54 protein-coding genes and 1 tRNA gene are annotated in these 47,772 nt (G+C 38.5%); 23 read left to right on the top strand and 32 right to left on the bottom strand.

Annotation, left to right across the window (positions count from 1 at the left end; all coding sequences use genetic code 11):
- Positions 1-206: 206 nt before the first annotated feature.
- On the bottom strand, positions 207-365 hold the full coding sequence (locus HZC31_03500) for a hypothetical protein (GenBank protein MBI5002423.1): 159 nt from the start codon (positions 363-365) through the stop codon (positions 207-209).
- Between the two features lie 103 nt (positions 366-468).
- Here HZC31_03500 and HZC31_03495 point away from each other — a divergent pair, with 103 nt between their 5' ends.
- Positions 469-1,368: a hypothetical protein gene (locus tag HZC31_03495; protein MBI5002422.1), complete on the top strand. Its 900-nt coding sequence runs from the start codon at positions 469-471 to the stop codon at positions 1,366-1,368.
- A 195-nt stretch (positions 1,369-1,563) separates the two neighbouring features.
- Here the strand turns inward: HZC31_03495 and HZC31_03490 are convergent, their stop codons facing one another.
- Positions 1,564-2,589: a hypothetical protein gene (locus HZC31_03490; GenBank protein MBI5002421.1), complete on the bottom strand. Its 1,026-nt coding sequence runs from the start codon at positions 2,587-2,589 to the stop codon at positions 1,564-1,566.
- Positions 2,586-3,410: a hypothetical protein gene (locus tag HZC31_03485; GenBank protein MBI5002420.1), complete on the bottom strand. Its 825-nt coding sequence runs from the start codon at positions 3,408-3,410 to the stop codon at positions 2,586-2,588. Before HZC31_03485 ends, HZC31_03490 begins: the two co-directional genes overlap by 4 nt.
- Positions 3,411-3,467: 57 nt before the next feature.
- On the opposite strand from HZC31_03485, the gene HZC31_03480 reads away from it, so the two are divergent.
- Positions 3,468-3,824 (top strand): DUF192 domain-containing protein, encoded by a 357-nt coding sequence (locus HZC31_03480; protein MBI5002419.1) that lies wholly within the window; start codon positions 3,468-3,470, stop codon positions 3,822-3,824.
- Here the strand turns inward: HZC31_03480 and HZC31_03475 are convergent.
- The 3 genes from HZC31_03475 to HZC31_03465 all read right to left on the bottom strand — a co-directional run bounded on the left by HZC31_03475 (position 3,799) and on the right by HZC31_03465 (position 5,363).
- Positions 3,799-4,002, bottom strand: a complete 204-nt coding sequence (locus HZC31_03475) for a hypothetical protein (protein ID MBI5002418.1) — start codon at positions 4,000-4,002, stop codon at positions 3,799-3,801. The genes HZC31_03480 and HZC31_03475 overlap by 26 nt on opposite strands.
- Positions 4,003-4,068: 66 nt before the next feature.
- Positions 4,069-4,142: transfer RNA gene (locus tag HZC31_03470), tRNA-Trp, on the bottom strand.
- A gap of 54 nt (positions 4,143-4,196) precedes the next feature.
- Positions 4,197-5,363: an NFACT family protein gene (locus HZC31_03465; GenBank protein ID MBI5002417.1), complete on the bottom strand. Its 1,167-nt coding sequence runs from the start codon at positions 5,361-5,363 to the stop codon at positions 4,197-4,199.
- Between the two features lie 60 nt (positions 5,364-5,423).
- Here HZC31_03465 and lipA point away from each other — a divergent pair, with 60 nt between their 5' ends.
- The 6 genes from lipA (at position 5,424) to HZC31_03435 (ending at position 11,534) form a co-directional block, all read left to right on the top strand.
- Positions 5,424-6,311, top strand: coding sequence for a lipoyl synthase (gene lipA, locus HZC31_03460; GenBank protein ID MBI5002416.1), 888 nt, complete (start codon positions 5,424-5,426; stop codon positions 6,309-6,311).
- Between the two features lie 548 nt (positions 6,312-6,859).
- Positions 6,860-7,672 carry a nucleotidyltransferase domain-containing protein gene (locus HZC31_03455; protein MBI5002415.1) on the top strand — a complete coding sequence of 271 codons (813 nt, stop codon included), beginning with the start codon at positions 6,860-6,862 and terminating at the stop codon, positions 7,670-7,672.
- Entirely contained in the window at positions 7,669-7,860 is a 192-nt protein-coding gene (locus tag HZC31_03450; GenBank protein ID MBI5002414.1) for a hypothetical protein, read from the top strand. The genes HZC31_03455 and HZC31_03450 overlap by 4 nt, the downstream gene beginning before the upstream one ends.
- 251 nt (positions 7,861-8,111) lie before the next feature.
- Positions 8,112-9,326 carry a pyruvate dehydrogenase (acetyl-transferring) E1 component subunit alpha gene (gene pdhA / locus HZC31_03445; GenBank protein ID MBI5002413.1) on the top strand — a complete coding sequence of 405 codons (1,215 nt, stop codon included), beginning with the start codon at positions 8,112-8,114 and terminating at the stop codon, positions 9,324-9,326.
- Complete coding sequence (locus tag HZC31_03440) at positions 9,326-10,303, top strand: alpha-ketoacid dehydrogenase subunit beta (protein ID MBI5002412.1); 978 nt, start codon at positions 9,326-9,328, stop codon at positions 10,301-10,303. Before pdhA ends, HZC31_03440 begins: the two co-directional genes overlap by 1 nt.
- Before the next feature lie 4 nt (positions 10,304-10,307).
- The gene (locus HZC31_03435) at positions 10,308-11,534 is read left to right on the top strand and encodes a 2-oxo acid dehydrogenase subunit E2 (GenBank protein MBI5002411.1); all 1,227 of its coding nucleotides are present in this window, start codon (positions 10,308-10,310) and stop codon (positions 11,532-11,534) included.
- A 573-nt stretch (positions 11,535-12,107) separates the two neighbouring features.
- Here the strand turns inward: HZC31_03435 and HZC31_03430 are convergent.
- The 6 genes from HZC31_03430 to HZC31_03405 all read right to left on the bottom strand — a co-directional run bounded on the left by HZC31_03430 (position 12,108) and on the right by HZC31_03405 (position 19,369).
- A complete protein-coding gene (locus HZC31_03430) occupies positions 12,108-13,559 on the bottom strand; it encodes a hypothetical protein (protein MBI5002410.1) in 1,452 nt (483 codons plus the stop codon).
- Position 13,560: 1 nt separating this feature from the next.
- Positions 13,561-15,321, bottom strand: a complete 1,761-nt coding sequence (glmS, locus tag HZC31_03425; protein ID MBI5002409.1) for a glutamine--fructose-6-phosphate transaminase (isomerizing) — start codon at positions 15,319-15,321, stop codon at positions 13,561-13,563.
- 79 nt (positions 15,322-15,400) lie between these two features.
- Positions 15,401-16,048: an HAD family phosphatase gene (locus tag HZC31_03420; GenBank protein ID MBI5002408.1), complete on the bottom strand. Its 648-nt coding sequence runs from the start codon at positions 16,046-16,048 to the stop codon at positions 15,401-15,403.
- Between the two features lie 138 nt (positions 16,049-16,186).
- A complete protein-coding gene (locus HZC31_03415; GenBank protein MBI5002407.1) occupies positions 16,187-17,383 on the bottom strand; it encodes an NTP transferase domain-containing protein in 1,197 nt (398 codons plus the stop codon).
- 36 nt (positions 17,384-17,419) lie between these two features.
- Positions 17,420-18,775 carry a phosphoglucosamine mutase gene (locus HZC31_03410; protein ID MBI5002406.1) on the bottom strand — a complete coding sequence of 452 codons (1,356 nt, stop codon included), beginning with the start codon at positions 18,773-18,775 and terminating at the stop codon, positions 17,420-17,422.
- A gap of 96 nt (positions 18,776-18,871) precedes the next feature.
- A complete protein-coding gene (locus HZC31_03405; GenBank protein MBI5002405.1) occupies positions 18,872-19,369 on the bottom strand; it encodes an NUDIX hydrolase in 498 nt (165 codons plus the stop codon).
- A gap of 247 nt (positions 19,370-19,616) precedes the next feature.
- On the opposite strand from HZC31_03405, the gene HZC31_03400 reads away from it, so the two are divergent.
- Together HZC31_03400 and HZC31_03395 are read left to right on the top strand one after the other, a co-directional pair.
- Positions 19,617-19,793: a hypothetical protein gene (locus tag HZC31_03400; protein ID MBI5002404.1), complete on the top strand. Its 177-nt coding sequence runs from the start codon at positions 19,617-19,619 to the stop codon at positions 19,791-19,793.
- Positions 19,794-19,814: 21 nt separating this feature from the next.
- Positions 19,815-20,681, top strand: a complete 867-nt coding sequence (locus HZC31_03395) for a hypothetical protein (protein MBI5002403.1) — start codon at positions 19,815-19,817, stop codon at positions 20,679-20,681.
- Positions 20,682-20,683: 2 nt separating this feature from the next.
- On the opposite strand, the gene HZC31_03390 is transcribed toward HZC31_03395, so the two are convergent.
- The 8 genes from HZC31_03390 to HZC31_03355 form a co-directional block, all read right to left on the bottom strand.
- A complete protein-coding gene (locus HZC31_03390) occupies positions 20,684-21,652 on the bottom strand; it encodes a winged helix-turn-helix domain-containing protein (protein ID MBI5002402.1) in 969 nt (322 codons plus the stop codon).
- 198 nt (positions 21,653-21,850) lie between these two features.
- Positions 21,851-22,336 carry an AAA family ATPase gene (locus HZC31_03385; protein ID MBI5002401.1) on the bottom strand — a complete coding sequence of 162 codons (486 nt, stop codon included), beginning with the start codon at positions 22,334-22,336 and terminating at the stop codon, positions 21,851-21,853.
- Positions 22,333-22,860, bottom strand: coding sequence for a hypothetical protein (locus tag HZC31_03380; protein MBI5002400.1), 528 nt, complete (start codon positions 22,858-22,860; stop codon positions 22,333-22,335). The genes HZC31_03385 and HZC31_03380 overlap by 4 nt, the downstream gene beginning before the upstream one ends.
- A 34-nt stretch (positions 22,861-22,894) precedes the next feature.
- Positions 22,895-23,830: a hypothetical protein gene (locus tag HZC31_03375; GenBank protein MBI5002399.1), complete on the bottom strand. Its 936-nt coding sequence runs from the start codon at positions 23,828-23,830 to the stop codon at positions 22,895-22,897.
- A gap of 5 nt (positions 23,831-23,835) precedes the next feature.
- On the bottom strand, positions 23,836-24,687 hold the full coding sequence (locus HZC31_03370) for a polyprenyl synthetase family protein (protein ID MBI5002398.1): 852 nt from the start codon (positions 24,685-24,687) through the stop codon (positions 23,836-23,838).
- Positions 24,688-24,723: 36 nt separating this feature from the next.
- Positions 24,724-25,353 (bottom strand): winged helix-turn-helix transcriptional regulator, encoded by a 630-nt coding sequence (locus HZC31_03365; GenBank protein ID MBI5002397.1) that lies wholly within the window; start codon positions 25,351-25,353, stop codon positions 24,724-24,726.
- A 98-nt stretch (positions 25,354-25,451) separates the two neighbouring features.
- The gene (locus HZC31_03360; protein ID MBI5002396.1) at positions 25,452-26,105 is read right to left on the bottom strand and encodes a hypothetical protein; all 654 of its coding nucleotides are present in this window, start codon (positions 26,103-26,105) and stop codon (positions 25,452-25,454) included.
- Positions 26,106-26,110: 5 nt separating this feature from the next.
- Positions 26,111-26,698, bottom strand: a complete 588-nt coding sequence (locus HZC31_03355) for a hypothetical protein (protein MBI5002395.1) — start codon at positions 26,696-26,698, stop codon at positions 26,111-26,113.
- A 135-nt stretch (positions 26,699-26,833) separates the two neighbouring features.
- Between HZC31_03355 and HZC31_03350 the strand changes: the two genes are divergently transcribed.
- A complete protein-coding gene (locus HZC31_03350; protein ID MBI5002394.1) occupies positions 26,834-27,598 on the top strand; it encodes a helix-turn-helix domain-containing protein in 765 nt (254 codons plus the stop codon).
- A gap of 2 nt (positions 27,599-27,600) precedes the next feature.
- Here the strand turns inward: HZC31_03350 and HZC31_03345 are convergent, their stop codons facing one another.
- From HZC31_03345 to HZC31_03320, 6 genes are all read right to left on the bottom strand, one after another.
- Positions 27,601-28,383, bottom strand: coding sequence for a TatD family hydrolase (locus HZC31_03345; GenBank protein MBI5002393.1), 783 nt, complete (start codon positions 28,381-28,383; stop codon positions 27,601-27,603).
- 9 nt (positions 28,384-28,392) lie between these two features.
- Positions 28,393-28,803: a hypothetical protein gene (locus HZC31_03340; GenBank protein MBI5002392.1), complete on the bottom strand. Its 411-nt coding sequence runs from the start codon at positions 28,801-28,803 to the stop codon at positions 28,393-28,395.
- A complete protein-coding gene (locus HZC31_03335) occupies positions 28,800-29,402 on the bottom strand; it encodes a nucleotidyltransferase domain-containing protein (GenBank protein ID MBI5002391.1) in 603 nt (200 codons plus the stop codon). Before HZC31_03335 ends, HZC31_03340 begins: the two co-directional genes overlap by 4 nt.
- Before the next feature lie 269 nt (positions 29,403-29,671).
- Positions 29,672-30,007 (bottom strand): YgiT-type zinc finger protein, encoded by a 336-nt coding sequence (locus HZC31_03330; GenBank protein MBI5002390.1) that lies wholly within the window; start codon positions 30,005-30,007, stop codon positions 29,672-29,674.
- 4 nt (positions 30,008-30,011) lie between these two features.
- A complete protein-coding gene (locus HZC31_03325) occupies positions 30,012-30,218 on the bottom strand; it encodes a DUF4258 domain-containing protein (protein ID MBI5002389.1) in 207 nt (68 codons plus the stop codon).
- A 147-nt stretch (positions 30,219-30,365) separates the two neighbouring features.
- On the bottom strand, positions 30,366-31,313 hold the full coding sequence (locus tag HZC31_03320) for an Lrp/AsnC family transcriptional regulator (protein MBI5002388.1): 948 nt from the start codon (positions 31,311-31,313) through the stop codon (positions 30,366-30,368).
- Between the two features lie 254 nt (positions 31,314-31,567).
- On the opposite strand from HZC31_03320, the gene HZC31_03315 reads away from it, so the two are divergent.
- On the top strand, positions 31,568-32,272 hold the full coding sequence (locus HZC31_03315) for a hypothetical protein (protein ID MBI5002387.1): 705 nt from the start codon (positions 31,568-31,570) through the stop codon (positions 32,270-32,272).
- Here the strand turns inward: HZC31_03315 and HZC31_03310 are convergent, their stop codons facing one another.
- On the bottom strand, positions 32,273-33,517 hold the full coding sequence (locus HZC31_03310) for an MFS transporter (protein MBI5002386.1): 1,245 nt from the start codon (positions 33,515-33,517) through the stop codon (positions 32,273-32,275).
- A 399-nt stretch (positions 33,518-33,916) separates the two neighbouring features.
- On the opposite strand from HZC31_03310, the gene HZC31_03305 reads away from it, so the two are divergent.
- A complete protein-coding gene (locus HZC31_03305; protein ID MBI5002385.1) occupies positions 33,917-34,663 on the top strand; it encodes a deoxynucleoside kinase in 747 nt (248 codons plus the stop codon).
- 6 nt (positions 34,664-34,669) lie between these two features.
- On the opposite strand, the gene HZC31_03300 is transcribed toward HZC31_03305, so the two are convergent.
- The 3 genes from HZC31_03300 to HZC31_03290 all read right to left on the bottom strand — a co-directional run bounded on the left by HZC31_03300 (position 34,670) and on the right by HZC31_03290 (position 36,075).
- Positions 34,670-34,921, bottom strand: a complete 252-nt coding sequence (locus HZC31_03300; protein ID MBI5002384.1) for a hypothetical protein — start codon at positions 34,919-34,921, stop codon at positions 34,670-34,672.
- Between the two features lie 204 nt (positions 34,922-35,125).
- Entirely contained in the window at positions 35,126-35,557 is a 432-nt protein-coding gene (gene dut / locus HZC31_03295; GenBank protein MBI5002383.1) for a dUTP diphosphatase, read from the bottom strand.
- Between the two features lie 2 nt (positions 35,558-35,559).
- A complete protein-coding gene (locus tag HZC31_03290) occupies positions 35,560-36,075 on the bottom strand; it encodes a hypothetical protein (GenBank protein ID MBI5002382.1) in 516 nt (171 codons plus the stop codon).
- Between the two features lie 114 nt (positions 36,076-36,189).
- On the opposite strand from HZC31_03290, the gene HZC31_03285 reads away from it, so the two are divergent.
- From HZC31_03285 to HZC31_03275, 3 genes are all read left to right on the top strand, one after another.
- Positions 36,190-36,336 carry a hypothetical protein gene (locus tag HZC31_03285; GenBank protein ID MBI5002381.1) on the top strand — a complete coding sequence of 49 codons (147 nt, stop codon included), beginning with the start codon at positions 36,190-36,192 and terminating at the stop codon, positions 36,334-36,336.
- A gap of 149 nt (positions 36,337-36,485) precedes the next feature.
- Complete coding sequence (locus tag HZC31_03280) at positions 36,486-36,815, top strand: TRAM domain-containing protein (protein ID MBI5002380.1); 330 nt, start codon at positions 36,486-36,488, stop codon at positions 36,813-36,815.
- Between the two features lie 206 nt (positions 36,816-37,021).
- Positions 37,022-37,621 carry a 30S ribosomal protein S2 gene (locus HZC31_03275; protein ID MBI5002379.1) on the top strand — a complete coding sequence of 200 codons (600 nt, stop codon included), beginning with the start codon at positions 37,022-37,024 and terminating at the stop codon, positions 37,619-37,621.
- Positions 37,622-37,854: 233 nt separating this feature from the next.
- Here HZC31_03275 and radB read toward each other — a convergent pair whose 3' ends face one another.
- Entirely contained in the window at positions 37,855-38,784 is a 930-nt protein-coding gene (radB, locus tag HZC31_03270) for a DNA repair and recombination protein RadB (GenBank protein MBI5002378.1), read from the bottom strand.
- A 310-nt stretch (positions 38,785-39,094) separates the two neighbouring features.
- Between radB and HZC31_03265 the strand changes: the two genes are divergently transcribed.
- From HZC31_03265 to HZC31_03245, 5 genes are all read left to right on the top strand, one after another.
- Complete coding sequence (locus tag HZC31_03265; protein ID MBI5002377.1) at positions 39,095-40,687, top strand: hypothetical protein; 1,593 nt, start codon at positions 39,095-39,097, stop codon at positions 40,685-40,687.
- Between the two features lie 82 nt (positions 40,688-40,769).
- Positions 40,770-42,221: a hypothetical protein gene (locus tag HZC31_03260; GenBank protein MBI5002376.1), complete on the top strand. Its 1,452-nt coding sequence runs from the start codon at positions 40,770-40,772 to the stop codon at positions 42,219-42,221.
- Entirely contained in the window at positions 42,203-43,498 is a 1,296-nt protein-coding gene (locus tag HZC31_03255; GenBank protein MBI5002375.1) for a glycosyltransferase, read from the top strand. Before HZC31_03260 ends, HZC31_03255 begins: the two co-directional genes overlap by 19 nt.
- 1 nt (position 43,499) lies before the next feature.
- Positions 43,500-44,219, top strand: a complete 720-nt coding sequence (locus HZC31_03250; GenBank protein MBI5002374.1) for a hypothetical protein — start codon at positions 43,500-43,502, stop codon at positions 44,217-44,219.
- Entirely contained in the window at positions 44,192-45,661 is a 1,470-nt protein-coding gene (locus HZC31_03245; GenBank protein ID MBI5002373.1) for a glycosyltransferase family 39 protein, read from the top strand. The genes HZC31_03250 and HZC31_03245 overlap by 28 nt, the downstream gene beginning before the upstream one ends.
- Positions 45,662-45,675: 14 nt before the next feature.
- Here the strand turns inward: HZC31_03245 and HZC31_03240 are convergent, their stop codons facing one another.
- A complete protein-coding gene (locus tag HZC31_03240) occupies positions 45,676-46,368 on the bottom strand; it encodes a glycosyltransferase (protein MBI5002372.1) in 693 nt (230 codons plus the stop codon).
- 314 nt (positions 46,369-46,682) lie between these two features.
- On the opposite strand from HZC31_03240, the gene HZC31_03235 reads away from it, so the two are divergent.
- Both HZC31_03235 and HZC31_03230 read left to right on the top strand, forming a co-directional pair.
- Entirely contained in the window at positions 46,683-47,243 is a 561-nt protein-coding gene (locus HZC31_03235; protein MBI5002371.1) for a serine hydrolase family protein, read from the top strand.
- Positions 47,240-47,671, top strand: a complete 432-nt coding sequence (locus tag HZC31_03230; GenBank protein MBI5002370.1) for a histidine phosphatase family protein — start codon at positions 47,240-47,242, stop codon at positions 47,669-47,671. The genes HZC31_03235 and HZC31_03230 overlap by 4 nt, the downstream gene beginning before the upstream one ends.
- Positions 47,672-47,772 lie beyond the last annotated feature (101 nt).

Here is a 47,772-nt window from a genome sequence, read left to right as displayed (position 1 = left end):
ATTTTTGGATCAGTTCGCATTTTCTTAAACCCATCATCTTCAACGAACCAAGTTTTACAATCACAGCATTGATATTTTTGCTTTTTTCCTAACTTATTTTTTCTATAACCTTTTTTAGAAATATCACTGGATTTACAGTTCAAACATTGAATGTCCATAAAAATCACCAAAACAACCTAAGAATTAACTAATATATATAGATGACGCTAAATAGACAATGTCTCGTAAACATTAGCTTTATACGTGCCTGCTTTTTTGGCGATTTTGTCAGCACTGGCTTTGCCTAATTCTAAAAGTGCTATATATACTTTGGCGGCAGTAGGACTAAGCTCTAAATGCTGAAGCAGAGCAATTTCTTCATTCATAAAAGGAGTAGTTATATACTACTACTTAAATTTATCTATTAGCTAGTTACTATTAAACAATGACAAAAATGTACCTCTTGCCATTAAAAGAGGGGAGAAAAAAATGGATGAAAAACTAATAGAAAAGATAAATAGGTTGAATTGTTTAGATTGTGGATACAAAGTACGCGATCTTGAACGAGATCTTGCAAAGGTACCTTTACCAGAAGCTGCTGCAGTCTTAGCATTAGCTTCCCAAAAATTTTCGGGAAAAAAAGAACTTGGTGGAAATGACTTAGATGAGTACATTGACCGTTATGTGAAATTGCAGTTAGATCAAACTACTGATTTACCTGCTACATATGAGGTATTATATACAAACTTACCTCAAGCAACTTTAGCAGGTGTCGTAGCCTCAGAACAGGCATGGAGAAATTTAAAAGTGTTATTTAGGTTTCACGGTTCTTATTTCGGCGGTGGTTCTTTAAAAGCTCCAACCGGGAAAAAATTGCTGGAGACTGTATTATCTCCCCCAAAATCTGCTGCCTTTAGGACTCCTTACGCTGCTATTGATATTGTTACAGCGGCAACATGGGCTGGTCTTTACGATTCTAAAGACTATCTTCAAGAGCTTGCTGGATGTATCTCCTCCGGCGGATGCTATTCTGATATTGGTCAGCAACGTATATTTAGACATCTAGAGAGCCGACTATCAGAAGCAGTGCAAAACGAGGGTTCCGGGTTTAGAGTCGTCGATGGGAAATTCTGGGGTCAGCTTATATATTACGATGAGAAATGCCTTGGTTTGTATTGTGATGTAACTCCAGATCCATCAGGAAAAGCTCGCTGGATCACTGAAGAGGTGATTGGTAAAGATTGTACCGGTATGCAGAGAAGAATTACTCTCTGGAGTTATGACCCAAAGAGTCCTGAACCAAATATAATCTTTGAAGATCATAAATACAGTAGAGAAGGCACTCTCCCAACTGCGAGAGAGCTATTTGCGCGGTTCGAGAATGTTTAGGGTAGGAAAAATGACTTTAGAGAATTCTCTTCTTTTTACATGTTTTTTTTCAATTTTTTTCATTTTTTTAAAGCTCTCGCTATCCTCTTCAATAAGAATTAAAAAAATAGTTAAATTGTGTCAAGGTCTTTGCCAGGCGAAGTTGAGAAAACTAGTGCGCGTGTTAAGAAGAGAAAAAGAATGAGAAACTGAGCGTTATTTCCTGACCTGCGGATACTGCGGCCTATACTGTTGCTGATACTGCGGATATTGCGCAGGGCGTTGCATTGTTTGTGCTACTGCAGGCGCTGCTTTTTGTTTTATTCCCCACTTCCCTTTGAATTTTTCCCAATATGGCAATAATTTATCTTTGTATTTATGCGCGAGAATGATCGCGATAATCAATAAAAGAAGGAATATTGCAAGACCAATGTATAGCCAATTTGTTTTTGGTTCTTCTACCACCGGCGCCGTTGGACAAGCATCACACGGACCGCCACAATCTTTTCCTCGTTCTCCCTGATTTTGGACGCCGTCATAACAGGTTGGCTCTTCTTCTTCAATAACAGGTTCTTCTTCAGGAGCAACATAGGTGCATCGCTGTCGTGTATCACTCTGATTTCCTTCTTGCGCGCAATCTCCTACATAGTAGCATGTTCTTGTTTGGAAACCATTTTTTTCACAAGCTCCCCAGGATTTACATGTCCATTTATGACTGCAATCTTCTGCTTCATCATCTGTTGAGGAACTAGAAGATTTTCTTCCACCACCATTTGAATCATCATCATCTGAATCACTATCATCGTCGTCATCATCCGAATCGCTATCGTCATCATCGCTTGAACTGTCTGTTGAACTTGAATCACTATCAGAAGAACTTTCTGCTGTTTCCACAGAAGAAGTTGCTGGATCGTCTTCAAAATCAAGCTTTGTAATTCCACCTATGGAAAATGTGTATGTGGTGATTTCAGTAGCGTCAAGAGAAAATGTTAATGTATCTCCTTCTTCTGCGCCTTCTATATCGTCAGATGCCGCGTCAACGAAAAAAAGAGTATCGTATCCATAATATCCATCGCTATCCACAGACGTTGTAAAGGTGAGCTCTTCATAGGTCACCGTTACTGTACTGCCACTTCCTGCATAGCCATAGAACTGATGCCCTACTTCAGGATACGCAACAGCAGCAACACTAAGAAGAAGCAAGGAAAGAATACAGTTTAAAAAAAAAACTGTTTTTCTCATGGGGTTATTTCTCCGTCAGTTGTCACATAAACCCAGTACGCATGGGTTGGAATAAGATTGTAATTATGCGTTAAATCTATTTTCTCAAGGTCTCCTTCTGTTGTGCTAAACACCCATAATGATGCGTAACTTCCGTCAATACTCCAGAAGTAATCAACCAATGGCTCTTCGTTACTTGAAGCAACACCAATAAGATTCCAGCCTTCCTGAACATCAATTGCTGTTGGGGAACGCGCAGAAGCTTCTGCTTCCATAAGCGCATCAAGTGTTTCTTCTATTTCAGATAATTCAAGTGTATACGCACTATTCATGACAAAGATATATGCTCGTCCACCTTGAATGTTTTCCAAGTCACTTGGAATACTTGTGTCGCTGTGCCACACGTTCCAACTTTCTTCTGTGTATGTGTAAATTGAATCCACTGCACTGAGGAAGTCATCACTGAATATGTCTTCAATAGAATCGTCAAGCTCTACTTCTGGCAAGGACACATAGTTCCAGCCTTCTGTAAAGTAAATTGCATCAACAGCATCTTCGCATGTTGTTGAACAACAGGTGTAATCTGCATCAAGCCAGTATCCTGCACACATTTCTGTACTTTCACAGGAATCGCCACCATCTGCAGCGCACATTGCTTCTGTAATTGTTCCTGTCTCTTCTTCCTCTTCGCCCTCTGCGCAATCGCTTGGACAAATGCTTGATTCGCCAGATTCACAGATTTCGTTTCCGCAAATAGCGACGTTGACTGGAAGCCACTGACAACTACTCAGGACAAGAACAACTGCTAAAGTAGAGATCATCAACAATACATTTTTATTCATTGATTGATTTTTTGAATAAAGAGGTATATAAAGATTCCGATGAGAGCGCAGAACTATATGCTTGGTAAGACGTGCCGTATTGTCAATGAGACGAAAAAGACTGTTCTTTCAGAGAAAGCAATATGCTGCGCTTCACTTTGGAGAAAAGCTTCTGGCCTAATGTTTTCTCCACAAAAAGATCTTCTTTTTATTGAACAACAAGAGAAAATCACTCCGTTGCACATGTTTTTTGTTTTTTATCCTATCGATGTTGTGTATTTGGATAAGAGCAGAAAAATTGTTGAAATCAAGGAACATTTTTTGCCGTTTACTTTCTATACTCCAAAGAAAAAGGCGCAGTATGTTTTAGAACTTCATCGTGGAGCGATTCGTGCGTCTAGAACAAATGTCACTGATTCTCTTGTGTTTCAGTAGTCGTTCCTTTTGTCGTTGTCGCGTTCACTACTTCTCCTGTTTCATCTACTGTTTCCACAATCACCGTTTTTTCTGTGGTCACTTCTTTTGTTGTCGGAACAGTAGGTGTCCAGTCTGTCACTTCAAAGAACAGAATGACCATAATAAAGATGACGATGATGAGCGTAAATGTTCGCATACTTGTTTTTTTTGTTTCAGAAGTATAAATAGTTTTTTGAAATACACTATTTCATTAAAAATAGAATGGGGACACGAGGATTTGAACCCCGATTGGCCGCTCTGGAGGCGGCTGTTCTAGCCAGGTTAAACTATGTCCCCTGTTGATTTGCTGAAGTTGCTGTACCTTTTTAAGTATTTCTATTAAATTGAGAATTATTCAATATTTACTGTTATCTCTTGATTTTTTTCATTAATTGAAGTAATGATTTTATGCCCCTTCAACGCTTTTTTTATTTCATCCCACGATTTTGTTTTCCGCGCTTCTTTGAGCTGGCTGAAGATATTTTCTAGCAACGCATATTGTTCATAGATCTTTTCTCCAATCTTCTGATTTTTTTCATAGTCTTCCTTAAATGTCGCGATCTGCTTTTCCTGACTTTGGACCATTACCTGAAATTTTTCTAATGCTCCTTTACTCTTCTTTACTTCTCCTTGTAACTCTTTCTTTTGTACACCCTGCGTCCAGCACTTGTCAAGACCATCCATAAATGAAGAACATACTTCCCCTTTGTATTTTTTTATTGGACAGGGAAATACATCTGTAATGGTGTTGTTTTCTTTGATGAGTATAGCAGTTCCACTTTCTACATCCTGCAAAAGATTCTTCCACGCCGCAAACAACTTTTTTTGTTCTGCCTTTGTCACGCTTTTTTCCTGTGGAGATATTTCCGCACGGGCACACAGCTCTTCTGCATATGTGCCCCCTAACCCAAAATCAAGCGCAAATTTTGCAGCAAGTGTTTCTTTCTCTGACTTTTCCAGCGCTTTTCCAAAATCCGCTTCTCCAAACTTGAACGCGTTATATTCTTGCTTTGGATGAAGATATGTTTCCTTTGGCTTGATAATTCTTCCACTCCATTCCTGCACTTCTAATGGAGAAAGAATTATATTCTGTTCATTGGTCATGATAAAGTTTCCTTTGCTGAACAATTCGATGTATATGAAATAAGTGATTGGGGTGAACTCTGTCTTTGTTGGATCTTTTGTCTCCACAGTTAATTTAAGAATACGTTCTGCCGCAACCTGCTCGACATTTCTTATTCTCGCGTTTTTCAACCATTTTCGCAAGTAGAGGCAATAGCCATCTGGCTTTGTTGGCATCTCTGGTTTTACCGACGAGAGATAAAGACCTGTTGGGAGGAGGATTCTCACCAACTCTTTTCCTTTATTTGGAACGTAGAGCTCAAACAAGAGTTCTTTTTTTGTTCCGTTGACGCGGTCGAACTCCACATACACTTGATTTATTTTTCCATTGAGAATTCTGTCTTTTACTTCTTTTACTAAACGAATCATTTCTATTGCCGCGAGTTGTTGTTTCATGGTTCTTTTTGTTACAAACAATTATATATGTGTTTTGTTATTAGAGCATTGGTTATTTTCATGGAGCAACTTATCCAAATTCAAACAAAACCAACACGAAAACCTGATTGGATTAAAGTGCGGCTTCCTACAGAGAAACAATATTTTGAACTCAAGAACTTACTTCGAAAATCAAACCTCCATACTGTCTGTGAAGAAGCGGCTTGCCCTAATATTTACGAATGTTTTTCACGCAACGTTGCCACATTCATGATCATGGGCGATGTTTGCACACGCTACTGTCATTATTGCCATGTCAAAACTGGAAAACCTGCTGCGCTTGATGCTACTGAACCTGAACATCTTGCTTCTGCGATTGAAAAATTGGGATTGCAGTATGTGGTTATTACCTGCGTGACGCGCGATGATTTGCCTGATGGTGGCGCTCGCCATTTTGTTTCTTGTATATCCGCAATTCGCTCGAAAGTTCCTTCCTGCAAGATTGAGGTTTTGACTTCTGATTTTTCGTATAATGATGACGCGCTTGCTCTTGTTGTTGCTGCACAACCAGATGTGTTTAGTCATAACATTGAAGCTCCTCGACGGGTGTACCGGCAAGTTCGCAAGAAAGGAAAATATGAAGAGAGTTTGCGGTTGCTCCTTAAGGTTAAAGAAATGAATCCTTCGCAGCAGACAAAAAGTGGGTTTATGCTTGGCCTTGGTGAGAGCGAGGAGGAGATTTTAGAAGTAATTGGTGATCTGCGGATGGTTGGCTGCGATTTCTTGACCATTGGACAGTATTTACAGCCAACGCCAAAACATGCGCCTGTTTCTCAGTTTTACCATCCTTCGGAATTTTCTCGATTTGCTTTGATTGGGAAGGAGCTAGGGTTTTCGCATGTCGAAGCTGGGCCGCTTGTTCGGAGTAGTTATAGAGCGGATAGGTTGAAGGAGCATTTGCAAAGATAACACAGACGCGCCAATGTTATTATGCTCGCCTATTGTGGACTTGTCCACAATTCCACAGATTCCTTTTTTAGGAATCTGTGTTATCCCATGCCTAAAGGCATGGGTTTTACGGCTCGCAAACTTTTGTTGGCGCGTCTGTGGAATTAAAAAGTGGGCACGCTGTGGGCAATTCATCCACTGACCTAAAGGTCGTGGTTTTCTTGCCCACTTTTTAATAAAATCAATCACTGTTGCTTTTTCTCTCTCTGTTGAACAAATCACTGATAATTTTGTGAATGTGTACATAACACGGAAACGCCACTTATTTTATGCTCGCCTATCCCATGCCTAAAGGCATGGGTTTTACGGCTCGCAAACTAGTGGTGGCGTTTCCGTGGGATGTAAAATCGGCGCTTGCGGAATCTCGGCGCTACATCCTCGCACTAAAGTGCAAGGTTTTGCGCCGATTTTTCATAATGGTAAAGGGATTAGGAGTGCAGTGACAAGCATTTTTGTAGTGAAAAAACACCGCAAAACATATAAACCATTGTCTATACTCTGTCTATACAATGACATTACGGCAAATAGCGGTCAAAGAACAGCTTATCAAGACAGTGGTGAAGTCAGGCAATGGCGGAGCTGTGTGGGTTCCAAAGACATGGCTCGGACAAGAAGTCGTTGTCATTCTTCCAGAAAAGCCAAAGCGAAACATCAAAGAACAAATACTCCACTTATTAGAACCACACCTTCAAGACATTCTTTCTGTCGCAATTTATGGATCACACGCACGACATGAGGCAACAGAAAATTCAGATATCGATGTGCTGGTTATCACTAAAGATAAACAATTTAAGATATTAACTTTGGATGGAAAAATGGAATTTCTTGTTCTTCCTCTTCAAAAAATGACAGAAGCGATTGAGAAATATCCCGCAATCTACTATCAAATAGTTCAGGAAGCTGAACCACTTATTAATGCCTCAGCTCTTCAGGAGTTAAATACCATACCGCTTCAGAAAAAAAGTATTTTAGCATATCTCAAGGAAACAAAAGAGCACATCAAAAGCAATAAAGAGTTCATAGAATTAGACAAATTAGACGGAAAATATCTTCGCTCTTTCTCTGTACTTTATTCCCTGCTTTTACGACTCAGAGCAGTTTTTATTCTTCACTGCATTTCACGAAATACGCCTTTTTCTAATAAGAAGTTTAAACAATGGCTTGTTGAAGAGGGGATTCATGATTTTCCCTTGCTTTATGTTATATACCAAAAACTACGAGACAATAAAAATGTTGGACAAGTAAACATAAAAATTACAACCGTAGAAAAAATCACACTTATTTTAGAAAGGGAAATGAAGAAATTAGAGGAAAATCTATGACCAATAGGAAAAAAAGACTGAAAAAAGGAATCGAATCTCTTGAAAAACAGATTGACCTTCACGAACAAAAGCTCCATAAAGCAGAAAAAGAAAGCAATTTTGAACTCGCAGGATATTACAAAAAGGAAATTCTCTCTAAAAAACAAGACGCAGAGGAAAAGAAACGATTGCTGGAGAAAGGCGGATAGTCCTTAACAGACATTTCTATCCCTTCGACACTAATCAATAACACTTTTTCGAAAGATATATAAGCACTTCTTGCCTGAAAAAGACCATCGTGGCAAAGCTCTATCACCGCATTATGCGAAGAGTGAAGCACATGCAAAAAAAAGGGGTGCACGTGGGAAAAAAACTTCTTCGTAGATCTCTCGCTCGAGATGTTTCACAAAAAAAATATTCTTCTATTCATAAAAAAAAGAGCACTCGTAACAAAAATTTGATGAAAGTAAAAAAAGTAACTTTAAAAAAAATATCTAAAGATACCTTAGGCTCTGCTAAGCGATTGAGGAGCAAGAGTCGGTCAAGGAGCGCAAAAACAAGATACGAAATCTCTCAAGAACAATTTACCATCACTCCATTACAACTTCTTCGTGAAGATGGAACCACTGCAGGAAAATTCACGCTGCTTTCTGCTGAACAAATAAAATCCATGTATCGCTTCATGGTTCTCTCTCGCGCATTTGACGATGCCGCACTAAAATTACAAAGACAAGGTCGCCTCGGAACTTATGGTTCTGTTCGCGGACAAGAAGCAAGCCAAGTCGGCAGCGCGTTTGCTCTCCAGAAAGAAGACTGGCTTGTTCCCAGTTTTCGAGAAAACGCAAGCTGTATTACCCGCGGCATGCCTATGAAAGGACTCTTTCAATATTGGGGTGGCGATGAGCGCGGTCATGCATATACGGAATCTATGACAACACTTCCTCTTTCTATTCCTATTGCAACACAACTTCTTCATGGTGTTGGGCTTGCTCTTGCGCTTCGTTACAAAGGACAAAAAAATGCAGTCCTTGCCCATGTCGGTGATGGAGGCACAAGCGAAGGAGATTTTCACGAAGCATTGAATTTCGCAGGAGTTTTCAAAGCACCAATTGTTTTTCTCGTTCAGAATAATCAATGGGCAATCTCTGTGCCAAGAAAAAAACAAACTGCCGCAACAACAATTGCACAAAAAGCGATCGCATACGGGTTTACTGGTGTGCAAGTTGATGGCAATGATATTTTTGCTGTTTATGGTGCAGTCTCTGCTGCTCTTGAAAAAGCGCGATCCGGAGCTGGACCAACCCTTATTGAATGCGTCACGTATAGAATCAGCGACCACACTACTGCCGACGATGCAAAACGATATCGAAATCAAGAGGAAGTTGATGCATGGGTAAAAAAAGATCCTCTTGATCGATTGAAGAAATATATGCTTCAACAAAAAATGTGGGACGCGAAAAAAGAAGAATTATTGCAACAAGAAGCCGCAACGCTTGTGAGCGCACACGTTCGTTCCTACGAAGAAGAACCTGCTTCTGATCCCAAAGATATGTTTGCGTTTACTTTTGCATCCATGACACCCCAATTACTCGAACAATACCAGTCATTTCTTGATGTGAGTGGAAAGAAACGAGATCCAAATATCCTTGAAAAAGTTGAAGGAGGATTTCCCTAATGGCAATTATGACCCTCCTTGAAGCAATTCGTTCTGCACTTGATTACGAATTAGGTAGAGATCCTAATGTTCTCGTCTTTGGCGAAGATGTTGGCTTTAATGGAGGTGTTTTCCGCGTCACTGAAGGACTTCAGAAAAAATATGGTGAGAAAAGAGTTTTTGATACTCCTCTTGCAGAATCTGCTATTGTTGGTATTTCTATAGGTATGTCTATTAATGGCCTAAAACCCATTGGAGAAATTCAGTTTGATGGATTTACCTATCCTGCATTTGATCAACTTATTTCTCACGCATCTCGAATGCGCACACGGTCAAGAGGGAAATTTAATTGTCCGCTCGTTGTTCGCGCACCGTATGCTGGAGGTGTTCATGCTCCTGAACATCACAGCGAGAGTCCTGAGGTATTTTATGCGCATGTCCCTGGATTAAAAGTTGTTGTACCTAGCACTCCTGCTGACGCAAAAGGTTTATTGCTCAGCGCAATTCGTGATCCTGACCCTGTGATTTTTTTTGAACCAAAGAAATTGTATAGAACTGCAAAAGGAGAAGTTCCTGACGGTGATTATACTGTTCCTATTGGCAAAGCACGCCTTGTCAAAGAAGGAAAAGACATGAGCATCATTACGTGGGGCGTTATGGTCAGCGTGTGTGAAGAAGCTGCACGACAACTTGCACAAACAGGCGTTGATGTGGAAATTATTGACTTGCGCACTATTGCTCCTTATGATGTTGCTACAGTTCTTGCCACTGCACAAAAAACAGGACGTGTGATGATTGTCCACGAAGCGCCACGGACCTGTGGCTTTAGCACAGAGATCGCTGCACAGATTAGTGAGAAGGCGTTATATTATTTGAAAGCACCTATTCTTCGCGTGACTGGGTATGATACACTCATGCCTCTCTACAAAATGGAAAATTTTTATTTGCCGAATATAGAGAAGATTCTGTTTACTGCAAAAAAATTGATGGAGCACTGAGCACATGGCATATCAATTTCGCTTTCCCGATGTTGGTGAAGGAATTGCAGAAGGAGTTCTCGTGAAATGGAAAGTAAAGACAGGCGATGTCATTAAAGAAGACGCTGCACTTGCTGATGTCGAAACTGCAAAAGCACTTGTAGAAATTCCTTCTCCTCGTGCTGGAACTGTTTTGCAACTTCATGCTGCAGAAGGACAAACGATTCATGTTGGTGATGTTCTTGTGACCATTGGTGAAGCTGGAGAGAAAGTTGCATCTATTCCTGTTACCGCTGCACCACAAAAAATAGAACTTGCAAAACCTGAACCTGTTGTGCAGAAAATAGCGCAACCATCTGGTGTTCTTGCGCTCCCTGCTGCACGACAAAAAGCAACAGAGTTAGGTGTTGATCTTTCGACCATTAAAGGAACTGGAAAAGATGGCATGATTATTGTTGCTGATGTTGAAGCTACTGCGAAAGGTGCTGTTGTTCAAGAAGTGAAATCTGTACAACCCCCTTCTGGACCGAGTGTTGGGTTTGATAAATCTGGCAGAATTATGAGTGTCCCACTAACAGCTGTTCGCAAAGCAATCGCAGACTCCATGACGCTTTCCAAACAGACTATTCCACAAGTGACCCATATTGATGAAGCAGATGTCACTGCACTTGAAGCATTACGACAAAAGAAAAAAGAATATGCCGAGAATAAAGGGATTCACTTAACCATGCTTCCTGTCCTTATGAAAGCAACTGTCGCAAGCTTGAAAACATATCCTTATCTTAATGCGGTATTTGATGCTCCGAAGCAAATGATCCACATTCGCGAATATTACAACTTTGGATTTGCAGTTAATACTCCTCAAGGTCTTTTTGTTCCTGTCATCAAAGGCGTTGATACCAGAAGCATTCTTGATATTGCAAAAAAATTGGAAATCCTCGCAACACATTGTCGTGATCGGGACATTAAGCCTGAAGACATGAGCGGCGCTTCGTTTACGTTCACTAATATTGGTTCGTATGGAGGAATTGCTGCAACGCCCATTATTCCTCCAGGAACGTGCGCTATTTTAGGGATTTATCGCATGCGAGAAAAACCAGTTGTTAAAGATGGAGTGATTGTTGTTCGGAAAATAATGCCGTTATCGATCACATTTGATCATCGCGTTGTTGATGGCGCAATTGCTGCGCAGTTTTTGAGCGATCTTATTAAACATCTGGAAGATCCAGAGTTATATTTTGTTGATGTTTGAGGTGGGACTATGGCAAAGAAAAAAGCTATTCGGAAATTCGTGAAAAGAACGATCAAAAAAGTAAAAAGATTTGTTACAAAAGCAATGAAAAGACCTAGCAAGGCAAAACGAGTTTCTAAGAAGATTAAAAAAATTGTGAAAAAACGTGTAGTAAAAAGAGTTGTCAAGAAACATGTAGTGAGAAAAACAAAAAAAGTTGTTCGTGCAATAAAAAAACAGACTCGAGCACTTGTGCTTAAGAAACCTATGACTCAAGCTTTAGTGGTGTATAAACCTGCGCATAAAAAAATGCTTACTGGTATTCGTGCTGTTGAGAATACAACACGCGACTTCATTAATTGGCTTGCTGTCTTTAAGACAGAATATGGAATTCCTGCTGAAGCGTATGAGACGTTGCATGAGAAGATGGATGAATTTTCCACAAAAGTCGGCGCAATTACTTGCGATGTTGTTGGCACTATTGATACAAGTAAGATTAGAATTGCTGCGAATACGTTACGAGATACAAAGGCATGGCTTGCAGTTTTTGCACGAGAATATGATCTTGCTCCTGAAGCAGTTTGTGTTCTTTTTTTATTTTATTTTTTTTACTATTCCTTTTTCTGCATCGACTTCGACAATATCCCCATCTTTGAATGCTTTTGTTGCGATTTTGGTGCCAATGATGCAAGGAATTTTCATTTCTCGACTGATAACTGACGCATGACTTAAGATGCCCCCTTCTTCTGTCACAATCGCTTTTATATTCTTTAAATAAGGAACAATATCGGGCGTTGTCGTGTGGATGACAAGAATTTCTGCTTTCTGAATGCTTGACCACTGTTCACGTTTTGTAATAAGCGTCACCTTTCCCTGCACAACTCCTTTGAACGCAGGAGTTCCTGTTATTATTCCTCCTGTATGATTTGGTAATTTGAGATGATTGAGAGATTTTAGCGCGTCATCACCTTGAATAATAAGATTCTCATCTGAACCAAAAGTCATGTACGTAAACCCAATTTTACGTTGTTCAATAAGCTTTTTGTCTGCTGATCTTTCACTTTTGAGCAAAGAGACAACTTCTTCTGGAAGCAAATAGACAACATCTTGATACTTTTCCAGAGACAGATGGATTGCTATTTCTTTGAACAAAGGAATGAGATAATAAGTTGATTGGCTGAATCGTTCTGTTCTCCATGTTCTGAAATACACAGCCTCATTTGTTGTTTTGAAAAGTAATTGTACAAAATAATTATCTTTCCATGCGTCTAGAACAACTGCGAAATTACTTTCTTTTTTCTTTGTTTCTTGTTCAAGAGAAGCAAGCTCTTTTTCTGGATCTTTACATTCTTCTATCTTTTTAAAATAATACTCTTCATCAAAAAACTCCAAGAACATATCCTTTTGCTTGAGAAATGAGAATCTTTCGATGTGTTTTTGCATATCTTCTTTCATTTTGTTCTTGTCTTTGTGTTTGTTATACTTCTGTGCGAGAGTTAAGAGCGACTTTCTTTCCTCAATTACTTCACTCTCTTTGACAGAAGTCATAATCACATCATACCACTCTTCTGCTTTCTCAGGATACTTTTCTTTAATTACTTTGAGACATTCTTCAGAAAGCAGTGGTTCAAGAGCGAGCGGGAGATAAATTGCTGGAGTGTATGCAAGCAATTGTTCGACATATTTCTCGTATTCTTGAATAAGTATTGAGTTTTTTTCATCTGAGAAATCTTTTTTTGCTAACGCACGCCAGGTGCTTATATCTTTTTCATTATGTGTGTACATCTCCTTCATAAAGTGTAGAATAAATTCTGGATTTTTCTGGAATTTTTCCCAAAGTTTTTTTCTAAATGTTTCCAAATCTGCTTTCTTTGTGACGACATGATCTGCAATCTGACCGGAGACAGGAATATAGCATGGAAATTCTTTTGTTGCACGACATGTTGATCCATGATAGAAAAAATAAATTAAAAGAGCAGGTCTTTTTCTCACATGCCAGAAATGCCATTCTATTGTTGAAAGATCTTGCACATTGTGCTTTTCCATGTTATTTAACCGTCACACTCTTTGCCAAATTTCTTGGTTTGTCGATTTCTAAGCCTCGTAATTTTGCAATGTAATAACTCAGAAGATGTCCTATGATGCAACTATAAATCGCAAACTCCGCATCGTCACTTTTTGGCACAAGAATTTCTGTATATTGCGACTCCAGTTGCTCATTGGTAATTGCAATCACTGCTGCTCCGCGCGCTTCAACTTCTTTTGTCGAAGAAAGCATTTCTGGATTTTTGTTTGGAATTAACACAATAACAAGAGTACCTTGCTCAATGAGTGCGATTGTCCCATGCTTTAATTCTCCTGCCATCATCCCTTCTGCATGGATGTAGGAAATTTCTTTCAATTTTAACGCGATTTCTCGTGCCATTGGATAAGAAATTGTTTTTCCAAGCACAAAAATATCTTTTTGCGTTTGTATTTTTTTCGCAAGCTGTTTTATCTGCTCTTCATTGTGATCAATCGTCTGCTCTATTCTTTCTGGAATTTTGTCCAACTGCATACTATTATGTCCAAGCTCATGCGCAAGCTTGAGAAGGAGAATTACTTGATTCGTATATGCTTTTGTCGAAGCAACACAGACTTCCTGCCCTGCAAGCACTTCCAATGAAATATCACTCCATCGTTGAATAGTGGAGTATGGAACATTTACAATTGATGCAATTTTTGCGCCTGCTGCTTTTGCATTCTTCAGAGGAATAATGACGTCCATTGTTTCTCCACTCTGTGAGATTGCGATGACTAACGTGTCTTTATCAAAACGAACAAATGTTTCAATTTCTGACGCAATGTTTGCGCGCGCATTATAGCCAATTCTATTCAAAAGGATACAACCAATGAGCGCCGCATGATAACTTGTTCCTGATGCAACGAAGACTATCTTTTTGTAGTCCTTCATTAATGCAACGAATTTTTCGAGCTGTGCTTTCTGCGTTGTCGTGAAAGAGTTAAGAAGTCGGCGAGCAACTGCAGGCTGCTCTTTGATTTCTTTAATCATATAATGCTCAAACTGCTGCTTTTCTTCTTCTGTTTCTTCTGTTGTCCACTCGAATGTTTGGATATTTTTCTCTATTTCTTTTCCATCTTTATTGTAAAATTGGTATTTTTCTGCAGTGATTATCGCAAACTCATTATCTTCAAAAAATATTGCTTTGTCTGTTTCATCACTAAACGCGTAAATGTCTGATCCTAACGTAAAGCCATCTTTTCTTATGCCTAACGCGAGCGGAGAATCTTTCTTTACTGCATAGAGAACGTCTTTTTCTTTTTCAATAATCAGAATTGCGTATGTTCCTTTTACTTCTTCCATTAAAAGTTGAATTGCCTCTTTCATAGATTTTCCAGCGTGAAGCTTTTCTTCAAGGAAATGCGGAATGACTTCTGAATCTGTTTGCGACAGAAATATTACTCCTTTCTTCTGAAGCGCTGCTTTTATTTCCTGATAATTTTCAATAATGCCATTATGACAAACAAATAAATGCACGTCATTGTTGAAATGCGGATGCGCGTTGAGCTGCGTTACTCCACCATGCGTTGCCCAACGAGTATGCGCAATTGCAAGCGTTGTTTCATAATCTTTCTCCATGTTCTGCAACAAGCCCGCAATACTTCCCACTTGCTTTTTTATATTTCCTTCTTTTGTGACAAAACCTACAGAATCATAACCTCGGTATTCTAAACGCTGAAGCGCTTTCAATACTTTATTCCTTACTGAAAACTTTTTCTTTTCAATGACTCCAACAATCCCGCACATGTTCTTCCCTTCCTTATTCTTATTTTGTTTTTTTGGTCTTTTTCATCACTGAATTTTGACTTCTTATCACTTACAAAACTTACAACTTTTTCATATGATCTAATTTTAAATGCCTTAAACTACTCACAATATGATCTACACTTGTTTCCTGTAATTTCTTTTTTGGAAACGTGTTCGTTACTGCAATGCACTTTGCTCCTGCTGTTTTCGCAGAAGTAATTCCATGAATCGTGTCTTCAATGACTAAACACTGATTTGCTTTGACATGCAACTTCTCTGCGATTTTTAGGTATGGTTCAGGGTATGGCTTCGCAAGCGTGACATCTTCCGCAGTCACAATCGCGTCGAACAAATATTTTATGTCAAATTGTTTCAAAACCATACTGACACTCTGCTTTGGAGATGACGTGACAAGCCCTACTTTGAACTTTGATTTGCACTGTTTTGCTAAGTTCTTAAAGCCAGGGTACATTTTCATTTTTGTTTTCATAAGCTTACTAAATATTTCCATCTTTTTTTGAAGAAGAATGTCTGGATTATCTTTAATGTCAAACACTTTGCAATAATGTTCCATCGCTTCTTTGTCCCGCAATCCTTTGACATGCGCAATCACTTCTGGTGTTATTTTTGCGTTATATCCCTTAAGAACTTTTCTTTCACTGTATTCATGTATTGGTTCAGAATCCACTATTACTCCATCCATGTCAAACACTACACCTTTTATCATGGCATCCACCCCGTCACTGCATCCCTGTCGTTTCTGTTCTTTTTTCTTCATATCTGAAAAAATATAAAATGTATATAATAATACTTATGAAAGCATATTCTTGTTGTTGTTTCTGTTTGTTATTGTTCTATTCATCCCCTAATTTTTGTCTTTTTTCACAATTTCTCCTGGAAGCGTTGCTGTGTTTGGCCAAAGCTTTCTTCCTGGATATATGGAAGTATGAATTCCTGTATGCACATTGTCTCCGATAATTGTGCCTAACTTTCTTCTTCCTGAATCAATGAGCTTTCCATTCACTTCTGATTTAATGCCACTATCATCATGCCGCAAGTTTGCAACAATTGTTCCTGCGCCAAAATTCACGTGATCTCCTATAACTGAATCACCGAGATACGAAAGATGACCAATACTTGTGCTGTCCCCCACAATGCTATTTTTTACTTCGACCGCGTTGCCAATTTTCACACTATTTCCCAAGGTTGTATCTGGACGAATATAACAGTTTGGCCCTATTCGACAATTTTCTCCAATCATAACTGGACCTTCAATGTATGTTCCTGACTTGAGGATTGTTCCTTTTCCTATTTCTACTGTGCCATGAATCGTAACTCCTTGCTCAATTTTTCCTTCATTTTTGAATTTGATTTGACTAAGAAGTTTTTTATTTGCATCAAGGATATGCCATGGATAGGTGATTGGCTGCCAGTATTGCGCTTTTACAACCACAAAAGGTGCTTCCTTTGCCCACGCAGTCACTGCATCTGTTAACTCATACTCTCCACGCTTGGATTTTTTTACTTTTTTGAGATACTCGAAAATTTCGTGGCTGAGCATGTAACATGCGGTGTTCACGAGTTTTGATTTTGGTTTTGCAGGCTTTTCTTCTATTTCCACGAGCTGCCCTTTTTCGTTTATGGTGACAACGCCATACCATTCTGGATGCTCGACTTCTTGCACAAGCACTGCTCTGTTTTGTTTACAAAGCAGGTCGATATCGCGCTTGTCAAAATAATCATCGCCGACTGTTACGAGAAAATGCGCTTTGCCTACTGCTTCTTCTGCCTGCAAGAGCGCATGGCCTGTTCCTTTTGTTTCTTTTTGATCTACATACGTGAGCTTCATGCTTTTATAATTGGAACCATACATTTCTTGAATCATTTCTTTTTTGTAATTTACTACTAAAATGACTTCTTTGACTTTTCCTTCCAGCGCATCAAGGATATGCGAGAGAATTCTCTGATTCGCAATTTTCAACAATGCTTTTGGTTTTGTTGCTGTTAGCGGAAATGTTCTTGTGCTTTTTCCTGCAACCAACACCACTGCTTTATCGACCATTTTTTTCCTCTCTAGCTCTTTTGTTCTTTTGTTGTTTTATTCTTTTATTCCTACTTCTTTCTGAAGCGCGTTTTTTATTTTTTCCGCAATCTTTTCCATCTGCGTTTTCTCTTTTCCTTCAATCATAATACGACATTTGTTTTCTGTTCCTGAATATCGCACAAGAATTCTTCCTGCGTCTGTAAGCGCTTTTTTGCCTTCTTGTATCGCTGCGGTGACCTGTGGCATTTCTTCCAATGGTTTCTTTTTGGAAACTGGAACGTTGACTAAGATTTGCGGGAATGATGTCATACACGCCGCAAGCTCGCTGAGCGGTTTTTTCGCTTGCACCATCATACTGAGAATTTGAAGTCCTGCAAGCGTGCCATCTCCTGTAGTAGTATATTTCCCAAAAATAATATGACCTGCCTGCTCACCACCTAACGTATAGCCATTCTTATGCATTTCTTCAATCACATAACGATCTCCCACTTGGGTGCGGATGACGTTGATTCCTTCTCTCTTCATCGCTTCGTCAAAACCCGCGTTTGCCATGACTGTAGTAACCACTGTGTCTTTTTCGAGCTTTCCTTTATTTTTGAAATGAATCGCCGCGATCGCAAGAGTATGGTCTCCATCCACTACGTTTCCTTTTTCATCTATTAGGACAACGCGGTCCGCATCACCATCAAGCGCGATGCCTACTTGTGCTTTATTTTCAAGAACAGTTTTTCGAAGCATTTCTGGATAGAGCGCACCACAATTATTGTTGATGTTTAAGCCGTCTGGTGTCGCGTTGATCAAAATGACTTCCGCGCCAAGCTCTTGGAAGATTAATGGCGCTACTTTGTACGCTGCGCCATTCGCGCAGTCAAGGACAATTTTGTAGCCTTTCAATGAACGATTCTTAATCGAATGCTTGACAAATTCCACGTAGCGTCCTCTCGCGTCTTCGATCTTGTGCGCTTTGCCTAAGTGTGCGACTGGTTTGTCCAAAGGAATTTTGTTTTCAAAAATTATTTTTTCTATTTCTTCTTCTACTGCATCCGGAAGTTTGTACCCATCTTTTGAAAAGAATTTGATTCCATTATCCTCAATAGGATTATGCGACGCGGTAATCATCACTCCCGCGTCTGCCGCGAATGATTTGACCAGATGCGCTAGCGCAGGGGTTGGCATTGGTCCAATCTGATAGACATCAACACCCATAGAACAAAGACCTGAAGTGAGTGCATACTCAAAGATATAGCCGCTGACTCTTGTGTCTTTTGCGATGATCACTTTATGGCGCTTATGATTTGATTTCGCAAAGATACATGCCGCTGCCTGCCCTAATCGTAGAATTGTTTCTGGAATCATTGGGGGAACGTTTACTTTTCCTCGGATCCCATCTGTCCCAAAGAGTTTTCGCACCATCTCTTTTGGTGAGTTTAGGGTCATTTATATACTTAGTGGAAGAAAAATCGCCACGTTTTTGTGATAATTTTTTTGATAAAGGATAATGAAGTCTCACTTTTGGAAGTACTTTTCTGTGTGATTGTAGAGGTTTTCTATCATTCTCCGCAATTGGGGCTCCATTCGTAAAGAAAAAAGTTCTTGCCTTTTGTGGAAGCCTGCGTAGATCACTTCATCATTTGCTTTGAGGATTTCTTCTATATCAAGAGATCCAACAGCTTTTGCTGTAAAATCATAGAATTCAAACCGCATTTCGGGATCTTTGTAGCCGATGTCTTTTCCGACTGCAGTATTCATGCCCACATAGACTATTTCACTGATGCCTAAGTGTACCTCTTCCCAGCTCTCTCTTTTTGCGCAACTTTCTGCTTTTTGCTCTATTGTTTCTCCTTGATCTTGCTCTTCTATCCTTCCTCCCACAATGGTATGCAGATATTCTCCTGTATTGTCTTTGAAATTTCTTGTTTTGATAAGAAGGATTTCAAAATTATCATCTCTTTTGTTGTACCTGTAAATGATGGCACCTGAACATCTTCGTATTTTTTCTTCCATATATTTTGTTTTCATTTGAAGTTTACAAATATTTTGGTTGTGACAGAAGAGTGTTTAGGCATTGCAATGGGCATTGTAAACATTGCAATGCATTGCAACAGCCATTGCAATGAGGACAATGCATTGCAATGGGCATTGCACTGCATTTTTCGCAAAAAATGCCCATTTTGCAGTGCTTTTTTACGAAAAAATAGAGAAAAAAGACAATACAAAAGAAGAAAGTGAGAATAGATAATGCAAAAAGACAATGAAAAGAACAAAAAGAGAAGAAAACGAGGTTCTCGACGGCATTTTAGGCATTGCAATGGGCATTGGAGGCATTGCAATGCCATTATACTCATTGTATTGCGAACATTGCAAACATTGGGAATGTTGCAAATGTGGAGAATGTGATGGGATAGGATCTCACAAAAAGCTTTATTAACCCAAATGTTATGATAAAGTTATGCTCCCTAAAGAAATGCAAGACTGTCTTCGCGTAGATCTTCTTAAGGTTTTTCGTATGCTTCTAAAAGAAGGGAGGACATACAGCTTAAATCCTAATAAATTAAACGAGCTTGCAGCAGAGATTGCCCAATATTACCACTCGCATAAACGTAATCTTATCACAGAAGAAAGGGCAGTAATTAAAACGAAATTACGTGGGCTTGTTTCACGTTTAAGCAGGATGGATAAACTTCACTTTAATGATAGCGATGGTGAATGGGTTAGAGTCTATTCTTTTAACCCGAAGGATGAAAAAACAATAGATAAATGTACAGTACGCTTTTACCTTAATCTAAAATTTGAACACCTAATAAATCTTATTCAGCTGGTCATATTTTATTTACAACTTCCACCAAATCAAAGCGCCCCACTTATGTTTAAATTTCCACACCCTAATAATCCGTTAGAAAGGTATTTGCGTGGCCCTGAGAAAATCATTCTTTATGTTTGTCCTGACAATGACCTTGTTACAAGACTTGAAGCGAAAATAAAATCATTCCCTGAGGACCATTTTTTTGATGCAATTCCATTATTTACCCGTAAAGTCAAAAGAGGGGTAGGTATGTCATACGATCCAAAAGAGGAAAGCAAACTTATTACCTTCCTAAGAAGAGTGAAACAAACAGATGATATTTACCTATCGTATGGACAATATATGTCGTATTGCATAGCACGATCACTTCAGGTTGCAGTAATTAGAAATACAAGATTAACACAACGAGATCAACTTAATTTTTCTATTTTAACAGACCAGCAACGAGGTAAGATATATGAAGAAACTCTTCAATTTGTCATTGCACGGGCAAGTGAAGATTTATCTCTTTGAGATTAAAGTACATGTACATTATACATTTTCTTAATCTTCTCTTTATTCGTCACAGAAAAAAGCTTGACTCCTGAAGGTAAGGTGGATTCTTCCACAACCCCTTTCTTTTTCAAAGAATTCATATTGACTCGGATTGTATTGATACTGTGACCAGTTAATTGGCTGACTTTTGTATACGTCATTGGATCTGCTTCACTCATTAACAGATTCAGGAGCTTTTGCTCAGGATTAGTAATCTGCGAAGCCCACGCAATAGAAGGCGCTTCTGTTTGCTGATGATATTGAAGTTGAGTTGGTTGAGAAACAGGTTGTTGTATAGGTTGTTCTTCAAAATTATCTTCCTGCTGTTGCATTGATGCAAGCGTCTGCTCTACTGCTTCTTTATGTTTATTATGCTCTTCAGTCATTGTCGCAAGAAGTTCATCATATACATCGCTTTTCACTGTTTTTTTTATATTTGTTTGAAGCGCCTGCACATCAAGATTGAGCTGTTGGAGCACACGCTGCGCAATCGCATCATGATCTATTTCCTTTTCAATAACCTGCACTGCTTGCTTTTCACTTGCTTTTTTATGCGTTTTTTCCAGCTGATCATAGACTTGATTGAAATGCTGATCATATTGTTTTGTGGTTTGCTCTACTGCTTTCTGGATTTCTCCGATCTGCTTTTCCTGTTTTTGGATGGATTTGTGAAGATAGGTAATCCAGCTGTTCATCTGCTGTATTTCTCCTTTTGTTCCCTCCTTATGATCAGTATGCTGATTATGGAGCGAAAGATGATTCTGATGCAGATATTTCAGCCACTCTTTTTGTTTGTTTATTTCCGCAGTAACTGTAGAAAGATGCGCATGGAATGTTGAGAATTGATTCTGAACACTAGAAAACGCATCACTCACATGATTGTGCATTGCATGGATACGTTTATTTGCAAGTTGTGTGTCTTTTGTTTTGAATATGTCTAATATCCCCATCCCAGGAATCTTAAGAATTTTGAGATATATAAAGGTTTCTTCAGTTGTGTTTTTTCGCTCTGTATTCGCCAGTTAACGCAGAATATACTCTTTAATCTATTATGAGAATTTACGTTATAATCTAAAAATAATTGAAGATACTATCTGCAATGAATGGCGATTTGCGGTGTTGCTGATGCGTGTGTTTGCGATGCTCCATTACGTCGTGATTATTTTAATCTTATGCCCCATTTCTTTTGCTTCTTCAAAGCACACATCAAATATTTCGCATTCAAGGTTTTCTTGTATTTTTGCTTTGTGATAACCTCGTTTTTTTAATCGTACTTGTAGCTTTTTCAAGCTTGTTTTGGTGACCACGCAGATATCTACATGTTTTGGGCTGACATAATGCGCAAGATGGGAATCTATTATCAATGAAATCCCTTTCTTTCTCGCTTCTTTGATGATTTGGACAAGGACTTTGCTGAGCTTTTTTATATCGATAATCGCTGCTTTTCGCTTTTTATCATAGCCTTCTTTCAACTTATTATGTTTGATGACATCATTGACATCGATGTACACTGCGCGCTGCTTTTCCGCGATCTTCTTTGCAGTCGTTGTCTTGCCTGTTCCTGGTGTTCCTGTGACTATAGTTATAGTTGTTTTCTTTGTTTTTGTTTGTTTTCCTTTTTTTATCTTCTTCATTGATACACCTTTTGGAAGACTTCTATGAAAATGTTTTGTGGCACTTGAATTCCCGCATTGACAAAGGCATTCGCTAACTGTGTTGCCGCTTGTCTTTGCTCTTCTGTCTTTTTGCTGAGCTGGATGTTGAGAAGTTCTTTTAAAGTGAACGAGTTCATATAGCCATCGTTTATTTTGAGCGTTACTTCTTTCTTGCCACTGGTGATTTTGAGTTTTTCTGGATCTCCCACTATTTTTCCGTTTTGCAAGAGCCATTTTTTTTGGATGAGTGGGTCTTTGGTAAACCCTTGCTGCGAAAGTGTCCACTCCATCAATGCTTGGATGATCGCTTTTAGATCCGCGTTTTCTATGTTCTTGTTTTCTTCTTTGCAAAATGTTTCAAATACTGTATTGTTGGTTTTATTCAGGATGTATACTTTGCCTAAATATTGAACAACTTTTTGCCTCGCTGTTTTGTCTTTCCAGACACTTTTGACTAAATAGGCGTACTCCAATCCTTTGATCTTCTTTATTCGAATGAACATAGTGCCTAGTTTGGAAGAAGAAGTATTTAATTGTTTATCTCTTTTTGTCTATTGTTTGTAATGCACCTACTGCAAAGAGTGTTGTAAGCACTTCATGACCTTGTTGCCAATATGTTTTCTGATTGTGAACTGGCTCCCATGACCACAATCCATTATTTAGTCTTGTTCTGAGAAGATACTCCTTTGCTTGCTCTGCTGTTTTTCTTACTCCTCTTTCTGCTGCTGCTGTTCCTATCCATGCTGCTTCCAACGTATTTCTTATTGTTGCCTGTTCTAGAAACTTATCAAGAGACGCTTCTGCATTTCTTTCTAAGAATGTTTGGTCATATGCATTTATTTCTGCTGCTCTCGCTGCAAAATATGCTCTCCCATAAGGATAATATGTTGTTGCTTCTGGCATATTTGCTATATTCATTATTTGTTTATTGAGTGTTTGTTGAAGATGATATCCTATGTCATCACGCAGTCCTGCTCTTGCATAAAATAACGCAACCGCGCTTGTCACGACAGGATCTGGCACTTCACTCAACATGAAATCTCCAAACCACGTTCTTATTCCTTCTGGATGCAGCAGTTCTCTAAATTGTTCTTTATTCTTTGTTGGAATCATTTTTGCTGGAATAGAAAGCCCTGCTTGTTCCGCTAATGCGAAAACAACAAGAGGAAGCGCAGTCGTATCTGCATCTGGAGGAAATGGAGGAAGCCCTGGCACAGAACGAGGCGCGTTATATCTCCAACGACAATATCCTTCTTCAGTTTCTATGACTGTTTCTTCAAAATAAGGAAAACATCGTTGAAGAGAGGTTGTATCTTTCGTTATTTTATACAACTCAAGCGCAACAAGCGCTGTATCAAACACAGTATCTCTTTGTTCAACAATACCTTCACTACTTCTTCCCTCTATGAAGAACTTTCCAGTAAAGGAAGCGCCAATTTCTCTTACTGTTTCTTCAATAGTCTTCTCTGTCATTTTCTTCACGAAGGCGTTGTTATCATATATTCAATCATTCTTTCTAATTGCGTTCCTTCTCTTATGCTTCGTATGTTTTGTAGAGTTCTCTGTTTTCTTCTCATTACCTCTTCCCTGACACAATCTATACCCCAACGATAGACTGAGGTCTGTCTCTCTACATCTAAACCCACTGGTTTTCCTGTAATTTCTGGAGCAGAAACATCGCGCAAATCATCAAAGAGCTGATACGCAACCGCGATATCTTCTCCTACTGCTCTTAAAAGAGCTTTCTCTCCTTGATCACCGCGTAAAAGAACTGCTGGAAGCTGAAACGCAACTTCCATAAGCTTATTCTTTTTTCGCATTGATTCCCAAAGCGCGGCATCTGTTTTTTCTTCTTGCAAATCTATTTCCTGCCCAACATACAAATCTCGCAATGTTTCATAAAGAAGTTTTTCAACATCTCTCTCTTGTCTGTGTTCTCTTGCATTTTCTGCGATAAGATATCTTCCTTCATTTTCAAGCGCAACCGCCGCAAGAATTGCTACATCTTGTCCATACTGTACCCATGTTGCTGGCTTTGCCTTTCTTTGTTCTGCATTATCCATACAGGGAAGATCATCAAAAATCAATGAGGCATGATGAATACATTCTAAACCAACAACACCCCTAAGAAAATTATCTTGTCGACCACCAAGCATTTCATACACTTCAAGAGCAAGAACACTTCTGTATCTATGTCCTTCTGGATATATTGTGTAGAGCGCCGCTTGTTCATGTTTTCTTGAGGAAGAAAAGAATTGAGATAAATATTTCTCGATACCCTGATTTATTTTTCTTTTCTGACTTTCTATATACCTTCCTATCTCTTCCATTATAGGAAGGAGTCTGTTTTGCTTTAAAAAATTGATTTATTTCTTTCTGTATCTTGCGATAATAAAATCTGCAACGAGATAAGAAATAATCGAAACCATAACTACTACTAAGAATAACCACACAAGGTTTTGTTCTGTTGCAATCGTTTGTGTAGATGCTGCTAGTGTATCTTGCGCTAAAGAAGTTGATTCAAATGCAACACTGTCTACAGCCTGTTCTGCTGATTGCTTTAATGCAAACGTACTTTCTTCTGCAATTACTTGCATACTTGGTGCTGTTGTATAATATTGGAACGCTGTTGCCATGGCTCCCACAAGAATACTTACTGGCAGGATTTTCTTGAGTTTTTGGATAATGGATTCTGTTGGCTGCTCTTGCGCAATAATGACTAACTTATTTGCCAACGCATAATGCTTGATTTCTTTTCCTTTCTTGGAATAATGATACTCATCTGCTTTGATCAGCTTTGCTTGTTCTAAGTTGGTGAGATTATAATGAATTGTTGATAATGGGAGGCTAAGCTCTTTCGCCAAATCTGTCGCGGTGTATTCTTTTTTTCCAAGAAGTTCAAGAATCCTTCTTGCTGTTTTGTTGCCGATGAGTTCTCCGAGCTTTTTAGACTTTTCATCGGACAGATTGACTAAGAGGAAGGAATTTTCTGGCATATTGTGAAGATGCTTTATGTTGCATATATAGTTTGCGATAGGTGCGAATGGGATTGGAGTTAAAGAGAAAAGAAGAAAAAATAATTTACCTCATTCATTCAAAAGTTTATTCTGTACTGGACTGTACTTGAAGCAGCACCTTTTGCTGTTGTCGCAAGATGGAGTTCCATCCACTGCTTTCCTTTCTCTGCAAGATCATAGCGCAGAAGCGCGCCATACGCTGTTGATTCTGAAGAGAGCAGATTTCCTTCTACATCCAGACCAACACGAAGCTGTGGTGTCGCTTGATAGCCAACCGTCATGCCAGTAACGACAGCATTTAGATTTATGTTTCCAGCGTAGGAGAAAGTTATTGGAACCTGTGCTCTTGCGTCCAAAGTCCATTTTCCTGTTTCTTCAGTCACATAGACTGTTGGCACTCCTGTTGCTGCTTCTGTACTTATCGCACCTTGCACCATTGGAAGAATACTTAACGTATTTCCATTTTGTGGTATTTCTAGCCTATATCCTACACCAAATCCTGGCGCATCTATTGTTCCATCTGTCTCTCCTAATGCAAGAACAGTCACAAGCCCGTCATCTCTGATATATTTTGGCACAACTGTGATGCCCACATTCTCTCCTAATCTGAGATTTGTCTGTATCTGCCAATCTTTATCTGGCGGCAAATTTGCACCATCATAAAAATCTGCATATGCTGGTGTTGCTGTTAACGCTGTTGCGACTATCGCTGCTATTCCTATTTTTGTCATTGTTTTCACCTTACTAATTTTTGCGCTTCTGTTATGACATACGTTGCAATCTGTTCTGCTAATGAACGATAGATATCACGCTTATCGTAATTATCTCTCTTATCCATAACTGCTTCTCTTCCTGAAACAAAGCGGATATCCAATTCAACATTATACACAGGAAATCTTTCTTCCAACATTGCTGCAATGTCTGGCGCAAACTGCGTCTTTGGACGATCTTCCCTAAATGGAAACCTATTAGTATCAATAGTTTCATCTCGACCTTTTGTGAGCGCATATCTTTCTCCATCTTTTTCCACTATGCGCGTTTTTCCTTCATTGTCAAGACGGTCATTCTCAAAAACAGAAACAGAATACCATTTTGTTGTTGCAGGATTTGTGGAGTATAATGGTTGCGATGCCCTATCTGTCAGTGTGCACTCTGCTGTAACATAAAGAGGGATGGTGCGTCTCACCATTTTATTATCCCATCCTTTTCCTTCAACATACGTTGAATTCTCCACATCAAAACTGTATGGAAATCTCTTGGTCACATATTCTACTTTGATTTTTTTTCTCTGTATCGGTACTGTTGTCATTACTGTTTCTGTCATCTTTTCACCTTTTTGTCATCGGGTTTACTTAACCACTTACAAGTAACAATGAGCATACTTGTATTTAAGTATTAGCGGTGGTACTTACCACCTCAATAAACAAATTTTATAAAGAACAAACTAAAACCAACAAGCATGTACGAGAAAACACTGATGCAAATTGGGTTGAGTTTAAACGAAGCACGCGTCTATGAAGCGCTTATGCAGCTTGGTGAAGTGAATGTCAACACTATTTCCATCAAATCAAAAGTACATCGAAGAAATGTGTATGATTCCTTAAACAAATTGATTGAAAAAGGACTTGTTGCACAGTATGTTTTGAAGGAAGAGCGGCACTTTCGCGCAACTGATCCTGACAGATTACAGACATTGCTTTTTGAAAAAGAGGACAACCTTAAAAAAATACTTCCTGATATGAAATCGAAGTTTCAGCGATTAAAACAAGAAGAACAAGCATACATTTATCGTGGAGTTCAAGGTTTCAAAAATTACATGCAAGATATTCTTGATGTTGGAGAAGATTTCTATTGCATCGGCGCAAAAGGAGGGTGGTTTGATCCAAGACTTGAAGTATTTCGGATTCGTTTTTATAGAGAATTGACTAAGAAAAAAATACATTGCTACCATCTCTTTGATTCGGAAATGCGAGCGCATGTTGGCAAAGAAATAGTGAGCCCTGTTGGGGTTCATCTTCATGAAGCGAGATTTCTCCCTAAAGAATGTTCGACAAACGCTGCTATTGATTTTTTTGGCGACAGGATTGTGACATTTACTGGCTTGTCTGTCAACAAACTAGACGATGACATGGTACAATTTGTTTTGATTAGCAGAGAACTTTGTGAGGCATATAAGAAATGGTTTTGGCTGATGTGGAAAGGGAGTACAGCTTATAAGAAGTAGTGTTACAAAAACAACTGCTGATAATTCTGATATAACGCATTCTCTACTTCCTTTAACTCGAGCTTCTTTATCTTCGCGATCATTTTGTAGGTTTCGACCACATTTGCGGGCTCATTCTTTGCATCTTTTACAGGCGCGAGAAATGGACTATCTGTTTCGCCAAAGAGTTGTGTAATTGGCATGAATTTGATGAGCTCTTGAAAGTGATCTGATCGTACACAGTTTGTTGGAATACTGCAATACCATTTATTGTCTCTGATCTTCTGCCACAATACTTTCTTTCCTGAAAAACAATGCATAATCACTTTCTTTGCGTTGTGCTTTTCTAATAATGCTATCACTTCTGCCTCCGCTTTTCTTGAATGGATAATTAATGGTTTGTCTATTTCTTTGCTCAACTCTACAATTCTTTCAAAAATTTCAAACTGCTTTCTTGTTTTGTGCTCTGACTTCTGATCAATTCCTACTTCGCCTATCGCAATAATTTGATCTTTGTGTTTTCTTATGAACGTGATTTCTTCTTCTACATCGAAGTTCATTGTTTCTTCTTTGTAATGACCTGCTCTCACATCATCCATCATTGCTTCCCACGGATAGATTCCTAATGCTGCTTTTACTTGGGAATATTTTTTTGCGAGCATGAGCGCATGCCTATTTGTTTCTTTGTTTAATCCATTTGCTATGATAAGTTTAACGCCATTGTGTTCTGCATTCTTTATTGCTTGCGCTGTTTGCTCTTCTGTATAGAAATATGGATCAAGATGCGCGTGGACGTCGATGTACATGGTTATTCCTCAAAGTTTGTTTATTTCTTCTTTTATCTTATTTAATACTGGTTGAAAACAAGCATCAATAATAGACATTGCATCTTTTGCTTCTTCTATACTTGGAATATATCCTTGGTAATTTACTTTATGTCTCAGATTTTTTAAGTTTAAAATGACTTGAACAGGTCTTTTTGTATCAACTTTCAATGTAAACAACTCATTAATCATTTCCACATGATGATCTTGTCCTGACGCTTCTTTCCCATGAATCAAAAGAAGCGCATCTCCAAGCATTCTAAATGACTCATAAACATTTCTTACAATTGTTGATGCTGATTCTTTTGTTGGCTCTATTGTTTTTGTAAATTTTATCTCTGTTTCTGCAGCAGTCACCATGCTTTGCGCTTTGAATTTATCTGGCGTTCGCTTTCTAATCATGGCTTTACCTCAAGGAATCCTTTCAATACTATACCATTTGCAATATTCGCAAAAAGATTTATGTCCACTTTCTTTCGTGAAAAGATATGAAAGTTTACGTTTATATATTTTCTATATCCTAATTCTGTAATTCTTGCTTTACTTATACTAAGCTCATTTTCTTCAGGAATTTCAACAGCAATATCTAAATCACTTGTTTTTATATCATCACCTTTTCTGTAGCTTCCAAATAGAATTATTGCTTTTGCGCTTGGAACATATTGTTCTACCCAATCAAAAATTCCGGATTCATAGATTAATCGCAAATTAAATGGAATTTTCCTCTTTGTAAACCAATGGTGCTGTTGGTTTGCTTTGATTCTCCAGAGTTTACCTAATGTCGCGAGCGTTAAAAATCCATCGTCCACAAACTGAGATACAACAATGTTTGCAGAAGTTTTTGCAATTCCCAGCGCTTCTGCAATGTCATTTAATGAAAATTCTTCCTCAGGAAATGCAAAAAACCATTCTTGAATCTTATCATACGCTCGCTCGAACTCATTTATACTTACTCCATCAAGAGTTACTTCTTCAACAGATGTACTTTTTTTCTGTACCATAATTACTGGTAACGTAGGTTACTATTTAAACTTTTTGGTTACCAAGTGGTTTTGAAGGTTACCATTTCCTTTTTCAATTCTGTATAACCTATATTCATTTGGCGCTACTGATTTTTCCATCAACAGTACTTCTTTTTTTGAAACCATACTAAAACTGAACTGCAGTTGCAAGACCGAGCGTTGCATACGCTTCTGTTTTAGAATCAAAGGAAATCAAAGAAAGCTTTATGAAATATTTTTACTATTTTTGGAAGGAACCATGGTAAAAGTTACACAGTTATGGTTATCTTATTCTTATTTTCTGGAGTTATGGTCACTTCAACTCCTTTTTTTAATCTCATAAACTCAATAATCTTTTTTGGTAAACGTATATCTAATGTTTTTCCAGCTTGCCCTACTTTTGTTTTTGCCTGCAAACCCCACAATCCTTTCTGCTTTGCGATAGCTGTTATAGCTCTTGATGTTTCTTCACTAAATATTGTTTCATTACAAATTTCACAGACCAATGCAGGAAATTTTCCAAGTAAAATACCATGTAATTTGTATTCTACAGCTTTCTTTATCATCTCTTTTCCGCATTCCCAACATGTTGTTTCATCGCCCATTTTCTCACCGGTCTTTGGTTGTAAAAACTGTTTTTATTCTGTAGATCTCTCCTCTTTTTTTATACGCAACACTAAAATAAGTATATGTTGCCAGATATCCTTCTGTCTGTCTCGAAATTGATCCTCTTTCTATTGCAGTTTTAATCTGCTCTTCATCTATTCCCTCGCTGTCCATCTTTTCTTTTGCATGAAGGGTTATTTGGAGTATCATCGCTTCTCGATAATTACTAGTAATTACCGGTATATAAATGTTATGAAGCTTGATGCGGTTTTTAGAAATAGCGCTGTGATTTTGAGAGCACTATTAGTTTTTGAAAAATTTACGTGGTTTTGAATGTTACCACTAACATTTGTTTTTTTAAAATGGATACAACCGTAACTCATACTCTTTATAGATCAGAAAAACGTCAAGAGTTGTTATTTTTTCCGAGAAGAGTGTTAACAATTCATCAATCATTTTTCTGAGTTCTTCGTTATTCTCCACAAGAACCTCTGCAGAACCATCATAACACCCAATCATCGTTGTTGCAAAAATACTTTTTTTACTACTTCTAAAAAACTCTATAATCTTTTTTAGAACAGAAAGATCATTCAACTGAAATGTGACGTGATAGTGCTGCACATGAAGTTTCTCGTAATTTATCGCAACATGAGAGGAAATAAGGAGCTTCTCTTTTATAGCTTTTCTGAGATGATATTGCGCAACCTGCGGTGAAATTTGAAGGCTTTTTGCAATATCCAATAATTGTGCCCTCGCATTTTTTGAAAGCTCACGAAGAACATTCCATGTTATTTCATCCACCACGTACTTTTCTTTTTTTGTTTGAACTGCATACATTGTCTCGTCTTTACTTTCTATCAAAAACTGCAGAGGAAAACGATATATGGTATCGACGATAAGCACTTGTTTTTCTCTGATTTCTATTCCACAGACTTTATTTAAGGCTTCCATGAAAAACAAGAGCTCTTTGTTCTCTTCTGCAAAGAAAAAGAGTTGCACATCATATTTTCCTTCTAATAAGAGAACCTGCGACATCTTTGGATATGACGCACAAAAATCAAGAATTTCTTTTCTTCTTTCCGGAGGCATCTCTTTGAACTTAATAAATATCTTGAAGAAGAACCTGTGAAGTTTTGACGTATCAAGCAGAGGATAAAAGCCCTTAATAACATTTGCCTGAAGAAGACGCTTTATCCGAAAATTTACTGTTTCTTTTGCAACAGAGAGTTGTTTTCCTATTTCTGACGCGCTTTGGCGGGCATCACTATCAAGCAACGTGATTATCTTTTTGTCTAAAATATCCATTTTTAACACATAATACAATTTTCTATTAATATTTTTTGATTTTAAGTAATTTTTGTCTCGAAAGCTTAATATAGTACAAACAATTAAGTAACTACTAAAAAGAAGTAACTAAAGAAGGTGATTGATGATGATAGAAAACACATCGTATATGGAATATTTGAATTACATCGATGGGAGAGAAACAACAAATGGTTGGATTTATGTGGCACTTTTTGTTGTGCTGCTTATCCTCATTTTGTAAAAAGGTGAGAAAAATGGTACGAGTTATTGACAGAAATGGTTCTGAAGCAGAAAATATGTGGGCTGCTGTTATGGAATGGACGTACGCTTTAGAAAATGAAGGACGCAAAATGCCTCCTCGACCACTTACATATAGTGAGAGGAAACGGCATACGGAGTTCGCTGTAGAACTCTTTTCTCATCGTTATTCTAGAGATGATAGATATATAACATCGTTAGCCGAGAGTTATAGCCCTGACGCCCATGGTCATTATACCCTTGGAGCTTTTGGTATTTCTGACTTTGTGCGCAGCTTGAAACAAGCAGCTCTCGTCAAATATCCTATGCCCCCTAACATAAGTAGTTGGGGGGAATTAAAAGAACAGAGGACTGAGCAGTTTAGAAGATATCTTTACAACGAGAGAGGTGTTGGAGCATCATTTGAAAATGAAAATTTTGAACTTGCCAAATTATCTCCGCTTGAACAGCGCGCTTTAGACGCAGTGTTTGGATCTTTTGAATCAAATGAACGAATCTATACTGGAATCTGTCCAGGATGCTGCCCTTTTAGGGTCAGCGTAGTAAAATCGATGGACTCACTCGATGGAGTGGGTATTAATTATGGAATAGGTGGTTTTTTTCCATACCTCTTTGAAGATCCCTTGCAAGCATATAAAGATTTCAATGGCCCTCTTTCTGTTTATGCTAACGGAGTAGAGAAGGTTGTTCTTTTTGGCTAGCTACCTATACGCCTTGAAATTCTGCATGGTCATCTTCACTGCTTTGACTTTTTCTCGATTGTGGAAGAGAAGAATTGCAGCTGTTGCAAGCAATGCAAGAACTGCTGCATAGACAAACGGCGCTGTTGGACTCACATACTTCCAGAGTAACCCACCAATCATATTCGCAGGGAAAATAGTGAGACCTACAAGCATGTGATACACACCAAACGCTGTTCCTGAATCTTTCTCTGTGGAAAGATCCGCGACTACTGCTCTCGCAACCCCATCCGTAAGACCAATAAAAACTCCATACATCGCGAATAAAATCCAAAGCGTAGAGTCATTCGCAAAAAAACCAAACCCAAGACTTGTTACTGCAAATAATAGGAATCCTGCTGCAAGGACAGTATTTCTGCCAAAATGATCAGAGATTTTTCCCGCAGGATACGCACTAAACGCATAGAAAATATTGTAGACGAGGTAAAGGATTGGAATCAATTTGATTGCGAAACCGACATTTTGCGCTCGCAAAATGAAAAAAGCATAGCTGAAACTTGCTGCGTTGAAGAGTAGCATGATCATATAAAATTTTTTGAGATCCCTGTTCAATCTTTTCCATACTTTGAAGAGGTTGAATGGTTTTTGTTTTTTTGTTTCTGCTTTTGTTTCGACATCATGGACAAACAAGAAAAGTAATACAACTGCAAGCGCTGCGGGAATAAAAGAAATCCAAAACACTGTTCGGAAACTTGCTTCTGATTCTCCCAAATAGAAGAGTAATGCTGTAACAATAAGAACGCCAACAACTGCGCCAACACTGTCCATTGTTCTATGCAGGCCAAAATATTTTCCTCGCTCAGAATCTTTTACTGACGCCGCAATCAACGCGTCTCTCGGCGTTGTTCTAATTCCTTTCCCAATTCTGTCCAAAATTCTTACGATGAGGACATGCGGCCATATTGTTGCTAATGCAAGAAATGGTTTTGACAGCGCTGAAGAACTGTATCCGATAATAGTTAAGAGTTTTTTATGCTTAAAGCGATCGCTGACAATGCCTGCAATCAATTTTAGGAATGCAGATAGTCCTTCTGCTATTCCTTCAATAAATCCAATGATGGCCATATTTGCTTTGAGCACAACAGTGAGAAATAACGGAATTATAGGAGGAATTATAGGAAATAACATTTCTGAACTAATATCTGTCAATAGACTGACTATTCCTAACCATATGACGTTTTTTGCATCTGTTTTTTTCTTTTGCATACATTGTTTTCTGATTGATTTGATATAAATAAGTATGGATTTCCCCTTGCTTTGTCTTATCCTGAAACTATTTCCTTTCGCCTTGATTCGCCTTATTGCTTTTGAATCTCTCTGTTTATTTTATAAAAATAGATGAATTGTATGTGTGGACTTTTCTGACTGATTGTTTGTGCAGTTGGTACGTGTTTGCAAAAAAAACAAAGAGATATAAGCTCTGAAGATAAAGAAATAGCATGGCAAATCGTGTTTATATCAAACTTCGATCAGGAGAGAGCATTTCTTCTAAGAGAACTTCAGTTACGGACACCAAAACGAAAAGTGAGCGGTCGAAGAAATATTACAATCTCAAAAAGAAACAATAGCAATACCTTAATAAATTCTAAAGATACTACATATTCTATGAAAGGAACATTTGTCATGATTGATGGTGTTGATGGCTGCGGCAAAGGGACTGTGACGACTGCACTTCGACGCTATGAAGAAAAAAAGGGAAAACGCGTTCTTGACCTGCGCGAATACTGGCAAGAACACAATACTATTCCTGAACTCGAAGAAATTAAAGAATATGACGTGATTATCAGCAATGAGCCGACGTTTGTGTATGTGGGTAAAGCAATTCGTGAAGAAATTATCCGCAAAAACGAGAAACGAAAATATTCAGGAATATCCACTGCACACGCGTTTAGTTTAGATCGCGAGATTTTATACAAACGCCTTCTTGTCCCTGCAATGGAAGCAGGCAAAATTATTTTCCAAGAACGAGGGGTTATTTCTTCTCTTGTTTATCAACCAGTACAACTCGAACAAATTACCTTAATGGATTTGATGAAACTCCCTGGCAACGCATTTGCCATCAAACACGCTCCTTCGCTTCTTCTCATCATTGACATTGATTCTGATGTCGCTATCAAACGCCTGAAGGAACGGAAAAAACAGGACAACGCTATTTTTGAAGAAGTTTTGTTTTTACGAAAAATCGCGTCGCGCTACAAAAGTGAGTGGATTCAGAAAGTGTTTGAAAAAGGAGGAACAAAAATTGTGTATATTGATACCAATCCTCCCGCGACTGTTGAGGACACTGAACGAAAAGTTATTGATATCTGGGAGAAATACAATAATGAGAGCACACTCGTGAAACATATTTGATGTTCCTTATCTCTTCTTTTGGCTTTGTATCCATTTCTCTTTACACCATGAAAGTGTTGCGGTGGAGAGCAGGAAACCGATGACTGGAACAATCGCATTCAGAAATGGGTTTGGTGCTTCTATTAAGAATAGAAATATCACGATTATGATGTAGGTCATTGCACCTATTACCATCTTTCTTGTCGTTGAAGTTTCCCATGCTTTGTCTACTTCAACTCGCTGATTTCTTTGTTTGATTGCTTCGAGATCTGCTTTCATGATTGCTTCTTTATCTCGCTTGTTTATATTCTTTTTCTTACTTAGCTTTTACGATTAGAATATTTCTTAATAATAGATTGCGTTGTCAGTAGTGATCGTTGCTGGTATGTGTTTTGTGGTCATGGTGTGAATGAGAAGTTACTAGACTGCAGATTGGAGTGATGAGAAGATCAAAGAAAAAAATAAGTTAAAAAGAAAAGTAAATTATTTCGCTCCTGTACTTCCAAAGCCACCTGCTCCACGATCTGTTTCTGTCAACGCTTCCACTTCTTCCAAATGCATAAATTCTACTTTGTTTAAAACCATCTGCGCAATACGTTCTCCTCGTTTTATCTCAAACGCTTCTTTGCCATGGTTAATGAGCACAACACCCATCTCTCCACGGTACTGATGATCAATTGTTCCTGGCGTGTTTACGACAGAAACTCCATGTTTTAATGCTAATCCACTTCTTGGACGAACCTGCACTTCAAATCCGTAGGGCACTGCAATCTTTAATCCTGTTGGAATTAATTTTCTTTCTCCTGGCTGAAGCGTGTATTCTGCTGCACTATACAAATCCATTCCCGCATCGCCAAGATGCGCATATTTTGGTGTTGGCAATTCTTTGTCTGTTTTTACAATTTCTATTCTCATTGTTATTCCCCCTTTCCCTCTTTGTTTCCTTTCTCGATCGTCTGCACAAAATCCATAATGGGCTGCATTTTTTCTTCCAACACGTTTCCTGTTGCTGCATCCACACGAATATTTATCATCTTGAAGGTCATTGTGATGAGTGTCATATTATATGTTGGAATGTTGTTGATAGTTTGTAAGACAATTATTTTTTTGGAAACTAGGTCTCCTGGATATTTCTGCTTTTGGAGCGCTTCTGCTTTTTGTTCTGCATCTTTCATGGAAATCTTTACATTATGCATGTCTAAAGGCGCAATCTTTTTTTCTTGTCTGAAAATTTCTTTGTCCTCTGTTTTTGTGATCTCTTCTGCTTTGACAAATGTTGCAATGACATCCTTTTTCTCATCATAATAGCCCACTTGTACTTCTTTTTCATTCATACAAAAAAAATGAACGAGGTATCCCTGCTGCTCTTTTTTCCAGTTTTGGAAAAGATGAGATGCTTCAATTTCCTTTTGCACTTGTTTGAGATCAATCATCAAAAATGTAAAACGCACCCAAGTTATAAAGTTAATCACTGTACCTTGAAAATGAAAAGTTTAAATAGAAGCCAAGCTTAGAGGGACAGAGAGATTTAAAAAGAGGTGCTCTTCATGGTAACATACAAAGAAAAAGCAGATGAAAAAAATAGATTTAAAGGAACTTCTGGAAACAAGAATCTTGCAAACGCTGTTTCTGAGAAGTCAACGGACTTTAGCGCACGAACTATTCGCAACAGAGGAAAACGGGGCGGTCCTTAAACACAACAATCTTTATATAGAATGAATATATTCTCATTCTCAGCGTGCTATGCGCAACAAATTAGATAGGTGAAAGTATGTACGGAAATGATGAAAGTAGAGGAAGAAGTAGTTATGGCGGCGGCTTTGGAAACAGACCACGCAGCCCAATGGGTGGAGGAGCATCATTCGCACCAGTGAAAGTTGGTGAAGAAATGGATGTTACCATCGAAGCAGTTGGAGAAAAAGGAGACGGTATCTGCAAGAAAAAAGGATTCGTACTTTTTGTTCCAAACACAAAACAAGGCGATACTGTTCGTATCAGAGTAACTAAAGTCTTACGAAAAGTAGGATTTGCTGAAGTTATCGGAGAAGCACAAGGCACTCCTGAACCATCTTCAGAACAACCTGCTGAAGCTGCTCCACAAGAGGAAGAAGTTCCTCAGGGAGAAGAAAGCGAAGATTTCGGCGACGAACAACAACAAGAAGAACAGCAATAAGTTTGTTCTTTTTTTCTTTATTTTTTTACTTATTTCTTATAAAATTCTGTAAACATTTATAAACCAAACCTTATTTCAGTTATTCATTACCCACAGAGAAGATAAGCATACTTAGTATGGACTTTTCTGGCACTTCAGGGTGAGAATATGAAGTAATAGGAAATATTTCTTATTACTTTACCAAAAACAAACGTGAGGAGAATATTATGGCAGAAGAAAACATGCTTGTGGATTCCAAGGCATACTTGAAATCAGGAATTCACATCGGAACAAAATTCAGAACAAAACAAATGGCTGGTTTTATTTACAAAACACGACCAGATGGATTAAGCGTTTTGAACCTTGAAAAAATTAATGATCGCTTGCGCGTTGTCGCAAACCTTCTCGCGCAATACGCACCAGAAGACATTCTTATCATTAGTAGACGAGAAAACGGCTGGCGCGCAGTCAAACTCTTCGGGAAAGCGACTGGAGCAAAATTCTTCGCAGGGAGATACCCACCAGGAATCTTAACCAACCCAAACCTTGAAACATTCATGGAAACAAAAGTTATTTTGGTTACAGACGCATGGCCTGACAGAAACGCTGTTCTTGACGCACTCAAAGTAGGTATTCCTGTCATTGCATTGTGTGATACAAACAACCAAATTAATGGGATTGACCTTGTTTTACCATGCAATAACAAAGGAAAGAAAAGCCTTGGCTTAGTCTTTTATGTTCTTGCAAAAGAATACTTGAAAGCACGCAATGTTATTCAAGCAGACGATCAAATGCCTATCAGCATTGATGAATTTACGGCGGAATAATCTTGTTTTTTCTTTTTTTATTTTCTTCTTCCCTCACTCGCCTTCCCGTTATTTAGAATCTCTATGTATTATTCACTAATAAATAAAGAGATGAATTGTGTCAATTCTTTCGCCAATTGGAAGCGAGATCAAGTACGACACTCACTCCGTTCGGTCGTACGCTCAAATAATCCCCTTATTTGCTTTGCTGGTGCGTGTTTTAACTAGTTTAGCTATTTTTAGTACTTCTTGTTTTACCCCATATTCCCTGCTTCTTCAAACTCTTTTTTGTCTTTTAATTCAGGAAATCTTGCCGCAATCTCCTCAGAAACACTCTTTTTTTGCGGCAAATTGTGTGGAGTTCCGATTTTCTTCGGCTCTTCAAACGCAGTGAAACCATTTTCTGTAATTTCGAAAACAACGGATCTCTGCTCTGGCAACGAACGATGCTTGATCACTGTCGCTTTTCGGACTGTTTTGTATTTCTCAATCTCCAGCAAACATTTCGCGCCATACTTGAGAATATCCCCGCCAACCATACGCACTTTATCCCGCTCTTCAAAATCCGCATACACTTGACTTGTGACAAGAACAGGAATGGTGTATTTTCGCGCGATGCTGCTCAGATAGTATAACTGAAGTCCGAGATCCGCGTTAATCGCTTTGACTCCTTCATGCTTTGCGATTTCCACTCTGTATAATGAAGAAACACTATCCACAATAATGAGCCCTATTTTTTCATTGACTACTTCCCGCAAACGGGCAATTGTTTTTGTCTGATCTCCAAACGTCATTGGCTTAAGGAGAAATATTTTCTCCAGATACTGTTCTTTTGCTTCACTTTGCAACAATTGCTGAAAGCGAACAGTGGAAAAACCTCCTTCTGTATCCACAAAAATTACTTTTTTTCCTGCTCGAATCGTAGCTATTGCCGCCAAAAGACAGATTGTTGTTTTGCCTGTTCCAGCAGGACCATACAGCGCAGTGAGCACGCCGCCTTCATAGCCTGAAAGAAGCGCATCAAAGACCGGCGTTCCTGTCGGAAAAAGAACATCTTCCATGGTGTCAGTAGTGGCTGGAGCGTTTAAATACTTTGTTATGTACTTATCCGATATTCTCGGTAAAAAACTGAAAATATTCGCTGTTATTTCCTCAATCCCTAAAACTGTTCGCAGTGTTGGCATGAAAACCACCTCTGCTTTTTGTAGAACGTTGTTTTTCATTTAAGTATCGGTCGCTTTTCCGAAAGGTCTTCGGATAGTCCGAAAGATTTTCGGAAAACGCGAATAGATTTCGGTATTTTTGTTTTTTCGCATGTTTTTTTCGGTTTATCCGAAAGGGGAGACTGGTATAGCTGACGAACGAAATGATTATCATTTTTTATGGTGATTTCGTGTGTCAGCTAATAAGCGAACGAACATATGAAATTATTGATACGAAAATTTGGTTCGTTCGCTATAAAAGCTTATAAATCTGAACAACTCGAACATATTCATGAGAAAAGATCACGCATATATTTTGCTCATCTGCCTCTTCGCAGTCACACTGACTATCAGACTTTATTTTGCGTTCAGCAGCCCGTATTTCAGCGATGACGAATCATACTTTCATCTACGGCATGTTGAAGCAATACAAGAAAACATTCTTCCTTTATTTTATGATCCTCTTAGTTTTTCTGGAAGACTTTTTATTTTCTCTCCTTTATTTCATTACATCTTTGCACTGCTCACTTCTTTTGGATCGACCTGGTACATTACAAAAATTATTCCCAATGTTTTCGCGACATCGCTTGTCGTGATCATCTTTGTTCTTGTTGAAGAGATCACCCACAACAAACAGATCGCGCTTTTCAGCGCATCAATTTCCGCATTTATTCCTGTTTATTTTGTCGAAACCGTGAACTCCCTCTCCCCACGATCTTTGCTTATTCCTCTTTCTTTCTTATTCTTATTTTGCTTTTACAAAATACAGGAAAAGAAATACGCAACGCTTTCAACTGTGCTTCTCTGCATCCTTATTCTTCTTGATCCTTCTGTCTTTCTCCTTATCTTCGGCCTTCTCGCATACCTTCTTCTTGAACTCATCTATGGGATAACTCCAAAAACAGAAGAGAAAGAACTTATTCTCTTTTCCTTGCTTCTCTCCTGCTGGTATTATTTACTTCTCTACAAACGCTCTCTTCTTGAACATGGCGCTGGCATTCTCTGGCAAAATATTCCTCCACAACTAGTGGACAAATATTATTATGATTTTACTATTATCTCCTCTATCTCTCACATTGGGATTATTCCGCTTATTTTTGGTCTTCTTGTGGTGTATTATATTCTCTTTAAAGACCCTTCTAGAAATAAATTTGCAACCTCGCTGGATGTTGCTATTTTCACTGAACAGCGGAAAAAAATACTTCCTGTTGTTGGCATTGCCATCGTCACCTCTGTACTCCTTATTTTCAAAATCGTTGAATGGACCATAGGACTCATGTACCTTTCCATTCTCCTCGTTCTTCTCTCCGGCTATGGCTATATGCTTTTCCACATGTATATCCAGAAAACAAAAGTCCGTGGCTGGAGTCATCTTCTCTTTAGTATTGTGTTCCTCTTCTTTATCATCAGCTCTGTTTATCCTACTGTCCTCTATACTATGGAAAAAGTGAGTTTGACCATTACTCCAAAAGAGATTGTCTTCCTCAGTTTTCTTCCTGAAATAACGCTTCCTGATGTTGTTGTTCTTAGCCTTGTTGATGATGGACATTATATTGAGTATTTTGGAGAACGAAGAACCGTTGTTGACTCAAACTTCCTTCAAATTAAAGATGCAAGACAACGTCTTCGCGATATTGACACGCTCTTCACAACACAGTCAAAGACTGTCGCCACAAAAATTATGAACAAATATAACGCGACATATATTTACATCTCCCCTACTGCAAAAAAACTCTATGATATTGAATTTCTTCCTTATGAAGACAATGATTGCTTCCGACTGGTTTATACAGGAGAAGTCCGTTTGTATGAAAGTACCTGTGAAGAAAAAGAACATTTTGAACCAATGAAAGATAAAGCCAAAGACATAAATAAGCGAACATAAAAGTCTTTGGCTGAATAGTTGAGGACATTAATAATGTTCAAAAAAATGTGTCCTCAACTATAAAAGTATGAAGGTGTAATTCATGACCACAACATCCCGTTTTATTCCAAAAGAAACATCGTATAGCTTTGTCCTTTTCTTTCTTTTCTCTTTTCTCACACTCAGCATTATACCCCTTTACAGAGTTCAACATTTTGAAAGCTGGCCACCAGGAGACCTTGTTTACTCTCACATGCGCATAGGTCAATATATTCTCAGTAATGGATTTCCAAAACAAAACCCTTCTTTACTTCTTGATGTTCCGTTTCACTTTGATCCATTTGACCTCGCCATTGGTCTGTTTGGAACTCTTTTTTCTTATAAAATCGCCGCGCTTTTTCTTCCCGCGCTTCTTGGGTTCCTAACTCTCTTTTTTCTCTACAAACTTTTGGGACTCTTTTTTTCACACCCTAAACAACACCTTCTTGCAGGACTTTTTTGCCTCACCAACCCCGTTTTCCTCACCCTCTTTACAGAAGCGACAAACCTTACTTTTATCACCTTTTGCCTTGCAGCAGGAAGTTACTTTTTTATTCAAAAGGACAGATCACAATATATTGCCCCCCTTTTCTTTGGCATGATTCTCTTTTATGGATCTGCACATATTCTTCTCACTATCCTTCTCATCTTCTCTCTCGGAAAATTGGTGTCCAAAACCAAATATAGCAATTTACTCTCTGTTTTTTTCCTGATCAGCCTGATCGTGCAATTCTTTTTCAGCTCTCTGAAACTTCAAATCCTTTTTCCAGCGCTCATTACTCTTTTTCAACAGCTCTTTTCTGATTTTGGAGGAAAATTTGGCATGAGTGTGTTTGCTTTATTCATTAGCGCCTTTGGGATTTATGCTTTTTGGACTGAAAGAAAGACACGAATTCCTCTTTCCTCTTTCTTCTTTATTCTCACTGCTTTATTTTTTACTTTATTTTCTGCTGCTTATTATTCATTATATCTCATTCTTCCTCTCAGCTTTTTCGCAACGACTGGTTTCTTTTCTCTGCTTCGCAGACCATGGAAAATGGAAAATCTCCGAAGTCTTACTGTTTTCCTTATTGTCCTGGGAATTATCTTCTCCGCAACAAGCACTATCAGCAGAACCGCATCCCTCGATCCCAATCCTGAAATGATGGACGCACTTCTCTGGCTCAAAGAAAACAGCTACGAAAACGCAATTATTCTTACCTCAGAAAAATACGCAAATATGGTCTCTTCTACGACAGAGAGGCGAGTTATTTATGATAAACTTGCCGCTGCCGCACCTGAGAATGAATTGATTGTAGAAGAAGTGCAACGGCTCTTTCACACTCGAGACATTGATGAAGCACTTTCTCTCTTTGAACATTATCAGATAGATTATGTCGTTGTTTTTTCAGATATGAGCTCAGGCCTCGTTTGGGGCTCTACTGAAGAAGGACTTCTTTTTGTCCTTCAAAATGGGAAAAACTTTAAAAAGGTTTTCGAGAACAATAATGTTGCAATATGGAGTGTTCAGTACTGACTCCTCATTGCGGATTTTTGATACTCATGAACATTGCTACAACGATTCTCCTTTGGTCAACATATTTTCTTTCTTTATATTTCGCAGTCTTCTGGCTTCTTGTATTTTTGATAACCCGCGACGATAAAATAGAAAAGAAACTTACCGAGACGCCTTTTGTCACGATTACCATTCCCGCCTACAATGAGCAGGATTCTCTCGCAGGAACTGTTCGTTCTGTGCTTGCACTTCAGTATCCAAAAGAAAAGTATGAACTTTTGATTGTTGATGATGGTTCTGTTGATAAGACTGCTTCCATTGCAAAGCAGCTTATCGAGGAAAATTCATCCTTTACCATTCGCCTTATTTCCCAACAAAACCAAGGAAAAGGCGCAGGCCTCAACAACGCGCTCCGCCAGGCAAAAGGAACATATTTTGTTTGCCTTGACGCTGATTCGTTTGTCGCGCCAGACGCGCTCCAAAAAATGCTTCCACACTTTACTCATGATCGTGTTGCTGCTGTGCTTCCCGCGCTCAAAGTCCACAATCCAAAAAATACACTTGAGAAACTGCAGTGGTATGAATACATCATTAACATGTTTTACAAAGAACTTATGGGAAAACTCAACTGTGTTCACGTCACGCCTGGACCGTTTAGCGTCTATCGCACTGAAACACTCCGTGAAATCGGCTACTTTGATGAAAACAACATCACTGAAGATTTAGAAATTGCGTTGCGCCTTCAATTCCATAACTATAAGATCGTTCAACTTATGGATCCTGAAGTATTAACCATTGGACCATCGACGGTGAAAGAACTTTACACGCAACGCAATCGCTGGTTTAAAGGAGCAACGCTCAATGTTCTTAAATACAGAAAAATGCTTTTCAACAAACAATACGGAGATTTTGGATTTATTCAGATGCCCACTGTGCTTTGCTCTGGAGTAATTGCTCTTATTCTCTTCTGCACTGCTCTTTATTACGGGCTTAAACCGTATATCCAGAATATCTATTATCTCACCTTTGTGCACTTTGATTTTCTTCCCTTTTTGACGCACTTTCAGTTTAATTTTAGTATTATGGATCTGAACTTTATCACGATCTTTGTCGCGACGACCATGCTTCTTATTACCCTTTATATCATGCGAAAATCTGAAGTGCGCACGAATGAGCGACTTCTTCGCTATGGGATTTTAACGATAACCATATATATGCTCTTTTACTTCTTATTTTTAGGGGCAGTGTGGGTTGGTGTTTTCTACGACATCATCAGACGAAAGAAACAACAGTGGTAACATGGAAAAACGACACATCAGCAAAGAAATCTATATCATCGCACTTATCGCGACAACGGGTATTTTTGTGTTAGGACTTCTTTTAGGTCTTGTCATGGAAAACGCGCGAACCCAATATGTGGAGAATAGATATGTGGAACAGGAACTGGATTTTCGCTCTTCACAATTGCAATATGAATATCTGAATCTTCTTGAACAAAAAGAAAACTGTCCTGCAATTTATGAAACACTTTACACCAATCTTGAAGATTTAGAAAAGACACGCGTTCGCATAGAAACCTACGGCGATGACGCAACGCTCGCAAAAGATGATTTTGAACTTCTTGAACGCGAATATTTCCTTGCTGAAGTACGTTACTGGCTTCTTGCAAACAGAGCAAAAGAAATATGCGATCATGACATTGTGACCCTCCTCAGCTTTTCCTCTGATGAAGAAGAATGTCCTACCTGCGATGAACAAAGCTTTGTTCTCAGCTACATGAAAAAAGAACTTGGAGAGAAACTCCTTATCTTCTCTTTTAACGTGAAAACCGTTGACGAGCCAATGATTGCAATTCTCAAGACTGCGTACAACATTACCACATATCCTAGTATTGTTGTCAATGATGAGCTTTATGTGGCACTCCATGATGTCAATGTCCTTATGCCTGCTGTGTGTCAGGAATATGAAGAAACTCCAGAAGCGTGCGCTCAATGGCTCTCCAACAGTACAACGCAATGATTCGTGAGAAGAAATACTTGTTTCTCTTTTCTTTACTTCTCCTCTTTTTTCTCGGACTTCATGTCTTTTTTCTTTTTATGAGACATCATGATATTCACTGGGATGAAGCAGTCTACATCAGCATGGGCAAATATCTTTATTCTTTAGGCACAGAAGGATTGTTTGAATCCATACGACCGCTTGGTTTGCCTCTTGTGTTAGGATTATTTTGGAAGCTTGGTCTTGGAACGGTGTTTGTTTATCAAACAGTCATATTTCTTTTTTCTCTTGGAGTTCTCTTTTTAGTTTATCTTCTTGGAAAAGAGCTCTTTTCTGAAGAAAGCGCATTTTTTGCTTGCCTTGCGCTTGTTCTTAGCCCTTTGTTTTTTCAAAGCAGCGTCAGCATTATGACTGAAATTCCTGCTACCTTCTTTATCTTACTCAGCATTTACCTTCTTGTTCGAGGGAAGCATACATTTTTTGTGGGCATCATGGCAAGCTTTGCCTTCTTGTTTAAATTTCCCGCTGGACTTCTTGTTCCTGCACTTCTGTTTGTTTCTGTTCTTGAATATGTTGGGCACTGGAAGAAACTTTTTTTCCAGTGCGCTTCTTTTATGTTTGGTGTTTTTTTAATTCAACTTCCTTTTTTTATATTTAACTACTTCATGTATAGAGCGCACAGCGCAACAGTGTTTGACGCTGTATTCCGACCATTATTGCTTGCAGAGGGGCACGCTTCCAACGCTGTGCATGCTGTTTCTGCTGTCTGGCAAAATATTTTTTATTATATGTTTGAAATTATTCAAAATAATCCTTTGCTGCTTCTTGGTTTTTTGGGATGCATTTCCCTTTTCTTCTCGAAAAGTGATAAGAATAAGCAGCTTGTTCTTTTTGTTCCTTTGTTTGTCTTCTTTATTTATTTTACCAGCATTGTCAACAAACAACTTCGCTTCGCTGTTTTGTTTCTGCCTCTCCTTGCGCTGTTCGCTGGACACCTTTTACAACAACTTCTTGCCTTAGTTTCCCAAGGAAAAATTGTACGCAAACTTCTCTTTTGTCTGATCATCTTTTATCCGCTCTTTACATTTTCTCTGCTTCCTACCTTTACGCTTGCATATCGATTTTATCCTGAAGAAGTACTTCTTATTGAGCAGGACTATTATAGCTATTTTTCTCAGCATTCTTTTCAAGGCGACATTCTTACTACTGAACCGTATTTTAGTGCTTACACTGATGGCATTCTTGCGTATCCTTATTATAATAACCTCACTGATGCTCTAGAGATTTATGAGAAGTATAAAGATGACGCGTCATATGTTGTCTTTACGTCTGACTTTTATCCCTGCACAGATTCAGCTTGTTTCGAGCAGATTTCTTTACTTCATGAAGAAATTGCGGCAACGCATACTCTTGTTTATTCTAAAGAATGGAATGGCGTAGAACGAGAAATTTTTGTAAAATGAAAGCAGTTTATTTATTACTTGAATAATGACCTGAAATAGTAGAGAACATGATGATAATTAATTTTTGACGCCCCTGCTTCTCGCAATCCAAAATCATATTTCAACTGGTATACTTTCGTATTTTTTGGAAGATATTTGAGTGTGTCAAAAAGCACTTTGTATCCCGCAAGCTCGTATTTGTCATAATTCTTTGCAATGACTTCTTTGAATATTTTTGTTTGGACTCCAAAGAAACCTGAGACTATATCTTCACAATAGACTCCGCGAATCATTAAGCGCAGATGCCCGAGTGTAATTGCAAGCTTGGACATCAGCCTTCTATGCACCGGCCAATCATTCAATACTTGCTCTCGCGTTCCGACAACTAAGCCACAATGCTGCAGCTTTTCTGCTATTTCTCCAATTTTTTCATACGGATGCTGCATGTCCCCATCCATGATAATCGCATACTGTGTTTTTGCTGCCTGAATTCCTTCTATAACACTGATGCACAATCCATGAATTGGTTTTTCGCTTCTGTCTATGAGTTGCGCTCCTGCTTTTTTCGCGACTGTTTGGGTGTTGTCCTTAGACCCATCATCAACGACAATTATTGTTATTCCTTTGTATGTTTTTTTGAGGAGCGTGATCAATTTTTCAATGTTTTTTTCCTCATTTAGTGTGGGAATAACGATCGTCACATCTTTGTACTCTTGTTTTTGCTCCATAAAATTAATGAAAAAAAGATAGATATATAAACATTGTCGTCTTTGAAAATAACAGTTCAGCGGTGTGTAGCAGTATGAAGATAACATACCCCCAATTTCGCTCCACACTGTTGTTCTTTTTTTATTGTTCTTATTCGCTCTGTTGGCTTTGAATTACTTCTATTCTTTTGTTATTTTTTATATTTCCATAAAGGATGAATTGTGGTGTAGGACTTTTCTAAGCGATTCTTCTGTTATGTTGGTGCGCGCGTACTGATAGAGAATAGAAATAGCGATAAGGAAAAGTATATATTGTTCCATTATAGTCTTTCATTATGGCAACTATCTTCATTATTCATGGCTCTTTTGGGAATCCCGACGAGAATTGGTATACTTGGCTTAAGAAAGAGCTCGAGAAAAAAGGTCACACTGTTTTTGTTCTGCCATTTCCCACACCTGACGGACAAAGTCTCGAAAATTGGCGCGCAGTGTTTCTGCCCTATGAACTTGAAATTACTCAAGAGACTGTTGTGATTGGTCATAGCATTGGTGCTGCGTTTCTCCTTCGTTTTCTTGAGCAATCTGATGTCAAGATTCATGCCGCATTCTTTGTTTCTGGATTTTCTTCTCTGCTTCATAATGAGTTTGACGCAGTGAATAGAACGTTTTTAGATCATCCATTTTTGTGGGATCGCATTCGAGAGAATTGTTGTAGATTTGTTGTTTTTCATGGAGACAATGATCCATATGTTCCTGTTTCTTACGCAAAAGAACTTGCTGCTTCACTTGGAACGACACCCTTGATTATTCCTGATGCAGGGCACTTTAATGAAAAAAGTGGATATAAGCAGTTTCCTTTATTGCTTGAAAAAGTTTTAGAGGTTTTGAAAAAATGAAATTGATTCTTGTAAGGCATGGGGAGACTGTTGAGAATGCGACTGGCATTTGTCAGGGACAATCTTATGGAACACTCAGCGAAAAAGGAAAAGAACAGGCACGCAAAGTAGGATTAAGACTTAAGAGTGAAAAAATTGATACCGCATATGTCAGTGATTTAGAAAGAACAAAAGATACTGCAAAAGAAATTCTCAAATATCATCCTCATGTTCCTGTAATTTATACTAAAGATCTACGAGAAAGAAGTTGGGGTGTTTTTGAGGGGAGACCAAGAGAAGAAAGACGCCTCTATTCCCAAGATAATAAGATTTCTCTTCATGATATGCATCCTGAAAATGGAGAGTCGTACCACGATGTTCTCCAAAGGATGCTTCGTTTTTATACTTCTCTTCTTAGAGCCTATCCCATTAGATTGACCTCCATGTAATTATTCCACATGCGAGATGCAATAATCCTATGTAAGCATCTGGTCTTTTAGACCAACGAATCAATAACCCTCTAAATCGGTTGAACCAACTATGTGTACGT

This window comes from Candidatus Woesearchaeota archaeon (assembly GCA_016214075.1).
GTDB lineage: Archaea > Nanobdellota > Nanobdellia > Woesearchaeales > DSVV01 > JACRPI01.
The sequence above is the reverse complement of the archived record's forward strand: the minus strand, read 5'-3'. Positions and strand labels throughout refer to the sequence as shown.

Excerpts from the sequence above, each read along its gene's own strand:
- HZC31_03500 (MBI5002423.1), bottom strand. The coding sequence starts at position 365 with ATGAATGAAGAAATTGCTCTGCTTCAGCATTTAGAGCTTAGTCCTACT.
- HZC31_03495 (MBI5002422.1), top strand. The coding sequence starts at position 469 with ATGGATGAAAAACTAATAGAAAAGATAAATAGGTTGAATTGTTTAGAT.
- HZC31_03490 (MBI5002421.1), bottom strand. The coding sequence starts at position 2,589 with ATGAGAAAAACAGTTTTTTTTTTAAACTGTATTCTTTCCTTGCTTCTT.
- HZC31_03485 (MBI5002420.1), bottom strand. The coding sequence starts at position 3,410 with ATGAATAAAAATGTATTGTTGATGATCTCTACTTTAGCAGTTGTTCTT.
- HZC31_03480 (MBI5002419.1), top strand. The coding sequence starts at position 3,468 with ATGCTTGGTAAGACGTGCCGTATTGTCAATGAGACGAAAAAGACTGTT.
- HZC31_03475 (MBI5002418.1), bottom strand. The coding sequence starts at position 4,002 with ATGCGAACATTTACGCTCATCATCGTCATCTTTATTATGGTCATTCTG.
- HZC31_03465 (MBI5002417.1), bottom strand. The coding sequence starts at position 5,363 with ATGAAACAACAACTCGCGGCAATAGAAATGATTCGTTTAGTAAAAGAA.
- lipA (MBI5002416.1), top strand. The coding sequence starts at position 5,424 with ATGGAGCAACTTATCCAAATTCAAACAAAACCAACACGAAAACCTGAT.
- HZC31_03455 (MBI5002415.1), top strand. The coding sequence starts at position 6,860 with ATGACATTACGGCAAATAGCGGTCAAAGAACAGCTTATCAAGACAGTG.
- HZC31_03450 (MBI5002414.1), top strand. The coding sequence starts at position 7,669 with ATGACCAATAGGAAAAAAAGACTGAAAAAAGGAATCGAATCTCTTGAA.
- pdhA (MBI5002413.1), top strand. The coding sequence starts at position 8,112 with ATGAAAGTAAAAAAAGTAACTTTAAAAAAAATATCTAAAGATACCTTA.
- HZC31_03440 (MBI5002412.1), top strand. The coding sequence starts at position 9,326 with ATGGCAATTATGACCCTCCTTGAAGCAATTCGTTCTGCACTTGATTAC.
- HZC31_03435 (MBI5002411.1), top strand. The coding sequence starts at position 10,308 with ATGGCATATCAATTTCGCTTTCCCGATGTTGGTGAAGGAATTGCAGAA.
- HZC31_03430 (MBI5002410.1), bottom strand. The coding sequence starts at position 13,559 with ATGGAAAAGCACAATGTGCAAGATCTTTCAACAATAGAATGGCATTTC.
- glmS (MBI5002409.1), bottom strand. The coding sequence starts at position 15,321 with ATGTGCGGGATTGTTGGAGTCATTGAAAAGAAAAAGTTTTCAGTAAGG.
- HZC31_03420 (MBI5002408.1), bottom strand. The coding sequence starts at position 16,048 with ATGATAAAAGGTGTAGTGTTTGACATGGATGGAGTAATAGTGGATTCT.
- HZC31_03415 (MBI5002407.1), bottom strand. The coding sequence starts at position 17,383 with ATGGTCGATAAAGCAGTGGTGTTGGTTGCAGGAAAAAGCACAAGAACA.
- HZC31_03405 (MBI5002405.1), bottom strand. The coding sequence starts at position 19,369 with ATGGAAGAAAAAATACGAAGATGTTCAGGTGCCATCATTTACAGGTAC.
- HZC31_03400 (MBI5002404.1), top strand. The coding sequence starts at position 19,617 with ATGAAAAGAACAAAAAGAGAAGAAAACGAGGTTCTCGACGGCATTTTA.
- HZC31_03395 (MBI5002403.1), top strand. The coding sequence starts at position 19,815 with ATGCTCCCTAAAGAAATGCAAGACTGTCTTCGCGTAGATCTTCTTAAG.
- HZC31_03390 (MBI5002402.1), bottom strand. The coding sequence starts at position 21,652 with ATGGGGATATTAGACATATTCAAAACAAAAGACACACAACTTGCAAAT.
- HZC31_03385 (MBI5002401.1), bottom strand. The coding sequence starts at position 22,336 with ATGAAGAAGATAAAAAAAGGAAAACAAACAAAAACAAAGAAAACAACT.
- HZC31_03380 (MBI5002400.1), bottom strand. The coding sequence starts at position 22,860 with ATGTTCATTCGAATAAAGAAGATCAAAGGATTGGAGTACGCCTATTTA.
- HZC31_03375 (MBI5002399.1), bottom strand. The coding sequence starts at position 23,830 with ATGACAGAGAAGACTATTGAAGAAACAGTAAGAGAAATTGGCGCTTCC.
- HZC31_03370 (MBI5002398.1), bottom strand. The coding sequence starts at position 24,687 with ATGGAAGAGATAGGAAGGTATATAGAAAGTCAGAAAAGAAAAATAAAT.
- HZC31_03365 (MBI5002397.1), bottom strand. The coding sequence starts at position 25,353 with ATGCCAGAAAATTCCTTCCTCTTAGTCAATCTGTCCGATGAAAAGTCT.
- HZC31_03360 (MBI5002396.1), bottom strand. The coding sequence starts at position 26,105 with ATGACAAAAATAGGAATAGCAGCGATAGTCGCAACAGCGTTAACAGCA.
- HZC31_03355 (MBI5002395.1), bottom strand. The coding sequence starts at position 26,698 with ATGACAGAAACAGTAATGACAACAGTACCGATACAGAGAAAAAAAATC.
- HZC31_03350 (MBI5002394.1), top strand. The coding sequence starts at position 26,834 with ATGTACGAGAAAACACTGATGCAAATTGGGTTGAGTTTAAACGAAGCA.
- HZC31_03345 (MBI5002393.1), bottom strand. The coding sequence starts at position 28,383 with ATGTACATCGACGTCCACGCGCATCTTGATCCATATTTCTATACAGAA.
- HZC31_03340 (MBI5002392.1), bottom strand. The coding sequence starts at position 28,803 with ATGATTAGAAAGCGAACGCCAGATAAATTCAAAGCGCAAAGCATGGTG.
- HZC31_03335 (MBI5002391.1), bottom strand. The coding sequence starts at position 29,402 with ATGGTACAGAAAAAAAGTACATCTGTTGAAGAAGTAACTCTTGATGGA.
- HZC31_03330 (MBI5002390.1), bottom strand. The coding sequence starts at position 30,007 with ATGGGCGATGAAACAACATGTTGGGAATGCGGAAAAGAGATGATAAAG.
- HZC31_03325 (MBI5002389.1), bottom strand. The coding sequence starts at position 30,218 with ATGATACTCCAAATAACCCTTCATGCAAAAGAAAAGATGGACAGCGAG.
- HZC31_03320 (MBI5002388.1), bottom strand. The coding sequence starts at position 31,313 with ATGGATATTTTAGACAAAAAGATAATCACGTTGCTTGATAGTGATGCC.
- HZC31_03315 (MBI5002387.1), top strand. The coding sequence starts at position 31,568 with ATGGTACGAGTTATTGACAGAAATGGTTCTGAAGCAGAAAATATGTGG.
- HZC31_03310 (MBI5002386.1), bottom strand. The coding sequence starts at position 33,517 with ATGCAAAAGAAAAAAACAGATGCAAAAAACGTCATATGGTTAGGAATA.
- HZC31_03305 (MBI5002385.1), top strand. The coding sequence starts at position 33,917 with ATGAAAGGAACATTTGTCATGATTGATGGTGTTGATGGCTGCGGCAAA.
- HZC31_03300 (MBI5002384.1), bottom strand. The coding sequence starts at position 34,921 with ATGAAAGCAGATCTCGAAGCAATCAAACAAAGAAATCAGCGAGTTGAA.
- dut (MBI5002383.1), bottom strand. The coding sequence starts at position 35,557 with ATGAGAATAGAAATTGTAAAAACAGACAAAGAATTGCCAACACCAAAA.
- HZC31_03290 (MBI5002382.1), bottom strand. The coding sequence starts at position 36,075 with ATGATTGATCTCAAACAAGTGCAAAAGGAAATTGAAGCATCTCATCTT.
- HZC31_03285 (MBI5002381.1), top strand. The coding sequence starts at position 36,190 with ATGGTAACATACAAAGAAAAAGCAGATGAAAAAAATAGATTTAAAGGA.
- HZC31_03280 (MBI5002380.1), top strand. The coding sequence starts at position 36,486 with ATGGGTGGAGGAGCATCATTCGCACCAGTGAAAGTTGGTGAAGAAATG.
- HZC31_03275 (MBI5002379.1), top strand. The coding sequence starts at position 37,022 with ATGGCAGAAGAAAACATGCTTGTGGATTCCAAGGCATACTTGAAATCA.
- radB (MBI5002378.1), bottom strand. The coding sequence starts at position 38,784 with ATGCCAACACTGCGAACAGTTTTAGGGATTGAGGAAATAACAGCGAAT.
- HZC31_03265 (MBI5002377.1), top strand. The coding sequence starts at position 39,095 with ATGAGAAAAGATCACGCATATATTTTGCTCATCTGCCTCTTCGCAGTC.
- HZC31_03260 (MBI5002376.1), top strand. The coding sequence starts at position 40,770 with ATGACCACAACATCCCGTTTTATTCCAAAAGAAACATCGTATAGCTTT.
- HZC31_03255 (MBI5002375.1), top strand. The coding sequence starts at position 42,203 with ATGGAGTGTTCAGTACTGACTCCTCATTGCGGATTTTTGATACTCATG.
- HZC31_03250 (MBI5002374.1), top strand. The coding sequence starts at position 43,500 with ATGGAAAAACGACACATCAGCAAAGAAATCTATATCATCGCACTTATC.
- HZC31_03245 (MBI5002373.1), top strand. The coding sequence starts at position 44,192 with ATGGCTCTCCAACAGTACAACGCAATGATTCGTGAGAAGAAATACTTG.
- HZC31_03240 (MBI5002372.1), bottom strand. The coding sequence starts at position 46,368 with ATGGAGCAAAAACAAGAGTACAAAGATGTGACGATCGTTATTCCCACA.
- HZC31_03235 (MBI5002371.1), top strand. The coding sequence starts at position 46,683 with ATGGCAACTATCTTCATTATTCATGGCTCTTTTGGGAATCCCGACGAG.
- HZC31_03230 (MBI5002370.1), top strand. The coding sequence starts at position 47,240 with ATGAAATTGATTCTTGTAAGGCATGGGGAGACTGTTGAGAATGCGACT.